Annotated in this window: 47 protein-coding genes (1 of these 47 running past the window's edge); 22 read left to right on the plus strand and 25 right to left on the minus strand. The window is 72.3% G+C overall.

Annotated elements, in window-relative coordinates; all coding sequences use genetic code 11:
- Window positions 1–199: 199 nt before the first annotated feature.
- The 3 genes from ABD268_RS21075 to ABD268_RS21085 all read left to right on the plus strand — a co-directional run bounded on the left by ABD268_RS21075 (window position 200) and on the right by ABD268_RS21085 (window position 5,363).
- Window positions 200–2,536, plus strand: coding sequence for an MMPL family transporter (locus tag ABD268_RS21075; protein WP_344157296.1), 2,337 nt, complete (start codon window positions 200–202; stop codon window positions 2,534–2,536).
- Window positions 2,537–2,620: 84 nt separating this feature from the next.
- On the plus strand, window positions 2,621–3,229 hold the full coding sequence (locus ABD268_RS21080) for a hypothetical protein (protein ID WP_344157298.1): 609 nt from the start codon (window positions 2,621–2,623) through the stop codon (window positions 3,227–3,229).
- A 37-nt stretch (window positions 3,230–3,266) separates the two neighbouring features.
- Window positions 3,267–5,363: a hypothetical protein gene (locus ABD268_RS21085; RefSeq protein ID WP_344157301.1), complete on the plus strand. Its 2,097-nt coding sequence runs from the start codon at window positions 3,267–3,269 to the stop codon at window positions 5,361–5,363.
- Window positions 5,364–5,401: 38 nt separating this feature from the next.
- On the opposite strand, the gene ABD268_RS21090 is transcribed toward ABD268_RS21085, so the two are convergent.
- Together ABD268_RS21090 and ABD268_RS21095 are read right to left on the minus strand one after the other, a co-directional pair.
- Entirely contained in the window at window positions 5,402–6,550 is a 1,149-nt protein-coding gene (locus ABD268_RS21090) for a DUF4185 domain-containing protein (RefSeq protein ID WP_344157304.1), read from the minus strand.
- Entirely contained in the window at window positions 6,547–8,766 is a 2,220-nt protein-coding gene (locus ABD268_RS21095; protein ID WP_344157307.1) for an MMPL family transporter, read from the minus strand. Before ABD268_RS21095 ends, ABD268_RS21090 begins: the two co-directional genes overlap by 4 nt.
- Window positions 8,767–8,911: 145 nt before the next feature.
- Here ABD268_RS21095 and ABD268_RS21100 point away from each other — a divergent pair, with 145 nt between their 5' ends.
- The 9 genes from ABD268_RS21100 (at window position 8,912) to ABD268_RS21140 (ending at window position 19,311) form a co-directional block, all read left to right on the plus strand.
- Entirely contained in the window at window positions 8,912–9,436 is a 525-nt protein-coding gene (locus ABD268_RS21100) for a 2'-5' RNA ligase family protein (RefSeq protein WP_344157310.1), read from the plus strand.
- Between the two features lie 85 nt (window positions 9,437–9,521).
- Window positions 9,522–10,577, plus strand: coding sequence for a LacI family DNA-binding transcriptional regulator (locus tag ABD268_RS21105; protein WP_344157313.1), 1,056 nt, complete (start codon window positions 9,522–9,524; stop codon window positions 10,575–10,577).
- Between the two features lie 55 nt (window positions 10,578–10,632).
- A complete protein-coding gene (locus tag ABD268_RS21110) occupies window positions 10,633–11,919 on the plus strand; it encodes an extracellular solute-binding protein (protein WP_344157316.1) in 1,287 nt (428 codons plus the stop codon).
- A gap of 16 nt (window positions 11,920–11,935) precedes the next feature.
- A complete protein-coding gene (locus ABD268_RS21115) occupies window positions 11,936–12,883 on the plus strand; it encodes a carbohydrate ABC transporter permease (RefSeq protein ID WP_344157319.1) in 948 nt (315 codons plus the stop codon).
- 1 nt (window position 12,884) lies between these two features.
- Window positions 12,885–13,709 (plus strand): carbohydrate ABC transporter permease, encoded by an 825-nt coding sequence (locus tag ABD268_RS21120; RefSeq protein ID WP_344157322.1) that lies wholly within the window; start codon window positions 12,885–12,887, stop codon window positions 13,707–13,709.
- A gap of 2 nt (window positions 13,710–13,711) precedes the next feature.
- Window positions 13,712–14,905 (plus strand): Gfo/Idh/MocA family protein, encoded by a 1,194-nt coding sequence (locus ABD268_RS21125; RefSeq protein WP_344157325.1) that lies wholly within the window; start codon window positions 13,712–13,714, stop codon window positions 14,903–14,905.
- 26 nt (window positions 14,906–14,931) lie between these two features.
- Entirely contained in the window at window positions 14,932–17,025 is a 2,094-nt protein-coding gene (locus tag ABD268_RS21130; RefSeq protein ID WP_344157328.1) for a hypothetical protein, read from the plus strand.
- 79 nt (window positions 17,026–17,104) lie between these two features.
- Window positions 17,105–18,076, plus strand: coding sequence for a glycoside hydrolase family 130 protein (locus ABD268_RS21135; protein ID WP_344157331.1), 972 nt, complete (start codon window positions 17,105–17,107; stop codon window positions 18,074–18,076).
- Entirely contained in the window at window positions 18,076–19,311 is a 1,236-nt protein-coding gene (locus tag ABD268_RS21140) for an AGE family epimerase/isomerase (RefSeq protein WP_344157334.1), read from the plus strand. The genes ABD268_RS21135 and ABD268_RS21140 overlap by 1 nt, the downstream gene beginning before the upstream one ends.
- 7 nt (window positions 19,312–19,318) lie before the next feature.
- On the opposite strand, the gene ABD268_RS21145 is transcribed toward ABD268_RS21140, so the two are convergent.
- Complete coding sequence (locus tag ABD268_RS21145) at window positions 19,319–20,116, minus strand: HAD-IIA family hydrolase (RefSeq protein WP_344157337.1); 798 nt, start codon at window positions 20,114–20,116, stop codon at window positions 19,319–19,321.
- A gap of 40 nt (window positions 20,117–20,156) precedes the next feature.
- A complete protein-coding gene (locus ABD268_RS21150) occupies window positions 20,157–20,870 on the minus strand; it encodes a helix-turn-helix transcriptional regulator (protein WP_344157340.1) in 714 nt (237 codons plus the stop codon).
- 658 nt (window positions 20,871–21,528) lie between these two features.
- Between ABD268_RS21150 and ABD268_RS21155 the strand changes: the two genes are divergently transcribed.
- The 3 genes from ABD268_RS21155 to ABD268_RS21165 all read left to right on the plus strand — a co-directional run bounded on the left by ABD268_RS21155 (window position 21,529) and on the right by ABD268_RS21165 (window position 25,221).
- The gene (locus tag ABD268_RS21155; protein ID WP_344157343.1) at window positions 21,529–22,908 is read left to right on the plus strand and encodes a sensor histidine kinase; all 1,380 of its coding nucleotides are present in this window, start codon (window positions 21,529–21,531) and stop codon (window positions 22,906–22,908) included.
- A 23-nt stretch (window positions 22,909–22,931) separates the two neighbouring features.
- Window positions 22,932–23,588 carry a response regulator transcription factor gene (locus tag ABD268_RS21160; RefSeq protein ID WP_344157346.1) on the plus strand — a complete coding sequence of 219 codons (657 nt, stop codon included), beginning with the start codon at window positions 22,932–22,934 and terminating at the stop codon, window positions 23,586–23,588.
- Window positions 23,589–23,745: 157 nt separating this feature from the next.
- Window positions 23,746–25,221, plus strand: coding sequence for a sugar transferase (locus ABD268_RS21165; RefSeq protein ID WP_344157349.1), 1,476 nt, complete (start codon window positions 23,746–23,748; stop codon window positions 25,219–25,221).
- Between the two features lie 12 nt (window positions 25,222–25,233).
- Here ABD268_RS21165 and ABD268_RS21170 read toward each other — a convergent pair whose 3' ends face one another.
- From ABD268_RS21170 to ligD (ABD268_RS21205), 8 genes are all read right to left on the minus strand, one after another.
- Window positions 25,234–26,445, minus strand: coding sequence for a histidine kinase dimerization/phospho-acceptor domain-containing protein (locus ABD268_RS21170; protein WP_344157352.1), 1,212 nt, complete (start codon window positions 26,443–26,445; stop codon window positions 25,234–25,236).
- Entirely contained in the window at window positions 26,438–27,133 is a 696-nt protein-coding gene (locus ABD268_RS21175) for a response regulator transcription factor (protein ID WP_344157355.1), read from the minus strand. Before ABD268_RS21175 ends, ABD268_RS21170 begins: the two co-directional genes overlap by 8 nt.
- A 57-nt stretch (window positions 27,134–27,190) precedes the next feature.
- Window positions 27,191–27,718 carry a S26 family signal peptidase gene (locus tag ABD268_RS21180; RefSeq protein ID WP_344157358.1) on the minus strand — a complete coding sequence of 176 codons (528 nt, stop codon included), beginning with the start codon at window positions 27,716–27,718 and terminating at the stop codon, window positions 27,191–27,193.
- A gap of 305 nt (window positions 27,719–28,023) precedes the next feature.
- A complete protein-coding gene (ligD, locus tag ABD268_RS21185) occupies window positions 28,024–28,944 on the minus strand; it encodes a non-homologous end-joining DNA ligase (RefSeq protein WP_344157361.1) in 921 nt (306 codons plus the stop codon).
- Window positions 28,941–29,666 (minus strand): L,D-transpeptidase family protein, encoded by a 726-nt coding sequence (locus ABD268_RS21190; protein WP_344157364.1) that lies wholly within the window; start codon window positions 29,664–29,666, stop codon window positions 28,941–28,943. The genes ligD (ABD268_RS21185) and ABD268_RS21190 overlap by 4 nt, the downstream gene beginning before the upstream one ends.
- Window positions 29,667–29,730: 64 nt before the next feature.
- Entirely contained in the window at window positions 29,731–30,303 is a 573-nt protein-coding gene (locus ABD268_RS21195; RefSeq protein ID WP_344157367.1) for an SH3 domain-containing protein, read from the minus strand.
- Window positions 30,300–32,036 carry a hypothetical protein gene (locus ABD268_RS21200; RefSeq protein ID WP_344157369.1) on the minus strand — a complete coding sequence of 579 codons (1,737 nt, stop codon included), beginning with the start codon at window positions 32,034–32,036 and terminating at the stop codon, window positions 30,300–30,302. Before ABD268_RS21200 ends, ABD268_RS21195 begins: the two co-directional genes overlap by 4 nt.
- A 103-nt stretch (window positions 32,037–32,139) precedes the next feature.
- A complete protein-coding gene (gene ligD, locus ABD268_RS21205) occupies window positions 32,140–33,066 on the minus strand; it encodes a non-homologous end-joining DNA ligase (protein ID WP_344157372.1) in 927 nt (308 codons plus the stop codon).
- 80 nt (window positions 33,067–33,146) lie between these two features.
- Here ligD (ABD268_RS21205) and ku point away from each other — a divergent pair, with 80 nt between their 5' ends.
- Together ku and ABD268_RS21215 are read left to right on the plus strand one after the other, a co-directional pair.
- A complete protein-coding gene (ku, locus tag ABD268_RS21210; RefSeq protein WP_344157375.1) occupies window positions 33,147–34,118 on the plus strand; it encodes a non-homologous end joining protein Ku in 972 nt (323 codons plus the stop codon).
- Between the two features lie 72 nt (window positions 34,119–34,190).
- On the plus strand, window positions 34,191–34,952 hold the full coding sequence (locus tag ABD268_RS21215; RefSeq protein ID WP_344157378.1) for a VOC family protein: 762 nt from the start codon (window positions 34,191–34,193) through the stop codon (window positions 34,950–34,952).
- Between the two features lie 29 nt (window positions 34,953–34,981).
- Here ABD268_RS21215 and ABD268_RS21220 read toward each other — a convergent pair whose 3' ends face one another.
- The 7 genes from ABD268_RS21220 to ABD268_RS21250 all read right to left on the minus strand — a co-directional run bounded on the left by ABD268_RS21220 (window position 34,982) and on the right by ABD268_RS21250 (window position 48,217).
- A complete protein-coding gene (locus ABD268_RS21220; protein WP_344157381.1) occupies window positions 34,982–36,343 on the minus strand; it encodes an MFS transporter in 1,362 nt (453 codons plus the stop codon).
- 62 nt (window positions 36,344–36,405) lie between these two features.
- The gene (locus ABD268_RS21225) at window positions 36,406–37,287 is read right to left on the minus strand and encodes an SDR family NAD(P)-dependent oxidoreductase (RefSeq protein WP_344157384.1); all 882 of its coding nucleotides are present in this window, start codon (window positions 37,285–37,287) and stop codon (window positions 36,406–36,408) included.
- A gap of 38 nt (window positions 37,288–37,325) precedes the next feature.
- Window positions 37,326–38,723 carry an amidase gene (locus ABD268_RS21230; protein WP_344157387.1) on the minus strand — a complete coding sequence of 466 codons (1,398 nt, stop codon included), beginning with the start codon at window positions 38,721–38,723 and terminating at the stop codon, window positions 37,326–37,328.
- A 30-nt stretch (window positions 38,724–38,753) separates the two neighbouring features.
- Window positions 38,754–40,601 carry an ABC transporter ATP-binding protein gene (locus tag ABD268_RS21235; protein WP_344157390.1) on the minus strand — a complete coding sequence of 616 codons (1,848 nt, stop codon included), beginning with the start codon at window positions 40,599–40,601 and terminating at the stop codon, window positions 38,754–38,756.
- Entirely contained in the window at window positions 40,598–42,367 is a 1,770-nt protein-coding gene (locus ABD268_RS21240; protein WP_344157393.1) for an ABC transporter ATP-binding protein, read from the minus strand. The genes ABD268_RS21235 and ABD268_RS21240 overlap by 4 nt, the downstream gene beginning before the upstream one ends.
- An 84-nt stretch (window positions 42,368–42,451) precedes the next feature.
- Window positions 42,452–47,338, minus strand: coding sequence for an NAD-glutamate dehydrogenase (locus tag ABD268_RS21245; protein WP_344157396.1), 4,887 nt, complete (start codon window positions 47,336–47,338; stop codon window positions 42,452–42,454).
- Window positions 47,339–47,413: 75 nt separating this feature from the next.
- Complete coding sequence (locus ABD268_RS21250; RefSeq protein ID WP_344157399.1) at window positions 47,414–48,217, minus strand: tryptophan 2,3-dioxygenase family protein; 804 nt, start codon at window positions 48,215–48,217, stop codon at window positions 47,414–47,416.
- Between the two features lie 43 nt (window positions 48,218–48,260).
- Between ABD268_RS21250 and ABD268_RS21255 the strand changes: the two genes are divergently transcribed.
- A complete protein-coding gene (locus ABD268_RS21255) occupies window positions 48,261–48,743 on the plus strand; it encodes a DUF2505 domain-containing protein (RefSeq protein ID WP_344157402.1) in 483 nt (160 codons plus the stop codon).
- 1 nt (window position 48,744) lies between these two features.
- Complete coding sequence (locus tag ABD268_RS21260; protein WP_344157405.1) at window positions 48,745–49,227, plus strand: DUF2505 domain-containing protein; 483 nt, start codon at window positions 48,745–48,747, stop codon at window positions 49,225–49,227.
- On the opposite strand, the gene ABD268_RS21265 is transcribed toward ABD268_RS21260, so the two are convergent.
- Entirely contained in the window at window positions 49,212–49,382 is a 171-nt protein-coding gene (locus ABD268_RS21265; protein ID WP_344157408.1) for a hypothetical protein, read from the minus strand. The genes ABD268_RS21260 and ABD268_RS21265 overlap by 16 nt on opposite strands.
- A gap of 151 nt (window positions 49,383–49,533) precedes the next feature.
- On the opposite strand from ABD268_RS21265, the gene ABD268_RS21270 reads away from it, so the two are divergent.
- The gene (locus tag ABD268_RS21270; protein ID WP_344157411.1) at window positions 49,534–50,607 is read left to right on the plus strand and encodes an alkene reductase; all 1,074 of its coding nucleotides are present in this window, start codon (window positions 49,534–49,536) and stop codon (window positions 50,605–50,607) included.
- A gap of 71 nt (window positions 50,608–50,678) precedes the next feature.
- On the opposite strand, the gene pruA is transcribed toward ABD268_RS21270, so the two are convergent.
- From pruA to ABD268_RS21285, 3 genes are read right to left on the minus strand one after another with little or no spacing between them, the layout of a single operon-like run.
- A complete protein-coding gene (gene pruA / locus ABD268_RS21275; RefSeq protein WP_344157414.1) occupies window positions 50,679–52,307 on the minus strand; it encodes an L-glutamate gamma-semialdehyde dehydrogenase in 1,629 nt (542 codons plus the stop codon).
- Between the two features lie 44 nt (window positions 52,308–52,351).
- A complete protein-coding gene (locus ABD268_RS21280; protein WP_344157417.1) occupies window positions 52,352–52,756 on the minus strand; it encodes a DUF6912 family protein in 405 nt (134 codons plus the stop codon).
- Complete coding sequence (locus tag ABD268_RS21285; RefSeq protein WP_344157420.1) at window positions 52,753–54,225, minus strand: WS/DGAT/MGAT family O-acyltransferase; 1,473 nt, start codon at window positions 54,223–54,225, stop codon at window positions 52,753–52,755. The genes ABD268_RS21280 and ABD268_RS21285 overlap by 4 nt, the downstream gene beginning before the upstream one ends.
- Before the next feature lie 134 nt (window positions 54,226–54,359).
- On the opposite strand from ABD268_RS21285, the gene ABD268_RS21290 reads away from it, so the two are divergent.
- Both ABD268_RS21290 and ABD268_RS21295 read left to right on the plus strand, forming a co-directional pair.
- Window positions 54,360–54,746, plus strand: a complete 387-nt coding sequence (locus ABD268_RS21290; RefSeq protein ID WP_344157422.1) for a cupredoxin domain-containing protein — start codon at window positions 54,360–54,362, stop codon at window positions 54,744–54,746.
- A gap of 1 nt (window position 54,747) precedes the next feature.
- Window positions 54,748–56,076 (plus strand): hypothetical protein, encoded by a 1,329-nt coding sequence (locus ABD268_RS21295; protein ID WP_344157425.1) that lies wholly within the window; start codon window positions 54,748–54,750, stop codon window positions 56,074–56,076.
- Here ABD268_RS21295 and ABD268_RS21300 read toward each other — a convergent pair.
- Together ABD268_RS21300 and ABD268_RS21305 are read right to left on the minus strand one after the other, a co-directional pair.
- Window positions 56,039–57,352: a CpaE/TadZ family protein gene (locus tag ABD268_RS21300; protein ID WP_344157428.1), complete on the minus strand. Its 1,314-nt coding sequence runs from the start codon at window positions 57,350–57,352 to the stop codon at window positions 56,039–56,041. The genes ABD268_RS21295 and ABD268_RS21300 overlap by 38 nt on opposite strands.
- 3 nt (window positions 57,353–57,355) lie before the next feature.
- Window positions 57,356–57,671 carry the 3' end of a CpaB family protein gene (locus ABD268_RS21305; protein ID WP_344157431.1) on the minus strand. 374 nt of this gene lie beyond the right edge of the window, so 316 of the gene's 690 nt are visible here — the last part of the coding sequence; its start codon lies off the right edge, out of view; it ends in the stop codon at window positions 57,356–57,358.

Raw genomic sequence — 57,671 nt, forward strand, 5'->3', positions numbered from 1 at the left:
GCGTGGGACACGAAGACCTCCGTGGTGATTCAGGTGTGGGTGCGTGGTTGCTCCACACCTCACCCGGAGGCCTTCGTCATCGTCCAGCAGGCACGCCGTACCTAACGTCCGTGGTCAGTACACCTAGGGCGCCCGTCCCGGCGGAGCCGACGGTGAAGAAGGGGTTCGACGGCAGCAGGACCGAACCCCGGGAGTGCCCATGAAGACGGACGCCGCCACCGAGACCTCGCTCGCGTCGCGATGGGGAGCCTGGGCGGCACGGCGGCACTGGTGGGTGCTGGGCGTGTGGGCCGTGCTGCTCGTCGGGTCGTCGGTCGTCTACCCCTACCTCGAGTCCCAGCTGGTGGCTCCGGACTACAGCGTCTCCGGCTCGGACTCCGACCGTGTGAACGAGCTGATCCAGGACAACTTCACGGCGGCCGGCTCCGAGCAGGACGTCATCGTCTTCAGCTCCGACTCGCTCGTCGTCACGGATCCGGCGTACCGCAAGGTCCTCGACGAGGTGCTGGCCGACGTACGGGACGAGCCGGGCGTCGCGTCCGTGCTCGGCCCCGACGACCCGGGCGCCGAGGGGCAGATCTCGGCGGACGGGCACGCGTCCCTGGCCGCCGTCGGCCTGTCCGGGGACGACAGCCAGCGGGGAGGCCACGCCGCGGACATCCAGGACACGATCGACGCGGCCGTCGGCGACGGCCCGGTCGAGGCCTACCTCGCCGGCATCTCCCCGAGCTCCAACGACGTGACGAAGGTCGAGACCGCCGACGTGGAGCGGGCGGAGTCCTTCGGCCTCCCGGTCGCCTTCCTCGTCCTCCTCTTCGCCCTGGCGGCCCTGGTCGCCGCCTTCATCCCGCTGGCGCTCGCGTTGTCGGGAGTCACCGTGACCTTCGGGGTGCTGACCGCGCTCACGGGAGTCATGGACTTCGACGCGTTCCTGCTCTCCATCATCACGATGATCGGCGTGGGCATCGGGATCGACTACTCGCTGTTCATCATCAGCCGGTTCCGGGAGGAGCTCGTCCGGCGCGAGGACGCCCCCGACGCCGTTCCCGCTGCTGTCGGGGCGGCGATGACCACGAGCGGTCGGACCGTCGCCTTCTCGGGCGCCATCGTCGCGATCTCGCTGTTCTCGCTCTTCGCGGTGAACTCCCCGCTCTTCCACGAGATGGCCATCGGCGCCGTGCTGGTCGTGGTCTGCACGCTCGCGGCGGCGTGGAGCCTGCTGCCGGCGCTGCTGGGGGCGCTGGGGCACCGCATCAACCGCGGGGCGCTGCCGCAGCGCTTCCAGCCGGCCGAGGACCGCCCCGGTTCCGTGGACCCCGCGCGACCGGAGGGCACCGGGTTCTGGGCGCGGTGGGCGCACACGGTGCTCGACCACCCCTGGCTGGCCATCCCCGCGGCCGCGGTGCTCATCGTGCTGACGCTGCCCGTCTTCGGGCTCAAGCTCGGCATCGACCTGGGCCTCGCCGCGCTGGCCGACGAGCCCTCCGGCAAGGCCGAGATCATCCTCGCGGACTCGTTCAGCGAGGGCGCCATGTCACCGGTGCAGGTCCTCGTGTCCAACCCGGACGGCGGCCCGCTCACCACGAACGACCTCGAGGCGGTGGACCGGCTCACGACCGAGGCCTCCCGGGACCCGCGGGTGGCGGACGCCTTCGCCGTCACGACCATGCTCCGGCAGGCAGGTCTCCCGTTGACCGCGGAGGGCCTGGCCACGCTGGAGCAGTCGAAGGACCCCGCCGCGGCCACGCAGCTCGCGCAGACGGTCAACCTCGAGGACGGGGCGGACCGCACCATCGTGACCCTCGTGCCCAGCGTCGCCATCGACTCCACCAAGGCGGGCGACCTCGTGAACGAGCTGCGCGACGAGACCATCCCCCCGCTGACCGGCGCGGACGGCCCCGAGATGCTCGTGGGCGGCGCGAGCGCCCAGTTCGTGGACCTGTCGGACGAGACGCTGGGCAAGCTGTGGGTCGTCATCGGGCTGGTGCTCACGCTGTCGTTCCTCTACCTGATGGTGGTCTTCCGCAGCCTGCTGATCCCACTCAAGGCCGTGGTGATGAACCTGATGGCCACGGGTGCGGCGTTCGGGCTGACGGCGTGGGTGTTCGAGGAGGGCCACCTCGAGGGCTTCTTCGACTTCACCAGCGTCGGGTTCGTCCAGGTCTACCTGCCGATCATGACCTTTGCGCTGCTGTTCGGGCTGTCGATGGACTACGAGGTGTTCCTGATCCGCCGGATGCAGGAGGAGTGGGTGGCCAGCGGCGACAACGAGCGCGCCGTCGCGACCGGGCTCGCCCACACGGCCCGCCCCATCGCCGCCGCGGCCGCGATCATGGCCGCGGTGTTCGGCTGCTTCCTGGTCGCCGACGTGCTGGAGCTCAAGGAGTTCGGCCTGGCGCTCGCCGCGGCGGTCGTCCTCGACGCCACCCTGGTCCGGCTGCTGATGGTCCCGGCCATCATGAAGATCGCCGGAACCGCCAACTGGTGGCTGCCGAGGTGGCTGCAGAAGATCCTCCCCGACCTCCGGCTGGACTGACCGGTCCCCGAGGGTCGTTCGCCTCTGGGCCGGCCCGCCAACGGCCCCGGACCATGACGTCCTCGACGTCGAAGGGGGACTCGGATGGCGGCGACGCGACGGTGGGTCGCGGGCGGGGTCACGGCGCTGCTGGTGCTGGCAGGACTGCTGGTCGCGACCCCCACCACGGGCCTGCCCGGTCCTCCGGCGCCCGGCGCCACGGCGGAGCCCCGCGAGCGGGCCCGCGTGCGCCAGGGCCCGTCCGGCCCGGAGCTGGTCTGGCGGTCGCCGGCCAGGCTGCCGGTCACCGACGGCCGCCCGGAGTTCCGCGTCGGCACGCGCCTCCTGGGCCATCCGCGACTCGGGCCCGACCGCCGGACGCTGACGCTCCCGGTCAGCGGTCTGGGCACGGTGCGGCCCGACCGGGTGCAGGTGTGGCTGGGTGCCCGCCGCCTCGACGCGGGGACCGGCACGCTCCCCGGCCGGTCGCCCGTCGCCCGGCCCGAGAGCGGCACCGCTCCGGCGGCCGACCCCGGACGGGCGGGTCCGTACGCCGTGCGGTCCTTCGACTACTCCGCCGCCGACCTGCCGTGGTGGCAGTTCCCGGAGCCCCTCGAGGTGCTCGGCCACGCCGTGCTGCCGGTCGGGGTACCGGACGCGCCGCTGGTGCTGTTCCTCCACGGCCGGCACAACTACCTGCTACGGCCCCGGTGACACCGGCCGATGGCCGTGCACCGGCCGGTCCAGGCCGGTGCCGAGCTACCTGGGCTACGAGTACCTCCAGCGGGTGCTGGCCAGCCAGGGCTACGCGACGGTCAGCATCTCCGCCAACGCCGTCAACGCCCAGGACGGCGACACCCCCGACGGCGGTGCCCGCGCCCGCAGCGTCCTCGTCCAGCACCATCTCGACCTGCTGGCGCGATGGTCGGCCGACGCCACGAACCAGCGCTGGGGCGGCCGTCTCGACCTGGGCAGCGTGGTCCTCGTCGGGCACAGCCGCGGCGGGGAGGGCGTCGACCAGGCCGCCATCGACGGCGCCGCCGGCGACCCGTCGTACCACCTGGCCGGGCAGGTGCTGCTCGCGCCGACGGACTTCGGCTGGCAGACGGCGCCCTACCTGCCGACCGAGGTGCTCCTGCCCTACTGCGACGGCGACGTCAGTGACCTGCAGGGGCAGCGCTACGTCGACGCTGCGCAGACCCAGACCGACGACGACCCGACGCTGCGCAGCAGCGTGCTGCTCCGCGGCGCCAACCACAACTTCTTCAACACCGAGTGGACCCCGGGCATCTCGGCGGCGCCCAGCTTCGACGACTGGTTCGACCGCACCGACCCGGTGTGCGGCAAGGCCTCCCCCACCAGGCTGACGGCGGCCGAGCAGCGCCGGGCCGCCCGCACCTTCGTCGCCGCCGGCGTCCACGCCTTCCTCGGCGACGGCACCTCCGCGGCGCTGCGGTGGCTGGACTCCGGGCACCCGGTCGCGGTCCGCGCCGCGGGTCCGGCGCTGGCGTGGACCCACGCGCTGGGCGGCCGACGCGAGACGCTGCGACTGGGTCACGGGGCCACCCCCGCGGGCGCCGGGGTGTCCTGCCGGGCCGGCCTGCCGCTCGGCGACGGCGGGACCGGCCGGCCGGTCCCGTTGTGCGGCACCCGGGAGTTCTACCGCCAGCCGCACTGGACGCCCAGCGCCCGCGCGTGGGCGTCCGTACACGCCGCGTACGCCGCGGGTGGCCTCCCCCGCGACCTGTCCTTCACGTGGACCCGCACGGGCGCCCGCGGTGGGTTCGCGCTGGACCGGCCGCTCGACCTGAGCGGCGCACAGACCCGGCTGGACCTGCGCACGGTGGTGCGACCGGGCACCGGCCCGGCGCGGCTCGAGGTGGTGCTGGGCTCCGGTGACCAGGAGTGGGCCGGTCCCGTCCGCACCCTGGCGCCGTTCCCCGGCCGAGCCTGGCTCGCCGCGCTCGTGGCGCGCACCCTGCGCGTCGACCCGGCCGACTACGCCGGTCACCTCGACCTCGCCCGGGTCGACCGCGTCGAGCTGCGGTCGGTGAGCGCCCGGGGACAGGTGTGGGTGCTCGACGCGTCCCGGCGGCAGCGCGGCCTCGACCCGGCGCCGGACCGCTCGTTGCCGGCCATCCGCCTGGGCCGGGTCACCCGGCCCGAGGGGGACGCCGCGACCGGCGGGGTCGCGCAGGTGCCGTTCCGGGTGCTCGGCGAGGTCACCACCCCGGCGAGGTTCGCGATCGCGGCCGACCAGTGGACCTTCGACTGGACCGCGCCCGCCCAGCTCGCCGTCGTCACCGTCCGTCCCGGACAGACGCAGGGCACGATCGGCGTCCGCTACGAGGCCGACGACCTGCAGGACCTCCCCCGCCAGCGGCAGCTCGTGTTCGCGGCCCCGGTGCACGGCACGGTGACCAGCGGCTTCGCCGGTGCCGCGACCATCCGGGACGACGACCCGGCACCGACGGTGACCTTCGAGCCGGTACGCCGGACCGTGTCGTACGGCGACCCGCTCGCCTACCGGCTGACCCTCTCCGCCCCCGTCGACTACTACCCGGTGAACCGGCTCCGTGCGGTGCGCGACGAGCGCTTCCGCGCGGTGCGCACCTCCGACGTGCCGCGCAGCTGGCTGCGTGCGCAGCTGGGTCGGGTGCCCCTCGACGTGCCGCTGTGGCGGGTCTGGCGCTTCGGCTTCGTGGACCTGCCGCCCGGGCGGACCCAGGCCCGGGTGGAGGTGCCGACCCTGGAGGACCCGTTGCACCCGGGACGCAAGGCCCTCACCCTGCGCCTCACCTCGCGCCACCTCACACCGCCGCGGCAGGCGACGGTCCGGGTGCGCTGAGCGGCGTGCCCCTCAGCCTCGAATCACCGATTCGAGGCTCAGCGCGGCAGCGCGACGAACTCGGGCCGACCGATCTCGGGGTCCTTGAGCAGCCGCTGGAGGTCGGTGGTGTTGCGCGAGATCGACACCAGCAGGTCCCCGGACTTCAGCGGGACCTCGGGGTGCGCCAGCGGGGCGTACTTCAGGTTGCCGGTGTCGAACCCGCCCGGGGCCTTGAGCTCCTTGACCGGGGTCCACGGCCCCCACGGGTTCGGCGCCGTCCACTTGTAGACGAAGTCGCTGATGTCGCCGTCCCGCTTCGAGACCGCCACCCACTGGCCACCGAGGCTGTCCACCGACAGCGTCTGCGAGACCCCGCCCTGGCTCGGCAGCACGGCAACCGCCTGCGGCGGCTTCGACGACCAGCCCGACCCGTCCCACACCTGCCACCGCTTCCGGTTGCCCGGGTCGGCGGCCGGGGTACGGGCGAGGTAGAGCTCGCGGCCGAAGTCGTACTGCTGTCCGGTCAGCCGGGTGCCGTACACGTAGAACCACCGGCCGTGGACGGTGGACGCGGCGCCCCAGTTGACCTGCTCCTGGTTCCGCGAGTCCGGCGTGATGTCGACGACCTTGTCCGGCTGGGGCGCCTGGCCGTCCTCGACGGTGAACACGGCGGCGGTGGTGCCGAGGAAGGTGAACCCGAAGGAGCCGCTGTGCCCCCGATCGATGCGGGAGCAGAGCACCAGGACCACGTCGTGCCCCTGGGAGCGCCCGACCGCCACCGACATCGGCCAGCGCACCACGTTCGGAGACACGTCGGGGATCACCGGGCCCTTCTCCTTGGTGACGAGCTGCGAGACGCAGCGACCCGACGAGACCAGCATCGAGTTGGCGACGATCGGCGGCTCCAGCTTCGTCCGGGTGGTGTCGCCGAACAGCCAGACCAGCCGCCCGTCGCTGAGCCGCCCGCTGGCCCCGATGTCACCGGCCTGCCACCCGGGCAGGTCGACCGAGGCACCCAGCTTGTTGAGCTCCGCGACCGTGGGCTTGGTCCGATGCGCGGGCGGCGGCGGGCACCGGGGGGCGAGGTGCGGCACCGCGTTCCCGGGCCGCGGCGACTTGTCGGTGCCGTCCGAGCCGGTGCAGCCACCGAGCAGCAGCGCGAGCCCGGCCGCCAGGACGACCGCGCCACGTGCCCTCGAGGTCACGGCCGTGGCGCCCCCGCCACCGGCTCGGACTCGGGCTCGGTCGCGGGGACGGGCTCGATCGGTCCCTCGAGCTGCAGGTCGGGGATGACCCGGTCCAGCCACCGCGGCAGCCACCACGCGTGCGCGCCCAGGATCGACATCAGCGCCGGCACCAGCACCATGCGCACGACGCTCGCGTCGATGAGCACCGCGACCGCCATGCCGACCGCGAGCATCTTGACCGCGGGGTTGGAGTTCAGGACGAAGCTCGAGAACACCACGACCATGATCGCCGCCGCGGACGTGATCACCCGGGCGGTGCTCCCGATGCCGATCGCGACCGCACGGTGGGCGTCCCCCGTCTGGTGCCAGGCCTCGCGGACCCGCGAGAGCAGGAACACCTCGTAGTCCATGGACAGCCCGAAGACGATGGCGAACATCAGCATCGGCACGTACGCCGGGATCGGCAGGTCCTGGTCGATGCCGAGCAGCTGCGAGCCCCAGCCCCACTGGAACACCGCCACCACGACGCCGTACGCCGCACCGACCGACAGCAGGTTGAGGATCGCCGCCTTGACCGAGATGACGATGGACCGGAACGCGATCGTGAGCAGCACGAAGGAGAGCAGCACCACGGCCAGGATCAGCCAGATCATCCGCTCGCCGATCCGCTGGGTGAAGTCCACGTTGCCCGCCGTGGTGCCCACGAGGTAGGTCGACGTGGCCCCGAGCGTCGGCAGCACCGAGTCGCGCAGGTGGTCGACGAGGTCGGTGGTCCGCTGGGCCTGGGGAGACGACTTCGGGATCACGTTGATCACGGCCACGGTGGCGGCCTTGTTGACCGACGGCGGCGCCACCGAGGCGACGTCGGAGGTCTTCGTCAGCGTGGAGGTGGCGTTGTCGAGGAGCTTCTGGGTCTTGTCCTGGGACTGCTTCGGCAGTTTGAGCACGACCGTGATCGGGCCGTTCTGGCCCTCGCCGAAGCCCTGGGAGATCAGGTCGTAGGCCCGCCGGTCGCTGTCCGACTTCGGGTCCGTGCCCGGGTCGAGCTGGCCGAGCCGGAGCGAGAGCAGCGGGATCGCCAGGACCAGGAGCAGCGCCGCGCTCCCGATCGCCCAGGGCCAGGGCTGCCGGCTGACGAGGCGGCCCCAGCGAGCGAAGGCGCTGGCCTCGTGCGCGGCGTGGGCCCGCTCGATGTCGTGCGCGTCGAGCACCTTCGACCGCTCCGAGCGCTTGCGCACGCGGTTCCGCGCGATGGCCAGGAACGCCGGCACGAGCGTCAGCGCGCTGAGCATGGTCACCGCGACGACGATCGCGGCGGCGGCACCCATCGCGCCGACGAACGGCACGCCGGAGACGTAGAGGCCCAGGATCGCGATCACGACCGTGCTGCCGGCGATCACGACCGCCGCGCCGGAGGTCGCCACCGTCCTGCCGATCGAGTCGCCGATGCCCATGCCGGCGTCGAGCTGCTCGCGGTGCCGGGCGACCAGGAACAGGCCGTAGTCCACGGCCACGCCGAGGCCGAGCAGGGTGGCCACCGTCGGCGCGGTGGTGGGCAGCTGCGGACCGGCCGCGAGCAGGCCGACGAGCGCCAGCCCGGTCCCGACGCTGAAGATCGCGCCGACCAGCGGGATCAGCGCGGCGACGATCGAGACGAACATGATCAGCAGGAGGATCAGCGCGCAGACCAGGCCGAGGGTCTCGGAGCGCCGGTCGCTGGGCTCCTGCCCGATCTGGCCGGCGTTCCCGCCGTAGTCCACGACCAGCCCGGCCGACTCGGCCGGCTGCACCGCCGAGTTCAGCGAGTCGAGGTAGGCCGTGTCCAGCGAGGCCGGTACGACGTCCCACGACACGGTGCCGTAGGCGATGGTGCCGTCCTTCGAGACCGCGGGGGTCCCGGGCACCGACAGCGGGTCGGTCGCCTTGATCACGTGGGGCAGCCCCCCGACGTTCTTCATCGTCTTCGCGACGGCGTTCGCCTGGTCCTTGACGGTGCCCTTCTCGGCGTGGAAGACGATCTGGCCGGAGTAGCCGCTGGCGGAGTTGAAGTCGCGCTGGAGCGCCTCCAGGCCGTTCGCCGACTGGCTGCCCGGCACCGTGTAGTTGTTGACGAAGTTGCCCCCGACGGCGCGGTTCGTCAGCGTCAGCCCGACCAGCACGACCAGCCACACGCCCACGACCCACCAGCGGTGCCGGCCGGCGAACCGGCCGAGCCGTTCCAGCAGCGCGTTCATGGGGTCTCCCGGCGCGGATCCGGCCCGGGGGGCGGCCAGGTCGCACCGCTCCTCACGTTAGGCGCGCAGGGATCCCCGACGCATGCCCAAAATGGGTCGGTGCGCCGCCCTCGACGCCCGCGCGGGTGTTCGCCACCCTGAGGGCATGGCCCTCGCCGTCTGCCTGCTCTTCGACCGACGCTCGGAGCGGCTGGTGCGCGAGCTCTGGGGCCGGCTCGAGAGCCAGGACGTCCGCACCCTGGCCTCCCACACGCACCGGCGCCACCACCCTCACCTGTCCTACGCCGTGCTGCGGTCGTGGGACGTCGACCGGGTGCTGGCGGCGATGCAGGCCCTGCCGGACGAGGGCCCCGACGTCCTGCACTGCCGCGGAACGCTCACCTTCCCGCGGGGCCGGGTCGCGCTCGCCCCGTCGATCTCCGCCGCGATGGCCGCCCGCCAGGAGCGTGTGGCCGGGGCCCTCACCGCGACCGGGGCCGACCTGCACCGCAACTACGTGCCCGGCTGCTGGATCCCCCACGTCTCGGTCGCCACCCGCGCGCACGGCGCGTCCATGGCGACGGTCGTCACGACCATCGCCGACGTGCTGCCGCTGCCCCTGCACGTCGACCGGGCCGCGCTGATCGACAGCTCCACCGGGCAGGTCTGGCCGCTCGACCGGGTCCCCTGAGCCCGCGAGGGCCGAGGGTCGCGACCGCGTGCCGGAGCGACCCGGACCCTTGACATCCCTCTACTAAACCGGTTTAGGTGGAGTCGTGACTCGGCACACCATCAACGACGTGGCCCGGGCCGCGGGAGTCTCCAAGGGGGCCGTCTCGCTGGCCTTCAACAACCGCCCCGGCCTCTCGCCCGACACTCGGGAACGCATCCTCGCCACCGCCCGCGAGCTGGGATGGACGCCCAGCCCACGCGCCCGCGCCCTCTCGGTCTCCCGGGCGCTCGCGGTCGGGCTCGTGGTGGCCAGGCCGCCCGAGACCCTGCGCTCGGACCCGTTCTTCCCCTCGTTCATCGCCGGCGTCGAGAGCGAGCTGTCCCAGCACGGGTACGCCCTGCTGCTCCAGGTGGTCCCCGAGCACGACGCCGAGCACCAGAGCTACCGCCGGCTGAGCCACGAGGGTCGTGTCGACGGCGTCTTCGTCACCGATCTGTACGTCGACGACGCGCGCCCGGCCCTGCTCGCCGAGCTCGGGCTGCCGGCCGTGATCGTCGGGCCGGCCCTGTCCGAGCCCTTCTGGCCCGCGGTCGGCGTCGACGACGCACCCGGGATCGCCGCCGCCGTCGAGCACCTCGTCGGACTCGGGCACAGCCGCATCGCGCACGTCGCCGGGCCACGCGAGATGGTGCACGGCCGGTCCCGCCGGGAGGCGTGGTCGACCGCGCTCCACCGAACCGGCCTCCCCGAAGGTCCCTGCATCGACAGCGACTTCTCCGCCGAGGCCGGCGCGGCCGCGACCCGCGAGCTGCTCGACCTCGCGGACCCGCCCACCGCGATCGTGTACGCCAACGACCTGATGGCCATCGCCGGACTCGCGGTCGCCACGTCGCGGGGCATCGACGTGCCCGGCCGGCTGTCGATCACCGGCTACGAGGACACCGAGCTGGGCGCCCACGTCCAGCCACCGCTGACCAGCGTCTGCAGCGACGTCATCGGCTGGGGCCGGGCCGCCGCCCGGCGGCTGCTCGAGCTGATCGACCAGCGTCCCGCCACCGACGTCAGCCTGCCGCCGCCGACCCTCGTCGTACGGGCCTCGTCGGGGCCCGCACCGGTGCACCGCGCCACCCACCCGACGACAGGCACACCCGACACCTGACAGTCCGACCGAGCAGAACACCAGACACGGGGCAGAACACGAAATGGAGAAGCAGATGAGAACGAAGGTCGTCACCGCGACACTGACCATGCTGGCGCTCGGGGTCACCGCCGGCTGCGGGGGTGGCTCCGGGGACTCCTCCGCGGCTGCCTCCTCCACCGGCCCGATCAAGGTCTGGCTGTCGAACAACCCCGAGGAGATCGCCTGGGGCAAGCAGATGGTCAAGGCCTGGAACGCGGACCACCCCGACGAGGAGGTCACCGCGCAGGAGATCCCCGCGGGCAAGACCTCCGAGGAGGTCATCGGCGCGGCCATCACCGCCGGCAACGCCCCGTGCCTGGTGTTCAACACCTCACCCGCAGCGGTCCCCCAGTTCCAGAAGCAGGGCGGCCTGGTGTCGCTCGACCAGTACGACGGCGGCACCGACTACATCGAGTCCCGCAGCGGCGACGTCGCGGACCAGTACAAGTCGCCCGACGGGCAGTACTACCAGATCCCGTGGAAGTCGAACCCCGTGATGATCTTCTACAACAAGGACATCATGAAGAAGGCCGGCATCGATCCGGAGAACCCGCCGCTGTCGACCTACGACGACTTCCTCGCCACCAGCCGCAAGGTCGTCGACAGCGGTGCCGCGGACGCGGCGATCTGGCCGGCCCCCACCAGCGAGTTCTTCCAGTCCTGGTTCGACTTCTACCCGATGTACGCCGCCGAGACCGGGGGCCAGCAGCTGGTCGAGGACGGCCAGGCGACGTTCGACTCCGACGCCGGGCAGGGCGTCGCCGACCTCTGGTCCACGATGTACTCCGAGGGCCTGTCGCCGAAGGAGGCCTACAACGGTGACTCCTTCGCCGACGGCAAGGCCGCCATGGCCACGGTCGGCCCGTGGGCGATCTCGGTGTACGGCGACTCCGTGAACTGGGGCGTGGCCCCCGTGCCCACCTCGCAGGGCACCGCCCCCGAGGACACCTACACGTTCTCCGACGCCAAGAACATCGGGCTCTACTCGGCCTGCGACCACCAGAAGACCGCCTTCGACCTGCTGAAGTTCGCCACCAGCGAGGAGGAGGACGGCAAGCTGCTCGAGATGACGGGCCAGATGCCGCTGCGCGAGGACCTGGCGGGCACCTACCCCGACTACTTCAAGGAGCACCCGGAGTACAAGCTCTTCGCCGATCAGGCCGGCCGCACCGTCGAGGTGCCGAACGTGCCCAACTCGATCGAGATCTGGCAGGGCTTCCGTGACGAGTGGTCCTCCGCGGTGATCTTCGGCAAGACCTCGACCGACGAGGCGCTGTCCACGGCGGCCGACAAGGCCACCGAGCTCGCCGGCCAGTCCTGAGGGTGGCGCACCGACGATGACGACCACCGCGCCACCCCGGAGCGACACCGCTGCTCCGAACCCGCCGACCAGCGGCTCGCGCAGCCGGTTGGCGGCCCTCCTGGGCCGCCAGCCGGTGGGCATCCTGTTCGCGGCGCCGTACGCCATGTTCCTCGCCGCGATCTTCGCCTACCCGTTGGGCCTGGCGGTCTGGATCAGCTTCCACGACTACTTCTTCGCGGCCCCCGGAGCCCAGGTGGACCGGCCCTTCGTCGGCTTCGAGAACTACCGCACCGTGCTGGAGGACCCGGACGTGCGCCGGTCGTTCCTCAACGTGGCGGAGTTCCTGGTCATCAACGTGCCGCTGACCGTGCTCCTGTCGCTGCTGCTGGCGACCGCGCTGAACAAGGCGATCCGGGGACGCACGTTCCTGCGCGTCGCCTACTACGTCCCCTACGTCACCGCCAGCGTGGCGCTGGTCTCGGTCTGGCTGTTCCTCTTCAGCCAGAACGGCATGGTCAACCAGGTGCTCGGCGACCTGGCTCCTGATCCCTCCTGGCTGGTCAACGAGACCCTGGCGATGCCGGTGATCGCGATCTTCGTGACCTGGAAGCAGATGGGCTTCTTCGTCCTGCTCTACCTGGCCGCCCTGCAGAACGTGCCGAAGGAGCTCTACGAGTCCTCGCAGGTGGACGGCGCCGGACGCTTCGCGTCGTTCCGGAACGTGACGATCCCGGGCGTCCGGCCGGCCACCACGCTCGTGGTCATCCTCGCCACCATCACCGGCGCGAACCTGTTCACCGAGCCCTACCTGCTGACCAGCGGCGGTGGACCCAACGGGGCGTCGGCCTCCCCGGTCCTCGTGATGTACCAGCGCGGGATCGAGCAGGGCAACCCCGACGTCGCCGCGGCGATCGGCGTCCTCCTCGTCATCGGCGTGCTGCTGATCTCGCTGGTCAACCGACGCCTCCTGGAGAGGGACTGACATGGCAACCACGTGGCTACGGCGCGGAGCGCTCTTCCTGGGCGCCCTGCTGTTCCTGTTCCCCTTCTACTACATGGTCATCGGCTCGCTGCAGAAGGATCCGGACACCTCCCTGGCCGGAGCATTCCCGACCGGCGGGTTCACGTTCGCGAACTACTCGGCCATCGACGCCCGGATCGACCTGCTGGGCTCGCTCGTGAACTCCGGCATCTTCACGGGTGGTGTGCTGCTCGGCACCGTGGTCTTCGGGGTCCTGGCCGGCTACGCCCTGGCCCGGCTGCACTTCCGGGGCCAGGGGACGCTCTTCGCGGTGATGCTGCTGGTCCAGATCGTGCCGTTCCAGCTGCTGATCATCCCCATCTACGTGATGATCGTCCGCTACTACGGGCTGGCCGACTCCTACCTCGGGATGATCGTCCCCTTCGCGATCAACTCGACCGCGGTGTTCATCTTCCGGCAGTTCTTCCTGCAGCTGCCCGAGGAGCTCTTCTCCGCGGCCCGGCTCGACGGCGCCAGCGAGCTCCGGATCCTGTGGTCGGTGGCGCTGCCCCTGGCCAAGCCCGCATTGCTGACCGCCGCACTGCTGACCTTCATCGGGCCGTGGAACGAGTTCCTCTGGCCGTTCCTCGTCACCAAGGACGCCGACATGCAGCCGCTGGCGGTGTCCCTGGCCAACTACATGAACACGATGGCCGCTCGGGCCGCGAACCCGTTCGGGGCCATCCTCGCCGGCGCCGTGGTGCTCGCCGCGCCGGCGGTGGCGCTGTTCGTGGCCTTCCAGAGGCACTTCACCGCCTCCGACCTCGGATCGGGCGTGAAGGGATGACGGTGGCTCCGGTAGGCCTGGGCCTGGTCGGTGCGGGTGGCTTCGCCACCTTCCTCGCCGAGGCCGCGGCCACCCTGCCCTCGGTGTCGCTGCGCGCGGTCGCGGACCCCCGCCCGGACGCCGCACGACGGCTGGCCGGGACCCACGCCGCGCGGGCGACGGGCTCCTGGCAGGACCTGCTCACCGACGGCACCGTCGACGCGGTGGTCGTGGCGACGCCACCGGCCGATCACGCGACCATCGCGACGGCGGCGCTCGAGGCGGGCAAGCACGTCTTCTGCGAGAAGCCGCTCGCCCTCGACGACGCCGCAGCGCGGGACCTGGTGGCCGTGGTCGAGCGCACCGAGCGGGTCCTGGTCGTCGACCACGTGCTCCGGTACAACCCGCTGCTGCGCGCGCTGGCCGGGCTGCGGGGCTCCCTGCTCGGCCCGGTGCAGCGCTTCTGCTTCGAGAACGACGCCAGCGACGAGGACCTGGGCCCCAACCACTGGTTCTGGGACGAGGCCCGCAGCGGGGGGATCTTCGTCGAGCACGGCGTGCACTTCTTCGACGCCGCGGCGATGCTGCTCGACCACGAGCCCACCTCGGTCGGTGCAGTCGAGGCGCGACGCCGGCACGGCGCGGTCGACCTGGTCTCGGCGACGGTCATGCACGGCGGTGACACCTTGGCCACGCACACCCACTCCTTCACCCACGCCCATCGCTGCGAGCGCCAGCTGATGCGCCTGGACTGCGGGCCGGCCGAGGTCCGGGTCGAGGGCTGGATCCCGGTGCACGCAGTCGTCGACGCCTGGACCGACGAGGCCGGGCTCGAGATCGCCGAGGGGCTCCCCGACCGGGTGCCCGAGCTCTTCGACGTCCCCGGCTTCCGCCTCGGTCCCGCGGCCGGCATCCGCGTGTCGGGCCGGAGGGACGCCGCCGCCCCCGGTGCGCGGGGGCGCGGGGTCGCGCTCGACGTGCCCCACCACGTCCGCGTCGAGCTCACGCTCGGCGGGCACGACGCCAAGCCGGCGGCGTACGCCGAGAGCGTGCGCGCCGCCCTGACCGACCTGGTCTCCTCGATCACCGATGGCGGCCGGCCACGGAGCGGCGTGCGCGAGGGCGCCGCGGCGGTCGCCGTCGCCACCGCCGCGACCCGCTCCGCCCGGAACGGCCGGGTCGAGCCCCTCGCCCCCACCCACGTCCCTGTCCACTGACCCTCCAGCTCGGAACGAGGAACTCCATGGACCACTCCCCCCAAGCGCTTCGGCGCGGCACCGTGCTCGTGGCGACCCTGCTGGCCGCCGTCGTCGCCACCACCTCGGCCCTGCCCTCGGTGGCGAGCAGCTCGGCCCGGCACGCACCGGCTGCACCCACCTCTCCGCCCGCCACCACCCGCGGCCTCACCAACCTCGACCACCTCGACTGGCTGTCGGTGCCGGTGACCCCGCCCGCCCAGGAGGGCCACACGACGTACCGGCTCGGCGAGGAGCCCTCGGTCGGCGTCCTGTGGACCTACGCCGAGCCGAGAGCCGACGGCGGCTGGCGGCACGTCGGCGGCGGCACCTACCACTCGGACACCGACACCTGGGGCCAGGGCGCCTACAACGCCGACGACATCAGCCGCGCCGCGGTCGTCTACCTGCGGCACTGGCAGGCCACGGGCTCGGACTCCAGCAGGCACGCGGCCTACGAGATGCTCCGCGGCCTCACCTACCTGCAGACCACCTCGGGCCCGAACGCCGGCAACGTCGTGCTGTGGATGCAGCCCGACGGCACGTTGAACCCCAGCGCAGAGCCGAAGGAGCAGCCCGACCCCTCCGACAGCGATGCGTCCTACTGGCTGGCACGGACGATCTGGGCGCTCGGCGAGGGTTACGCGGCCTTCGAGACGAGCGACCCCGCGTTCGCAGGGTTCCTGCGCGACCGGCTGGAGCTCGCGATCGCAGCGGTCGACCGGCAGGTCCTGGACCGGTACGGCGACCACCTCGACATCGACGGCCAGCCGGCCCCGGCCTGGCTGATCGCCGACGGCGCCGACGCCTCGGCCGAGGCCGTCCTCGGCCTGTCGGCCTACGTGTCCGCCGGGGGCTCGGCCACGGCCCGGTCGACGCTGGCGCGGCTCAGCGAGGGCATCGCGGAGCTCCAGGGCGGCGACGCCCGGAGCTGGCCGATGGGCGCAGTCCGGAACTGGGCCCTCTCCCGCTCGATGTGGCACGGCTGGGGAGGCCAGATGCCGGCCGCCCTGGCCCGCGCCTCCCAGGCTCTCGGCGACCGCGCACCCAGCGACCCCTCACTCATTGATGCAGCGGCGAGCGACTCGTTCACCTTCGACCCGTGGCTGCTGACGTCGGGCGGACCCGACAACGGCCGGATGCCCACGCGCGGTGACACCTCGCAGATCGCGTACGGCGCCGACTCGAGGCTCCAGTCGCTGGTCGCCACGGCCGACAGCACGGGGCAGGACGCCGCGCTCGGACTCGCCGGGATCGTCGGCGCCTGGTTCTTCGGCGCGAACCCCGCGGGCGAGGCGATGTACGACCCCGCCACGGGCGTCACCTACGACGGCATCTCCGGCTCGGGCCAGGTCAACCACAACTCGGGCGCCGAGTCGACCATCCACGGCCTGCTGTCGATGATCGCCCTCGACCAGCACCCCGCCGCCGAGGAGCTGGCGATGACCGCCGACGTGGTGGACCGTCAGGGCACGCTCACGCTCCAGGCGGAGGACGGCACGCTCGCCGGCAACGCCACGGCGACGAAGCCGGAGTCGCTGTGGACCGGCGAGTCGCTGTTCGGCGGCACCGGCTACGCCGCGCTCGGAGACGGCGGCTCCACCACCATGACCCTCCCGGAGCACCCGCGTTCGCTTGTCCTCCCGGTGGTCGACCTCCGGCCCGGCAGCGACGCCGTCACCACGTTCCGCGAGGACGAGCAGACCCTGGGCAGGGTCGCCTCCGGTGACATCGGTGAGCAGGGCGACTCCCCCGCGCCCGGTGCCCTGCTGCCGGTGACGGTGCCCGGCACCCTGCCCGCGGGGGCGACCGTGCTGTCCGCGACCACCGCGACCGGCGCCGGCGACCCGGCCGCCCTGGACGCTGTGATGCTGGAACCGCTGGTCTCCCGCCTCGTGCTGGGCGGGGAGGGCCACGGCACCGCGCTCCTGCGCAGCACCTCGACGACCTCCGAACGCGCCCGCGTGCAGGTCCCCGGCAGCGGCACTGCCCGCGTGGCGACGTACGACGGGGACGGGCAGCTCGTCGACGAGTCGGTCAGCACCGCCCGCACCGTGACCGTGTCCGTCCCCGCAGGAGGCTTCGCCCTGGTCCGTCGCTGAGCCGGCGCCCGCACGCGCCACGCTTCCGTCCCACCCCGCACACACACCGAACGTCCCCACCACCCACGAACGAGGAGCCATGTCCCACCACGCCAACGCCCACGCCGAGTTCCCCCTCGGCCCGTTCCGCCCCTACGAGCAGAACCCGATCCTGAGCCCGCGCGGCGACGGCTGGGAGTCCGGGAACGTCTACAACCCCGCCGCGGTGGTCAAGGACGGCAAGGTGGTGCTGCTCTACCGCGCCCACGCCGACGACATCGTCTCCCACGTCGGCCTCGCCACCAGCGAGGACGGCATCAACTTCGAGCGGCATCCGGACCCCGTGCTCTCCCCCACCCAGCCGTACGAGGAGTTCGGCGCGGAGGACCCCCGGGTCACCGAGATCGACGGGACCTACTACCTCACCTACACCGGGTGGGACCGCAAGTCCGCGCAGCTGTGCCTGGCCACCTCCACCGACCTGTACACGTGGACCAAGCACGGCCCGCTGTTCCCCGAGTTCAACACGTTCCTGCCGCAGGGCAACGGGCAGGACGCGCCCTGGAGCAAGGCCGGCGCGATCCTGCCGGTGCCGATCGACGGCCGCTACCTGATGTACTTCGGTGAGGGCTCGATCTACCACGCCTGGTCCGAGGACCTGATCCACTGGAAGCCCTGCTCCAACGACGAGCCGCTGATGGTCCCGACGGGGCCGGGCACGTTCGGGGAGTTCCTGGTCGAGGTCGGGCCGCCGCCGGTCATCACCAACAACGGGCTGATCCTGATGCTGCACAACGCCGCGGTGAAGAACCCGGACGGATCGGTGCGCTACAGCTGCGGCCAGCTGCTGTTCGACCCCGCCGACCCGGCCACGATCCTGGCGCAGATGAACCGCCCCTGGCTCGAGCCGTCGACCTACGAGGACACCCACGGGCTGGTGTCGAACGTGACGTTCGTCGAGGGCCTGGTGTTCTTCAAGGACACCTGGTTCGCCTACTACGGGCAGAGCGACTCGACGCTCGGCGTGGCGACGTACAAGGTCGGGGACCGCTACTCCAGCCTGGGGTCCTGATGTCGCGCCCGACCTCGTGGCTCTCGACCCCGGCGCACGCGCGCTGGCTGGAGGCGGAGGGGGACCGGCTGCTCGACTTCAGCCGGTCCTCCCGCCACCCCGCCGGCGGCTTCGCCTGGCTCGACACCACGGGACGCCCCGCCCTCGAGCGCCCCGTGGAGCTGTGGATCAGCTGCCGGATGACGCACGTGTTCTCGCTGGGGCACCTGATGGGGCGCCCGGGCTGCGGCCCGCTGGCGGACCACGGGGTCGCGGCGCTGACCGGCCGGTTCCGCGACGCCGCCCACGGCGGCTGGTACGCCGCGGTCGATGCCGACGGCCCGACCGGCCGGGAGAAGAGCGCCTACCCGCACGCGTTCGTCGTGCTCGCCGCCGCGAGCGCCACGTGCGCGGGCCGGCCGGGCGCCGCGGAGCTCCTCGACGAGGCCCTCGAGGTGCTGCTCACCCACTTCTGGGACGACGAGCACGGCATGGTCGTCGAGGAGTGGGACGAGACGTTCTCGACCCTCGACCCCTATCGGGGGGTGAACGCCAACATGCACACCGTGGAGGCGTTCCTCGCCGCCGCCGACGCCACCGGGGACCGCAGTCTGCTGGACCGCGCGCTGCGGGTCGTGACCCGGGTGGTGCACGACCTGGGGCCTGCCCACGACTGGCGGCTGCCGGAGCACTTCGACGAGCAGTGGACCCCGCTGCTGGACTACAACGTCGACACCCCCGCGCACCCGTTCCGGCCGTACGGCGCCACCATCGGGCACTGGCTGGAGTGGGCCCGGCTGGCCCTGCACCTGAGGGCCGCGCTCGGCTCCGACGCGCCGGACTGGATGCTGGACGACGCCGTCGCGCTCTTCGACGCCTCGGTGCGCGAGGGGTGGGCCGTCGACGGGGCGGACGGGTTCGTCTACACGGTGGACTGGCAGGGCGCTCCGGTCGTGCGGGAGCGGATGCACTGGGTCGCCGCGGAGGCCACGGCCACCGCGGCCGCGCTGCACGCGGCGACGGGTGACCCGTCGTACGCCGCCTGGTACGCCACCTGGTGGGACCACCTCGCGGACGTGTTCATCGACCACGAGCTCGGCTCCTGGCGTCACGAGCTCGACGCGCGGAACCGGCCCAGCGGCGTGGTCTGGAACGGCAAGCCGGACACCTACCACGCCTACCAGGCGACGCTGTTCCCCCGCCTGCCGCTGGCGCCGACCCTCCCGGCGGCCCTGCGCGACGGGCTGCTGGACTGAGAGCGGTTCAGTCCGAGGGGTCGGTGCCCACGAGCTCGACCAGGTCGGCGATCGACTCCACCACCCGGGTCGGGCGGTAGGGGAAGGTGTCCACCTGGTCGGGCCGCGTGGAGCCGGTGGTGACCAGCACCGTGCGCAGGCCCGCCTCCAGGCCGCTGATGATGTCGGTGTCCATCCGGTCCCCGACCATCACGGTCGTCTCGGAGTGGGCGTCGAGGCGGTTGAGGGCGCTGCGCATCATCAGCGAGTTGGGCTTGCCGATGAAGTAGGGCGTGCGCCCGGTGGCCGTGCTGATCAGGGCGGCCACCGAGCCGGTCGCCGGGACCGTGCCCTGCACGCTGGGCCCGCTCGGGTCGGGGTTGGTGGCGATGAACCGCGCGCCGCCCTCGATCAGCCGGATCGCGCGGGTGATCGCCTCGAAGGAGTAGGTCCGGGTCTCCCCCAGCACCACGTAGTCCGGCTCGCGGTCGGTCATCACGTAGCCGATGTCGTGCAGGGCGGTCGTCAGCCCCGCCTCGCCCACGACGTACGCCGTGCCGTGCGGACGCTGGTCGGCCAGGAACTGCGCGGTGGCCAGCGCCGAGGTCCAGATCGCCTCCTCGGGCACGTCGATCCCGCTGCCGAGCAGCCGGGCGCGCAGGTCGCGCGGGGTGAAGATCGAGTTGTTGGTCAGCACCATGAAGCGCAGGCCCGAGGCCTTGAGCGCCTCGATGAACTCCTGGGCCCCGGGGATCGGCACGTCCTCGTGGACGAGCACGCCGTCCATGTCGGTGAGCCAGGTGTGGACCTCGCGGGTCTGCGTCATGGCGCCCATTGTGGTGCAGTGCGCGTTCTGCGGGCAGCGCTCAGACCTCGCGTCTCGTCCGCGACACGTCCTTGGCGCGGCGGTAGGCCGCGACCGCCGCCAGCTGCGAGTTGACCTCGAGCTTGCGCAGCACCGCCTTGACCTGGCTGCGGACGGTCGCCTCGGAGACGCCCGCGAGCTCGGCGATGCCACGCACCGACTTCCCGTCGTAGAGCAGCGAGAGCACGTTCAGCTCCCGCGCCGTCAGCGACTCCATCCGGGCCACCAGCCGGCGCTCCTCGTCCTCGACCAGGCGCCACTCCCGGACCAGGCGGCGGCGGACGGTCTCGTCCATCACCGAGCCGCCCGCGGCCGCGGCCGACACCGCGACGACCAGGTCGTCCAGGCCGGTCGAGGTCGGCAGCACGGCCGTGATCCCGCGGACCAGGACGGCTCCCCAGCGCGGGCTCTCGGGGGCGTTCGTGAGCAGCAACCAGCGCACCGATCCCGCGGCGTTGACCAGCTCGGCCACCTCGGGCAGCCGCTCCGGCTTGTCGAGGTCGCAGAGCAGCACGCCGACGGCGGCCTCGATCTGGACCAGGTGGTGAGCGGCCTCGCGGACCTGCCGGGAGCCCGCCGGCCAGCGGTAGTTGGCCACCGGGAAGCCCCTCGTCGACAGTGCGGTGCGGACCGCCTGGCCCACGAGGTACTGGTCGGCGAACAGCCCTACCGGAGTCCGCCGCGGCTCAGGACCCGTGCCCGGACTGACCATCATCCCGAGCTCCGTGCTCCCGGGCGGGCGAGGCGACAGCACGCCGCTGCGTGCTGTCGCTTGGTGTGGTTGCTGGCACAAGCTGTCCCCTTGTCCGACGAATACCTCATGCTGGCGGGAGGCCCGGGCGGCGGATGAGCTCGCCGCGTGATGTGCCCCACTTTTGGGGATGCCTTGAAGGGGCCGGAAGCGGAGAGTTGAGCACGTCGAGTCCCCCCACTCGATTGAGGCGGCTCACCGGCCGTGTCTCTCGGATCGATCGTTTCGGCGGTCACGGAGCCGCTGCGACGATCACGGTGTCCCCCGCGGGCCCCCGCGGAGATGAGTCACCGGCGACACGGTGGGTGAGCCGTTGGGGACTTTCGGGACCTTGGTCCCATTTCTCAAGCGACACGCAAGCATTCCTCAAATTGCGGTATCCGTCGCCAAAACGAGGGACGGGCGCGGAAAGCGCAACGTAGCGTGCTGACGCATGGCGGGAATCACGTTGCAAACGCGACCGCCGGACGTTCAGCGCGTTGCTCGGGAGGCGGCAGGCGTACGGGCGGGGGGACCGAGGCCGGGTCACCGGGCACGCACCACTGCGCTGACCGCGCGCGCCCTCTGGGCGCTGCCCCTCGCAGGGGGATGGACCTGGCGCAGCTCGGCCCTGCTCGCCCTGGTGCTGCTGCACCCCTACGGGCTGATGCTGGCCGTGCAGGACCCGGCGGTGGACCGGGTGCACGTCGCCGGCGCCATGGGCCTGCTCCTGGTGCAGCTCGCCGTCCTCGCCAGCGCCGTCGTCGCCAAGTACGACTGGCGGATCAGCCGGCGCCCCGTGACCGGCTGGCTCGCGATGACCCTGTCGTTCCTGGCGGCCCAGCACGTGCCGTTCGCCCTGCTGGCCGTGCAGGGATCGGCCGAGGGTCGCTACGGCTACGTGCTCGGCGTGACCCAGCTGCCGTCCTCGATGGTGGTCCTGACCATGGTCGCCCTCGCCATGCGCAGCACCAGGCTTCCGGTCCGGAACCCGCTCGCCGCCGGCCTGCTGCTCGGCGGACTGGTGGCCGTCGCCAGGTTCGCACTCATCAACTCCGGCCTCGACCCCACCCTGCGACTCACGCACGTCGCCGGCCTCGCCGTCGTCAGCCTGGTCTCGGTCGCCCTGGCCGGGATCGTCGTGGTCCTGGTCCGGTCGTCGGCACTGCCGGCCTGGGCCCGGGCCCGACTCGTCGTCTTCACGGCCTGCGTGCTGGTCAGCCGCGCCCTCTCCACCGGTCACGACCACGGGGTGCCGTCCCCGCTGGCGGTGGCCGTGGCGGTGCTGGGCGCGATCGCCGTCGCCAGCGCCACCACGGCGCTGCTGCGGCAGACGATCAGCGAGAACTCGCGACGGCTGGTCAACCTGTCGCACCGGGCCGCCAGCGCGGAGATGAACGTCCGCCACGGCCAGGAGAAGATGCACGAGCTGCACGCCACGGTCGCCGGGGTCGCCCAGGCGTCCCGCCTGCTGATCCAGAACGGCGGACCGACCGGCCCGCAGCGCACCCGGCTCGAGTCGCTGCTCGACGCCGAGATGCGTCGCCTGGAGCGGATGCTGACGCGGCGCGGCGAGCAGTCGGTCGGGGACGTGTGCCTCGACGACGTGCTGCTACCGCTCGTGGAGACCCAGCGCACGCTCGGCAACGACGTGCGGTACCCGCTGTCCGGCCTGTACGCCGCCGGCCGGCCCGACGACATCGCCGAGGCCGTGCACATCCTGCTCAGCAACGCCGCGCGCCATGCTCCGGGCGCCCCGGTGACGATCACGACGACCCGGTGCTCCGACACCATCGAGATCCGGGTCTCCGACGACGGGCCCGGGATCCCGGCCGGGCTGCGCTCGATCCTGTTCGAGTGGGGCGCGCGCAGCGCGACCTCGCCCGGCCAGGGCATCGGGCTGCAGCTGGCCAAGCGCCTGATGACCGAGCAGTCCGGCAACCTGACTCTCGAGAGCGAGGGTCGCCCGGGGGGCGCGACCTTCGTCCTCTCCATTCCCGCCAGCCCTCCGGGACTGACATGAGAAATCCCCGCGGAACCACCCGAGTGGCCCTCGTCGAGGACCACCTGCTGTTCGCCGAGTCGCTCGAGATCGCGCTGGGCATGGAGGGTTACCAGGTACGCCGGGTGCCGCTGCCCGACCGGCCCAGCTCGCTGGGTGCGGTGCTCGCGGCCGTGCTGCGGGCCCAGCCCCGCATCGTGCTGCTCGACCTCGACCTCGGCCCGCACGGCAACGGCGTACGCCTCATCGAGCCGCTCACCAAGGCCGGCATCGCGGTGGTGGTGGTCACGGGATCGGTCGAGCGGACCCGCTGGGGCGAGTGCCTGCGGTACGGCGCCCGCACGGTGCTGACCAAGACCGCGCCGCTCAACGACATCCTCGCGACCGTGCGCCGGCTCAACGACGGGTTCCCGGTCATGGACCGGGCCGCGCGCGAGGAGCTCATCTCCGAGTGGCACCAGAACCGGGTCGAGAACCACGAGGCCCGGCGCCGGCTCGAAGACCTCACCCCCCGCGAGCGGGAGGTGCTGCGCCAGCTGATGCAGGGCCACCAGGTGCGCGAGATCGCCCGGCTCAACGTGGTCTCCGAGGCCACCGTGCGGACCCAGGTGAAGTCGATCCTGGCCAAGCTGGAGGTGTCCTCGCAGCTCGCCGCCGTGGGCCTGGCCCACGAGGCCGGATGGCGCCCGTCTGACGCCTGACTCCCCGATCCCACCGCCGGATGCCCAATATCCGGCATGACCCGTCCCCGCGCGCTCCTTACGTTGAAGGCACTGGCCCGGTGCCTCGGGGGGGCCGTCCACGGGAGGGGAGCCCCATGACCACGCCGGGCCGTACGAGGGACGCCGCGGGCCGTCCATGAGCATCACTGACAAGGGTGCGTCCGACCTCACGTCGGTCGCAGGGCTGGACCCACGCTGGACGACGCCCGACGTCGTACGAAGCCTGCCGCTGCCGCAGGCGCGACCCAGCTGGGTGCTGGTCGGCCTGCTGGTGCTCGGGGACGTCCTCGCCGTCTCGACAGCCCTGCTGGGCTGGCGGATGACCTCGTCGACGCCCTCCGACCTCGGCGTCCTCGCCACGCTGCCGGTGGTGTGGGTGGGCCTGATGGCGGCCACCGGCTGGTACGCCAGGGTCCCCCGGCTGCGCCCCGAGCCGCTGCTGCGCAACGCGGTGCTGCTCGGTGTCGGCGGCTGGGCGCTCAACGAGGCCGCCGGGCGGCCGCTGGGGCCCGACTCCGTGGCCGTCGTCGCCACCATCGCCGCGCTGGCGACCCGCCTGAACCGCCGCCTGCTGGACGCGTGGACCCGCTACCGCGGAATCCCCTTCCCGGGCCGGACCCGCCGCGCGGTGGTGGTCGGGCACGCCCACGGGGCGCACCAGCTGATGGACGACCTCCGTCGGAGTCCCGACGGCGACCTCACCGTCTGTGGCGTGTGCCTCCTCGACGACGAGGACGCCGACGACGCGGGTCTCCCGGCCGGCCTCCCCGTGGCGGCGGAGCTCGAGCACCTGCAGGCCCTCGTGGGGTTCACCGGCGCCGACACCGCCATCGTGCTGCCCTGCTCGCACCTCGACGCCCGGACCCTGCGCCGGATCGGCTGGGAGCTCGAGGCCGACGGCACCCACCTGCTCCTCGCCCCCGCGCTGACCCTGATCTCCGCCGGGCGCACCGGCATGACCGCGGCGGGAGGGATGCCGATGATCAGCGTGCACCACGCCCGGCTGCGCGGCCCGGGCCAGGTGGTGAAGGAGGTCTGGGAGCGGACGGCGGCCGCCCTCGCCCTGGTGGTGCTCGCCCCGACACTGGCGGCACTCATGCTCGCCGTCCGGCTCGACTCGCGCGGCCCGGCGATCTTCCGCCAGACCCGGGTGGGCAAGGCCGACCGGCTCTTCCCGATGTGGAAGCTGCGCACCATGACGGTCGACGCCGAGCAGCGCCGTGACGAGCTCCACCAGGACAACGAGGTCGACGGCAACCTGTTCAAGATCCGTCAGGACCCGCGGGTGACCCGGATGGGCCGGTTCCTGCGGCGCACCTCGCTCGACGAGCTGCCCCAGCTGGTCAACGTCGTGCGCGGCCACATGTCCCTGGTCGGGCCGCGACCCGCGCTGCCCGCCGAGGTCGCTGCCTACGAGAGCGAGGTCCGCCGGCGGCTCGTCGTGAAGCCGGGGATCACCGGCCTGTGGCAGGTGTCGGGGCGCTCCGACCTCTCCTGGGAGGACACGGTCCGTCTCGACCAGAGCTACGTCGACAACTGGTCGCTGCGGCTGGACCTGGCGATCCTGGTCCGGACCGTCCGCGCGGTCCTCGGGCAGACGGGCGCCTACTGACCCGTCGCCGGGTCAGCGCCGCGGCAGCAGCACCTCGAGGCCGCAGGCGGGGTCGTCACCGAGGACCCGGCCGCCCAGTGCCTCCACGACCGCGCGGGCCTGGTCCAGCCGGTTGTCGCTCTCCTCGCCCCGGACCCTGTCGGCGCTGCCCTCCGAGGAGACCTTCACCCGGAGGTGGCCACCCTCCTGGCCCTGGAACACGATGCGCACCGCGCCCGTGCCTCGGCGTACGACGTCGGCCAGCAGCAGGTCGAGCACGTACTCGATCGGGCCGGGGGTGTAGGTGAGGCCCAGGTCCCCCTCGGCCGACGCGGTCAGGGTCCGGTCCCGGACCGCCAGCCGGTCCGCCCAGCGCTGCGCCAGCTGCGTCGCGAGGTCCACCAGCGGCAGCTCGGCGCCCTCCACCAGGGTGCCGCTGCGGGAGAGCTCCACGAGCTCGCCGGCCACGGCGTTCATCTGGTCGACGCCGGCGAGGCCGCGCGCCGCTGTCCCGCGGACGTCCTCGGGCAGGTCGTCGCGCAGGCTCAGCTCCTCCAGCTCCAGGCGCAGCCCGGTGAGCGGGGTCCGCAGGACGTGCGAGGCGCGCTCGGCGAAGTCCCGCTCGCGGCGCAACCGGTCGCGCAGCTGGGCCGCGCTGGTGCCGAGGGCCTGGGCGATCGCGCGGGCCTCGGGGATCCGGGTCCGCGGCAGGTCGAGGTCGAAGCGACCGCGGCCCAGCGCGGCGGCGGCCACGGCGAGCTGCTGGAACGGTGCCGACAGGGCCCGGGAGACGACGAAGCCGATCGCCCCCGCGAGCACGCCGATCATCAGGAACAGGACCAGCACCGAGCCGACGTCGCGGCCCAGGATGTCCTGGACGACCTCCGGGGACTGGCTCACGGTCACCGCGCCGCGGTCGACCGTCGCGCTCGCGGCCAGGTCTCCCGGCGCCCCGTCGGAGCCGGCGTACGTCTCACCGTGCGCGACCACGGGCTCGCCGCGGTCCGGGGTGTACTCGACCCGGCCGTCCGGCGCGACGAGGCCCGACAGGAAGTCGCTGTCGATGCTGCCGCCGCCGGCCTGCCGGGTCGCGACGATCTCGGCGATGAGCACCGACTGCTGCTGCAGGTGGGTGCTCTCCTGCTCGCGGATCAGGTCGCGGAGCACGAAGGCCCGCACGACTCCCGCGCCGAGCAGCAGCAGGATGGAGAGGACGATGAACGCGGAGGTGAGCCGGTTACGCATGGGCGGGGCCGCCCTCGAGGCGGAACCCCACGCCCCGGACAGCCACGACCCGCTCGGTCACGCCCACGCCTTCGAGCTTCTGGCGCAGCCGACCGATGGTGACGTCGAGCGTCTTGGTCGAGCCGTACCAGTTCTCGTCCCACACGTCGGCCATCAACCGGCCGCGGGAGACGACCTTGTCCCGGTTCGCCGCCAGGATGTTGAGGACCTCGAACTCCTTGCCGGTCAGCGTGACCTCGTCCGCGCCGGCGTAGACGCGCCGGGCGTCCACGTCGATGCGCAGGCCGTGGCCGTTCGCGTCGCTGCCGGCGGCGGTGCTCCCGGAGGTACGCCGCAGCAGGGCGCGGACCCGCGCCTGCAGCTCGGCCAGGCCGAACGGCTTGGCCAGGTAGTCGTCGGCGCCGTAGTCCAGCCCGACGACCCGGTCCAGCTCCCCGGCCCGGGCGGTGACGATCATGATCGCGCCTTCGTAGCCGGCGTCGCGGGCCCGGCGGCAGACCTCGAGGCCGTCCATGTCAGGCAGCCCGAGGTCGAGGATGACGACCGCGGCGGGCTCCGAGGTCAGCGAGTCGAGGGCCGTCTGCCCACTGTCGACCCAGGAGACGTCGTACCCCTCCCGCTCCAGGGTGCGGACCAGCGGAAAGGCGATGTCCTCCTCGTCCTCCACGACCAGAACCCGTTGTGCCATGGGAGGGAGCATAGGGCCAGGCGCCCATCCCCCCGGGCTGAATCGCGCAGGCAGGCGTCAGGCCCGGGCGGGTGAGCGGCGTCGGCCGAGGGCCACCGCGACCAGCAGCCCGAGCATCCCGAGCCCGGCGGCGGCCAGCACCGCGACCTGTCCGGGAGCCACGAGCACGAGGTAGACGTAGCCGACGTAGGGCAGGGCGGCGACGACCCGCTTCTCGGTGGGGCTGTCCAGCCGCAGCGTCCACGGGTCCAGCGCCGAGTCGGAGTCGGCCCGAGTCTTCGCCCAGCCGTTGCTGATCGAGACGACCCGGCGGGTGACCTGGCCCTCGACCCCGCTGTCGGCCGGCGGCTCGAAGGTGATGACGTCACCGGCCCGGAGGTCGCTGACCGGCACCTCGCGCTCGAGCACGACCGACCCGCGGCCGATCTGCGGCGACATGGCGTCACCGGTCACGACGTACCGCTCGAGGCCGAAGCCGATGGGCAGCAGCGCGAGCAGCGTGACCGGCGCGAAGACGGCGAGCGCGACGACGAGCCGGGTCCACCCCGACGGTGCCGGCGGCCGAGGGGAGGTGACGATCTCCATCCGAGCCTCTTTCCCGAGAAGACGCGATCCGGGGCGGGTGCCGTCCGACGCTCCCCCCAGGACGCCGGACGATCACCACTCCCCATGGCGAACGGCTTCGGAGACACGCCCTCCCGACTGTCTCCGGAACCGTCCGACCTCGTGCAGTCCCCCCGTGGACCGACTGAAACGTACTGGAGGCACCTGCTGGGTGTCCCGGCTTCGACCAGAGGGCTGGCTACCCGTTCACGGTAGAGCGCGGCGGACCACGCCAGATCCACAGCCGGTCCACGGTTCGGTAACAGTCCCGCGCGTCGACGTGACGGTCAGCCGGCGAAGAGGTCGCCGAGGTCGGTGACCCGGTCGAGCACCTCGTCGTAGCGGTACTGCTCGAGGCCGAGCGGGTCCTCCGCGCCCGCCTCGACCTCCTGCCAGGTGATCGGGGTGGCGACGAACGGACGGTCGCGACCGCGCAGGGAGTACGGCGAGATGGTGGTCTTCGAGCCGGCGTTCTGGGACCAGTCGAGGAACACCTTCCCGGGACGCTTCGCCTTCGTCATGGTGGCGGTCACCAGCGTCGGCCGCTCACCCTGGAGCTCCTCGGCCACCTCCTTGGCCAGCGCGGTCGACTCGTCGGAGGGCAGCCGCTCGGGGAGGTCGGCGTACAGGTGCAGGCCCTTGCTGCCGCTGGTGACGGGCTTGGCGTGGAGTCCGCGCTCCGCGAGCTTGTCGCGGACCAGCAGCGCGACCGTGCAGCACTCGTGAAGCCCCGCCGGCTCCCCCGGGTCCAGGTCGACCACCAGCCGGTCGGCGTTGCGCGGCCGGCCGTTGCGGCCCACCGTCCACTGGTGGACGTGCAGCTCCAGGGCGGCGAGGTTGACCAGCCAGGTCAGGGTGGCCAGGTCGTCGATGATCGGGAAGACCAGCGTGTCCGCTCCCCCGTCCCGCGCCGACCGTGCGGCCCGGGAGCCCGTGGTCGGCACCCTGGCCGTGCGCACCCACGACGGGGTGCCGGCCGGGGCGTTCTTCTCGAAGAAGCTGGCCCCCTCCACGCCGTGCGGCCAGCGGATCCGGGTCACCGGCCGGTCCGCCAGGTGCGGCAGCAGCACCGGTGCGATCCGGGCGTAGTAGTTGAGGACCTCACCCTTGGTGGTGCCGGTGCGCGGGTAGAGGACCTTGTCGAGGTTGCTGATCCGCAGCGTGCGGCCCTCGACGTCGACATGGATCTCGGACTCGGACGGGCTCATCGGCCGATCGCGATCACCGGCACCCGGTCGGGGTCGAGCCGGGCCATCAGCCCGCGCAGGAACGGCCGGGGTGCGCTGACGCACCCGGCCGTCGCCCCGTCGCCGTTGACGTGCAGGAAGATCCCGGCGCCGCGGTGCCGGACCTGGTGGGAGTTGAACGAGGTGACGACGGAGTACTCGTACTGCACCGGGTAGTCGGTCAGCCGCTCCGAGCCGTTGGGGTCGCTGACCGGCAGCCGCCACCGGAACCCGCCCTGGCGCTTGTTCCGGTAGCGGTTGTAGTACTTCGACTTGTTGTCCTCGACCCAGAAGTCGCCGCGCCTGATCCTGCGGTAGCCCAGCGCCCAGCCGTCCCTGCGGGCGTGGGTGCCGAAGGCCGACGGCAGGCGGAAGGTGCCGAGCGGGGTCGTGCCGGTGCCCTGGCGTCGGTTCTCGGCGAGCACCAGGCCGCCGTACCCGATCCGGCCGTCGGCGGCCCGCATCCGGCGGATCCACTCCCCGTGCTTGCGGGCCCAGTAGGTGACCCGCGCGTGGTGGCCCGAGGTGTGGTTGACGGTGACGACCTGACGGGTGCCGGCCCGCAGGTCGACGGTCACGCCGTCGAGGCGCACCTGCCGGGCGGAGGTCCGTGGCGTCCCGGTCGCCGTGGCCGGCGGGGCGACCGCGGGCACGACGACGGCGAGCAGGGCGGTGGTCAACAGTCCGGCGACGACGGTTCGCACGGGGGTCCTTCCTCGAGACGTGGATGGGGCCGGGCATCAACGTACGACGCCCGGCCCCGCCACGTCAGTGCGCGTGCCGGTCCTCGGGCGGGATGTCGCCGCAGTGCTCGCCCTGCGGCGGCAGCTCCTGGACGTCCGCGCGGGGCGCCCACCCCTTCGTCACCGGCGGGGTGACGGTCTCGACCCAGACCTTGTCCTGGCGCAGCTCGCGGACGACGACGAGGGTGCCGCCCTGGCGGGGCCTGCCGGCGACCGTGGTCGCGCACCCCGGTGCCGCCCCGACGAGGCGGACCTCGCCGCGCAGGTGGAAGTCGTCGATCCATCCGATCTGCGACCCGCCCTCGACGGCGCGGACCTGCAGCCACTGGCCGTCGACGGCGAGCACCTCCGCGAGCGTCCCGTCGTGGACCGTCGCGACCCGGTGACCGCCCTCGGGCGCGTCGTACAACGGCACCTGGTCCAGGGCGACCATGCCGTGGTCGTCCCGGCCGGAGACCAGCACCAGCCGGGGGTCGTCGACCACGGGGGCGGTGCCCATCGTGGCCGGGGCCGCGGAGCTGCCGCCCAGCCCGTGCACGGCGAGGGCGACCAGGAGCGCTCCGGCCGCGGCGGCCGAGGCGACGCGGACCGGCGTCACGGGCACGACGTGGGGTTGGCGGTGCCCTTGCTCAGGTTGGTGGACACCGTGCCGCACCACGCTCCCCCGTCGCCCTGGCGGTGGAAGACCTTGTCGTACTGCGTGCTGCCCAGGCTGTAGCTGTACGAGTCGTAGGTGACCTCGGAGGCTCCGGTGCCGGACAGGAAGCGCACGGTCTCGGACCCGGTGTTGTTGAGGAAGCCCGACGCGATGTCCATGACGTAGCGGCCGCCCGCGGGGATCGTGGTCCCCGCCGGGATCTGCTTGGGGGCGCCACCGCCACCGGCGACGTCGTCGATGTAGAAGCCGCTGACGTCGACCGGCGCGCTGAGCGGGTTGTGGAGCTCGACCCACTCGGTGCCGCCCGTCGAGGGCGCCATCAGGAGCTCGTTCACCTTGACCTGCGTCGGGTCCCCGTTCGTGCCGGTGCCGGAGCCGGTGACGTAGCTCCGGGTGCCCGCGTCGTAGGTGACCGTGTAGCCGGAACCGTTGCTGCCGGTGGTGGCCAGGTGGATCGTCCCGGAGTGGTTGAACGTGCCCGAGTAGTCGATCGGCGCCCCCGTGGCGTCGGTGGTGTCGCACGGGTTGTTCATCATGTAGATGTCCGCCGCGATGGCCCGGTAGGTGTCCAGGGTCCGGTTGCCGGGGTGTCCGTAGGAGTTCACCCCGCACGAGATGACGGTCATCTGCGGGTCGAGCGCGTTGACGTACCCCGCCGATGACGAGTGCGCCGAGCCGTGGTGGTTGGCCCGCAGGGTCTCGACCTTGCCCATCCTCGTCCTCAGCAGCGACTCGACGTCGTTGTAGGTGTAGCCGTTGGCGGAGGTGTTGTACTCGCCGTCGCTGTCCCCGGCAGTGGCGTAGCTGTAGGCGCCGTAGGTGAACTTCACGCCGATCGAGTAGTCGTTCTCGCTCGGGGGGTTCGCGTCGAGGTGGTGGTCGCCGCTGACCGGGGTGGTGCCGTCTGCCTCCATGACGCCCTTGGCGTTGGCCTCCTCGATGGTCCCCGTCGCGCCGCCGCCCAGGTCGATGCTCGGCCAGGCGCCGCTGTTGGTCAGCGTGACCACCTTGCCCTCGATGTTGGCGCGGTCGGCCTGGCCGGTCGGGCCGTAGAGCCAGCAGATGAAGCGCTGCCCGGTCATGCTCGTGGTGCCGACGTTGTGCCAGGCCACCTCGGGCGCCGGTGCGGTGGAGGTGCCGGTGTCGCACTTCCCGTTGCCGTCGGCGTCGGTCCAGGTGCCACCGTCGTGGTCGATGAGCTGGCCGACGGTGAAGCCCAGCCCGCCGGTCGCGGTCGGGGTGAGCAGCTGGTAGAGCCCGTTGCCGTAGGCCTGGGTGTCGCCGGGGTTGCCGGAGTAGCCGATGTGGTCGAGGTGCTGGTGGGAGGCCATCACGTAGTCGAGGTGCACCGGGGTGGCGCCGGTCCCGCAGATGCTGCGGATCTGCGCGGCCACCGCGGTGGCGTTGGTGCTGGTGCCCTTCGAGTTGTAGGCATTCTCGCCGAGGTCGATCAGCATGGTCCTGCCGGTCGGGCCCACGAGCAGCTGGCTGTCGCCCTGGTCGACGTCGAACCAGTAGACGTTGAGCTGGCCCTGGACCCAGCTGCCGGACGTCGAGCAGGCCGCCGCGTCGGGGACGGCCGCGCCTGCGCTCGCCAGGGGCGCGAGCCAGGCGAGGACGCCGGCGACGAGGGTGAGGGCAAGCGCGAGGGACGCGCGTTGAGCACGATGCATGGGGACTCCCGAGAAAGTGAGGTGCCGTTGTCGGCGAGCCGCATCGTGGCGCAGGTCGGGGCCCTCGCGCCGCGACACGAGCGGCGTCCCGATGAATTTCGCGTTACGAGAGGTCGCCGGGCGCCAGGTCGGTGCGGACTCCCCGGTACGACGGTTGGCGCAGCCGCTGGCTCCGGGAGGTGTGGTGGGTGTCGACGTCGACCACCAGCACCGGCTCCACCCAGTGCGTGCCGAGGGCGTCGACGCGGGGCACCTCGTCGGCGAAGGGACTGTCCGCCCGACCCAGCGGCGCCAGCAGCTCGGCCAGCACGGTGCTCGCCCGTCCCGCGATCCCGCTGCCCACCCGGCCCCGGTAGAGCAGCCCGTCGGCGGTGGGCTCCCCCACGAGCAGGGCCCCGAGCCGGGTGGTGCTCCCCTCCTGCGGACGCCAGCCGCCGACCACGTAGGAGAGCCGGTGGCGGTGGGCGAGCTTCAGCCAGTGCGGGGTCCTCTGGCCGAAGGCGTAGCGCGAGGAGAGCCGCTTGCTGACGATGCCCTCGAGCCCCTGCTGCAGGGTCGCGTCGAACAGCATCGACCCGTCGTCGTACGCCGCCGGGACCTGCCACCCGGTGTCGATCCCCAACCCGGTGAGCAGCTCCCGCCGCTCGGCCAACGGTCGACCGGTCAGGTCGACGCCGTCGAGGCGCAGCAGGTCGAAGACCATGTACGTCGCGGGAACGGTCTCGGCCAGCCGCAGCGCCTGGACGTGCTTGCGGACGTGCATCCGCTCCTGGAGGACCCGGAAGTCCGGCAGCCCGTCCTCGTTGAGCGCGATGACCTCGCCGTCCACGAGCAGGTCCCGATCGCCGAGCGGCGAGGTGACGAGGTCGGGCCAGGCCGCCGAGACCACGTTGCCGTTGCGGCTGTAGAACCGTGCCTGCGCCCCGGACGTGACGTCAGCGAGGATGCGCACACCGTCCCACTTCACCTCGTGCGTCCACTCCCCACCAGTGGGTACGTGTCGACCGGGGGTGGCGAGCATGGGACGCATGGGGCCATCCTGACCGATACTGGAAGCCTGTTTTCGGTGGTCGAGCCTGTCGAGACCACGACTGGGGAAGGGAGCGTGCGATGCGTGCGATCTGGAAGGGCGCGGTGTCCTTCGGGCTGGTCAGCGTACCGGTGAAGCTGTACTCCGCGACCGAGTCGCACGACGTCTCGTTCCGGCAGGTGCACGCCAAGGACGGCGGCCGGATCAAGTACCAGCGGGTCTGCTCGATCGACGGCGAGGAGGTGGCCTACGCCGACATCGCCAAGGGATACGAGACCGAGGACGGCGAGATGGTCATCCTCAGCGACGACGACATGGCCGAGCTGCCGTCGACCTCGTCGCGCGAGATCGCCGTGGAGAAGTTCGTCCCGAGCAACCAGATCGACCCGATGCTGTTCGAGAAGTCCTACTACCTCGAGCCGGAGAAGTCTGGCGCCAAGCCGTACGCCCTGCTGCGGCAGGCTCTCCAGGACGCCGACCGGATGGCAGTGGTCACGGTCGCGCTGCGGCAGCGTACGTCGGTCGCGGTGCTGCGGGTCCGCGACGACGTGATCGTGCTCCAGACCATGATGTGGCCCGACGAGATCCGGAGGCCCGACTTCTCGATCGAGACCGGTGAGGTGAAGGACGCCGAGGTCAAGATGGCCAACATGCTGGTGGAGACCCTCGCCGGCGACTTCGACGCCGAGGAGTTCGAGGACGACTACGCCGGGGCCGTCGAGGCGCTGGTCAAGGCCAAGGTCGAGGGTGGCGAGGTCAAGCGGACACCGACCTCGACCAAGTCCTCCGGCGAGGTCGTCGACCTGCTCGCGGCGCTGCAGCGCTCGGTGGACGCGGCGAAGACCGCGCGCGGCGAGACCGGCGCGGAGGCCGGTGAGGAGGCCGGTGAGGAGGAGCCGGCGAAGAAGGCTCCCGCCAAGAAGACCGCCGCCAAGAAGTCGACGACGAAGAAGACCCCCGCCAAGAAGGCCCCGGCGAAGAAGGCTCCCGCCAAGAAGACCGCGGCCAAGAAGTCGACGACGAAGAAGGCCGCCGCCAAGAAGGCCAGCTGACCGCGCGAGCGATGAGTTCGGCCGTCCTGGGCAGTCCGTACCCGTAGCGACCCGACGAACCGAGGAGACCCCATGACGACGCGTCCCGGCGAGCCCTGCTGGATCGAGCTGTTCACGCCCGACACCGATGCCGCGGCCGCCTTCTACGGCGAGCTGTTCGGCTGGACGGCCGGCGAGGCCAGCGAGGAGTTCGGCGGCTACCGCATGTTCTTCCGTGGCGACCAGCCGATCGCGGGGCTGATGGTCAACGACGGGTCCATGGGCGGCCCGAACGCGTGGACCGTCTACCTCACCACCGACGACGTGGCCTCGACGGTCGAGCGGGCCCGGACCGCCGGCGCCGAGGTCGTCGCCGGGCCGATGGCGGTCGCGGACCTGGGCCAGATGGCGGTCCTGGTCGACCCGGCCGGTGCCGCGGTCGGCGCCTGGCAGCCGGGGACCTTCCCGGGCTTCCTCACCCGCGCGGAGGACGGCGCCCCGGCCTGGTTCGAGACCCTCAGCAAGGACTACGCCGCGTCGGTCGGCTTCTACACCGACGTCTTCGGGTGGGACGCCCACACGATGAGCGACACCCCCGAGTTCCGCTACACGACGCTCGGCAAGGACGAGGACGCCCGCGCCGGCATCATGGACGCCACCGGCTTCCTCGGCGACCAGGGCTCGCGGTGGCAGTTCTACCTGCAGGTGGCCGACACCGACGCGACCGTCGAGCAGGCGCTGGCGGCAGGGGCGTCGCTGGTGCAGCCGGCCGAGGACACGCCGTACGGCCGGGTCGCGCTCCTCCACGACCCGGCGGGCGTGCAGTTCAGCGTGATGGGCCCCGCCCGAGGCTGAGCCGGTGACCGCCCTCCCCGGCGGCCCGGTCAGTGGACGAGGCCGCCGGTGGCGTCCGGAAGCGGCTCCTCACCGTCGATCAGCGAGGGCGGCCCGACCGCGAGGCCCTCCTCGGCCGCGGGAGCCGACGCGCGGGCGTCGGCCAGCACGTCGGCGGGCACGTGCCGCTCGAGGAACCGCTGCGCCATCCTGGTCGAGGGGTGCACACCGATGGTGGCGACGACGATGATGCCGGCGATGACCAGCCAGCCGGTGGCACCCCAGTTCATCGCGAGGAAGGTGTAGAGCGCCGGTGCCCAGACCCGTCCCAGGGTGCCGCTCAGCTCCGAAGCACCCTGGTAGGCGCCGCGCTGGCGCGGGTCCATCAGCTCGGCCTCGAACGACCAGCTGGCGGCCGAGAGGTACAGCTCGGCGCCGGTCACGGTGACGTGGCCCAGCCACACCAGCGCGATCGTGGCCCAGCCGACGGTGTCGTGGGTGGCCAGCGTGATCAGGCAGGAGACGACGAAGAAGGTGGACGAGACACGGACCGCCTTGAGTGCGGTCCCCACGTCGTGGACCCCGCGGGCCGCCGCCATGGGCAGGAAGATGCACATCACCGTGTTGGTGCCGAAGAGGAAGGCCAGCAGCACCCGCGGGGCGTCGGTCTCCTCCACCAGCCACAGCGGGATCACGATGTTGAGCAGCACCTGGTTGGTCCAGAAGACGCCGCCGAAGAACTCCGTGAGGAGCCAGCCGGGGTTGCGCAGCGGTCCCGGCCCGGGGATCTTGACCTTGCGCTCCTCCGGGGTGCGGTCGTCGTGGGAGGCGCGAGGCAGCCGGCTGATCGCGACGGCGTTGACGAGGAAGACCACGGCGGTGAACCACGGCAGCGCGTGGAGCATGTCGTTGGAGTGGAACGCCAGCGCGATGCCGCCCATCAGCGAGCCGAGGGTGAAGCCCACGTTGAGCGCGGAGTACATGTACGCGCGCGACTTCACCCGCTCGTCAGGGGGCAGCGCGTCGATCGTGTAGGCGCCGTGCGCCGCGCCACCGAGCGCGCCGATGACCTCCATGCCGACCGCCATGGCGACGTAGCCCTTGAAGTCGGTGATGAAGGGCCAGAACGCGAACATCGCGGCTTGCCCGGTCGCGCTGACCGCCCACATCTTCTTCGGCCCGAACCGGTCGACCAGCTTGCCCATCGGCACCGCGGCGAGGAAGGCGGCGGCGCCGGCACACGTCAGGCCCAGGCCGACCTGAGCGGCGGTCAGCCCCACGATCTGGGTGAAGAACACCGCCGATCCGGTCATGAAGGTGCCCTCGCCGAGGGCGAAGAGCAGGGACTGCAGGGCGAGACGCCCGGCGAACGGCGACGGAGGCCGGGCGTGGCGAAGGAGGACGGTGAGCATCGCCCCGGATTCTCCTGTCCGCCGAGGCTCCGTGTCGTGCGATTTTTCGCTCTGCGGCGACCTCAGGGGGCGTCGCCGCGGGCCGCCTCCGAGTCCGGGTAGGCCCGGTCGAAGCGGCTGAACAGCGCGTCGCTGAGACGGGGCGCGGCGAGGTTGAGGATCTCACCGACCGTGCCGGCCGCCGTGTTCACCGTGACCGGGCGGTCCTCGAGGGCCCGCACGACCCGCACCGCGGCCTGCTCCGGCGTGAGGGCGCGACGTGCGGCGTACGCCTCGGTGGGCGCGACCATCGGCGTACGCACCAGCGCGAAGCGCATGTTGGTGAAGGTGATGTTGTCGCGGTAGGTCTCCCGCGACGCGACCCGGCTCCACGTGTCGAGCGCGGCCTTGGAGGCGATGTAGGCCGCGAACTTGGGCGCCTTCATCTGCACGCCCCACGTCACGATGTTGACGACGTGCCCGAACTGCTGGGCCCGCATCGCCGGCAGCAGCCCCATGGTCAGCCGCACCGGCGCGAAGTAGTTGACCGCCATGGTCCGCTCGAAGTCGTGGAAGCGGTCGTGGGTCAGGTGCAGCGAGCGCCGGATCGACCGGCCCGCGTTATTGACCACGTAGTCCACCGCACCGTGCTCGGCGAGCAGCCGCGCGACCAGGGTGTCGACGGCGTCGCCGTCGGTCAGGTCGCAGGGGTACGCCGCGGCGCGGCCGCCGTCGGCCCCGACGGCCTCGACCACCCGGGCCAGCTCGTCCGCGCGGCGTGCCACCAGCAGCACCGTCGCGCCCCTGCGGGCGACCGCCAGCGCGGTGGCCTCGCCGATCCCCGACGAGGCACCGGTGACGAGCACCGTGCGGCCCGTCAGCGGGCTGCGGGTGTCGCCGGTCAGCCTCCGCAGCACGCGGCGTACCCGGGCGCGCGGGGTCTGGAGGAGCAGGCTCGCGGGCATGCCCGGGACCCTACCGGCGGCTCCGCGGCGCGACCGGCCTACCGGTCCCCCACCCACGTCGGCCACGGTCGGGCCTGCTCGACCTGCGCCGACAGCGAGAACAGGGTCGCCTCGTCGTCGGTGCGCCCGACGAGCTGGATCGCGACGGGCAGCCCGTCGGGACCGGTGCCGCAGGGCACCGCCGCGGCCGGGTTGCCGGCGACGTTCCAGAGCGCGGCGTAGGCGATCGCGGGCATCGCGCGCAACGAGGCCCGCACCGTGCCGACGCCGTCGAGCCGACCCACCCGCGGCGGCCGGTGCGCGATCGCCGGCGTGAGCAGGACGTCCACCTCGCCGAAGACCCGGTTCGCCTTCGCCGAGACCTTCTCGGTCTCCCGGAGCGCCCAGTCCCGGACGCGGGGCGTCACCCACGACCCGAGCCGGTAGGTCTCGCGCGTGCGTCGCTCGAGGCGGTCGAAGTGCTCGACCTCGTCGGCCTCGGTGCGGATCCCGGCGAAGAACTGCGGGACGAACGCGGCGGTCGGGTCCGGGTAGTGCGGATCGACCTCACGGACCTCGTGCCCGAGGTCGCCGAGCAGCCGGGCGGTGTCCTCGACGGCCCGGACGTGGATCGGGTCGGGGCGCACGCCACGGGTGACCGGCTGGGTGGTCCAGCCGATCCGCAGTCGTCCGGGCTCCCGGGTGGCCGCCTCGACGAACGACTCGGTGCCACCGGCGTGGTACAGGTCGCCCTCGGTGTTGCCGCGGATCACGTCGTACACGAGCGCGCTGTCGCGGACCGTCCGCGTGAGCGGCCCGGCGGTGCCGAGCGCCCACCACAGGTGCGGGTGGGGCGCGGTCGTCACCCGGCCGCGCTGGGGCTTGAGGCCGAACAGGCCGCAGCAGGCGCTGGGGATCCGGATCGACCCGCCGCCGTCGCCGCCGATCGCCGCCGGCACCATCCCGGTGGCGACGGCGACCGCCGTGCCGCCGCTGGAGCCGCCGGGGGTCCGGCTGCGGTCCCACGGGTTGCGGGTGATCCCCCGGGAGGTCGACTCGGTGTAGGGGAACGCCCCGAACTCCGGCATCGTCGTCTTGCCGATGATCACCGCGCCGGCGTCGCGCAGCCGCCGCACGATCTCGGCGTCCGCGGCGGCCGGCGTCTCGTTGGCCTCGCCCCCGAAGGTGGTCACCGTCCCCGCGACGTCGACCTCCTCCTTGATCGCGATCGGTACGCCGTGCAGCGGGCCCGGCGCGCCACCGGCGGCGAGGTGCTCGTCACGGGCGGCGGCCTCGGCCCGGGCCTCGTCGGCCAGCACCCGGGAGAACGCGTTCAGGCCCGGGTCCAGCGCGGCGATCCGGGCGAGCGACTCCTCGACGGCGGTGACGGCGGTCAGCTCACCAGCGGTCGTGCGGCGGACGGTCTCGGCCGTGTCGGCCAGGCTCAGCTCGGTCACGATCGGAGCATAGGGCGTGTCTCCCAGCCCTCAGGCCAGCGAGTCGAGCCAGGCCTGGTGCAGGTCCGAGAAGCGACCCTCACCACCGGCGATCAGCTTGGCGGGCGTGCCGTCCTCGACGATCCGGCCGTGCTCCATCACCAGCACCCGGTCGGCGATCTCCACCGTCGAGAGCCGGTGGGCGATGATCACGGCGGTGCGACCGGCCAGGACCGTGCGCAGCGCGTGCTGGACCAGGCGCTCGGACGGCACGTCCAGCGAGGAGGTCGCCTCGTCGAGGATCAGCACCGCGGGGTCGGCCAGGAAGGCACGCGCGAACGCGACCAGCTGGCGCTGTCCCGCGCTGAGCCGGCCGCCCCGGTTGGCCACGTCGGTGTCGTAGCCCTGCGGCAGCGCACTGATGAAGTCGTGCGCGCCCAGCGCCCGTGCCGCCGCCTCGACCTCGGCCGTCGTGGCCTCGGGGCGCCCGAACCTGATGTTGTCGGCGACCGTGCCGGAGAACAGGTAGTTCTCCTGGGTCACCATCACCACCGCGTCGCGCAGCGTCGACGACGACAGGTCGCGGACGTCCACGCCGTCGAGCAGCACCCGGCCGGACACCGGGTCGTAGAACCGGGTGGCGAGCTTCGCGAGCGTGGTCTTGCCCGCGCCGGTCGTGCCGACCAGTGCCAGGGTCTGCCCGGCGGGCACGGTCAGGTCGAGGTCGGGCAGCACCGGAACGCCGTCGACGTAGGAGAACCGGACGTGCTCGAACCGGAGCTCGCCGTGCGGGTCCGGCAGCGGCACCGGGTCGCGCGGCTCGGGGACGGTCGGCTCCTCCTCCAGGACACCGGAGAGCTTCTCCAGCGCCGCCGAGGCCGACTGGAAGGTGTTGTAGAACTGCGAGATCTCCATCATCGGCTCGAAGAACTGGCGCAGGTAGAGCAGGAACGCCGCCAGCACGCCGACGGTGACGTCGCCGTTGTAGGCGCGGTAGCCGCCGTACAGCAGCACCACGGCGATGGTGACGTTGCCGATCAGCCGGATGCCGGGCATGAACCACGCGACCAGCCGGAACGCCGTCAGGTTCGCCGCGCGGTACTGGTCGTTGACGTCGTCGAAGATCTCCTGGTTGCGCGGCTCGCGGCGGAACGCCTGGACCGCGCGGATGCCGCCCATGGACTCCACGAAGTGCACGATCACCAGCGCGACCTTCTCGCGGGTGACCCGGTAGCTCTTCGCCGACTCCTTGCGGAACCAGTTGGTCAGCCACGCCAGGAACGGCCCGCAGAGCAGGGCCACCAGGCCCAGTCGCAGGTCGAGGAACAGCAGCAGCGCGGCCGTGCCGACCAGGGTCAGCGCCGCGGTGACCAGCCCGTCGAAGCCGGTCTCGAGCATCTCGTAGATCGCGTCGACGTCGGAGGTCTGCCTCGAGATCACCCGCCCGGACGTGTACCGGTCGTGGAAGGACGGGCTCAGGTCCTGGAAGTGCCGGAACACCCGGCGCCGGATCTCGAAGAGGATGTCCTGGCCGACGTGTCCCGAGCGCACCAGGAACAGGTTGCGGGCCACGGCCTGGGAGATGGTCGCGACGAGCACGAGCCCGACGACGAGGAAGAGCGGCCCGGTGTCGCCGCTCTCCTGGATCGGCGGGATGCCGCTGTCGATGCCCTCCTTGACCAGGTAGGGGATCGAGAGCCGGGCGACGTTCTCGACCAGCACGATCACCACGAGGAGCTGGATCGCACGGCGGTACGGCGCGAGCAGGTCCTTGAGCAGCCGGCGGGACCGGTCCGCCAGCCGGACCGAGGTCTCGTGGGTGAGCTCCTCGGTGATGTCGTCGGCGGCGACGCCGCGCCACTCCTGGGTCGCCGTCGTCGTGGGGGTCGGGGCGCTCACGCGACCACCTCGTCCTGGAAGGAGTCGGCGGAGAGCAGCTCGCGGTACTCCGGCACCGTCTCCAGCAGCTCCCGGTGATCACCCACGTGGGTGATCGTGCCGTCCTGGAGCAGCGCGACCCGGTCGGCGAGCAGCACGGTGGAGGCGCGGTGCGCCACCACCAGACCGGTGGTGTCGGACAGCACCCTCCGCAGCGCCTCCTCCACCAGCCGCTCGGTGTGGACGTCGAGCGCGGAGAGCGTGTCGTCGAGGACGAGGACCTTCGGCTGGGCGAGCACGGCGCGGGCCAGCGCGAGGCGCTGCCGCTGGCCGCCCGAGAGGGCCATCCCCTGCTCGCCGACCCGGGTGTCCAGGCCCCAGGGCAGGTCGTGGACGAAGCCGGCCTGGCTCACGTCCAGCGCGGACCTGATCTCCTGCTCGTGGGCGTCGGCGCGCCCGAGGGTGAGGTTCTCCCGGGCGCTCATGGAGAAGAGCGTCGGCTCCTCGAACGCCGTCGCGACCAGCGACCGCAGGTGCTCCAGGGGGAGGTCGCGCACGTCGACGCCGTCGATGGTGACGCGGCCGCCGGTCACGTCGTACAGACGTGGGACCAGGCCGGTGAGGATGGTCTTGCCGGAGCCGGTCGCGCCGACCAGCGCCACGGTCTCCCCCGGCGCCACGTCGAGATTGACGTCGCGCAGCACCGGCTCGTCGGGCGCGTCGGGGAAGGCGAAGTCCACGTGCTCGAGGACCAGGTGGCCACGCGGGCGGTCGATGCGGCTGGTGCCCGAGACGATGTCCGGCTCGGTGTCGAAGATCTCGAGGATCCGGGCGGCCGCCGTCATCGCCTCCTGGGCCATCGCCAGGATGACGCCGAGCGAGGACACCGGCCACACCAGGGACAGCATCAGCGTGATGAAGGCGACCAGCTCGCCGGGGGTGAGCCTGCCGTGGCCCACGCCGATCGCGCCCAGCAGCAGCACGACGGCGACCGCGAGGTTCGGGATCACCTCCAGGAAGGTCCAGAACTTCGCCGAGAGCCGCACCTTGTCCATGCTGGTGGCGTGCAGGGTCCGCGCGGCGGCGTCGTACTGCGCCGAGACGTGGTCGCTGCGCCCGAAGGACTTGATCACCCGGATGCCGACGGCACCCTCCTCGGCGCGGGTCGCGAGGTCGCCCTGCTCGTCCTGGACCCGGCGGGAGACCACGACGTAGGCCTTCTCGAACCGCATGGACAGCCACACGATCGGCGCGGCCGCGCCCGCGACGACCAGGCCCAGCGGCCAGTACATGTGCAGCAGCACGCCGGTCACCACGGTGACCTGCAGGATGTTGATGACCAGGAAGAGCAGCCCGAAGCCGCTGAACCGGCGGATCGCGGACAGGTCGGTGGTCGCGCGCGAGAGCAGCTGGCCGGACTGCCACTTGGTGTGGAAGCTCATCGGCAGCTGCTGGAGCCGCTCGTAGAGGTCGTGGCGCATCGCGGTCTCGAGCCCGAGCACGGCGTTGGACTGCACCCAGCGCCGGATCCAGATCAGCACCGCCTCGAGCACGCCGAGGCCGAGCGCCAGCAGGCCCAGCGGCAGCACCGGGCCCAGCTCCCGGTCGGTGATCGGCCCGTCGATCAGCGCCTTGGTGACCAGCGGGATCGCGATCGTCAGGCCCACGCCCGCGATCGAGGCGAGGGCCATGACGGTCAGGGCGAACGCGTGCGGACGCAGGTAGCCGCGCAGTCGCCACAGGGAGTGGACGCCTGCCGGCGGGTCCGAGAGAGGGATGGTTGACATCGTCATCAACCCTATGTGGGGTCACCGACACTCGCGACCGGTTATCGGCTTTCGGGTGCGCTGGTTGTTACATCCCCCGGGGCCTCAGCCCGTCGCCAGCAGCCCGCGCACGACCCGCAAGCCGACCGAGAGCCGGGCCAGGTCGGCCTGGTCGTCGGCGCAGATCTCCTCGAGCGTGGCGGCCGCGCGCGGCACGACCACGCTGTCCTGGTCCTCCCAGACCGCGATCCGGGCGGGCGCCGGGTCGTCGGCCGAGGTGACCGAGAGCACCTGGGCGGTGAGCTGGGCGTGCACCGCGTGCAGGTCGTCGCGCAGCGCCGCCCGGGCCATCGTCTGCCAGCGGTCCTCCCGGGGCAGCCCGAGGATCCGCTGCACCAGCGCCGGCAGCCCGAGCCGCTCGCCGAGGGCGAAGTGGATCCGGGCCACCTCGGCCGGGTCGAGGTCCTCGCGCGCGGCGATCTCCACGAGGCCGAGCAGCATGTACGCCGGGGGCAGGACCGCCACCCGCGTGGCGAGCTCCTCGGGCACTGCCCGGGCGACCAGCGTGTCCCGCCGGTTCTGGAACGCCGTCAGCTCGCGGCCGGTCATCAGGTCGGGCAGCTGGTCGATCACCTGCTGCACGGGTCCGGCGAAGAAGTCGACGGTGCCCTGGCTGTCCAGCGGGGGTCGCCGGTTGGAGACCAGCCAGCGCGAGGCCCGCTCGACCAGCGTGCGCATCTCGAGCCGCATCCGGGTCTGCACGCCGGCGTCCAGCACGTTGTCGTAGGTCTTGAGCTCGTCGCGCAGCGGCAGCGACGCGAAGATCTCGCGCGCCACGAAGTTGGCCCGGGTGAGCTCGGCGGGGGTCGCCCCGGTCTCGCCCTCCAGGCGCGGCCAGAAGGTCATGCCGGCGCCGTTGACGAGGTCGTTGACCACCTGGGTCACGATGATCTCCCGGCGCAGCGGGTGCGCCCCGATCTGCGACTCGAACCGCTCCCGCATCAGCGTCGGGAAGTAGGCCCGCAGGTCGATGTGGAGGTACGGGTCGTCGGGCAGGTCGGAGGCCAGCAGCTGCTCGGCCAGCACGATCTTGGTCCAGGCCAGGAGCACCGACAGCTCCGGCATGGTGAGGCCCTCGCCGCGCTCGAGGCGGCGGCGTACCTGGCGGGTGGTCGGCAGCCCCTCCAGCTCGCGGTTGAGCACGCCCTCCCGCTCCAGCCGGCGCATCCAGTCCTCGTGCACGTGCAGCAGGGAGGGTGAGTGGTCGGCCGCGTTCGCCAGCGCCAGGTTCTGCTCGTAGTTGTCCCGCAGCACCAGCTCGCCGACCTCGTCGGTCATGTCGGCCAGCAACCGGTTGCGCTGCTTCTCGGTGAGGTCGCCGTCCTTGACGACGCGGTCGAGCAGGATCTTGATGTTGACCTCGTGGTCGGAGGTGTCGACCCCGGCGGAGTTGTCGATGAAGTCGGTGTTCATCCGGCCGCCCCGACGCTCGGCCCCGAGCAGGGCGTACTCGATGCGGCCGAGCTGGGTGAACCCGAGGTTGCCGCCCTCGCCGACGCACTTGGCACGCAGCTCGCGCCCGTCGATCCGGATCGCGTCGTTGGCCTTGTCGCCGGCGTCGGCGTGGCTCTCCTCGACGGCCTTGACGTAGGTGCCGATGCCGCCGTTCCACAGCAGGTCCACCGGCGCCTTGAGGATCGCCTTCATCAGCTCCGCGGGCGTCATTGCGGTGACCTCGGGGTCGAGCCCGAGGGCCGCGCGCACCTCCTCGCCGATCGGGATCGACTTCAGCGCGCGCGAGAACACCCCGCCGCCCGCGGAGATCAGGGAGCGGTCGTAGTCCTGCCAGCTCGACCGGGGCAGGTCGAAGAGCCGGCGCCGCTCGGCGTACGACGTCGCCGCGTCCGGCGCCGGGTCCAGGAAGATGTCGCGGTGGTCGAACGCCGCGACCAGCCGGATGTGCTCGGAGCAGAGCATGCCGTTGCCGAACACGTCGCCGGACATGTCGCCGATCCCGACCGCGGTGAAGTCCTCGGCCTGGCAGTCGATGCTGCGCTCGCGGAAGTGCCGCTGCACCGACACCCACGCGCCGCGGGCGGTGATCCCCATCGCCTTGTGGTCGTAGCCCACCGAGCCACCGCTGGCGAACGCGTCGCCGAGCCAGAAGCCGTAGTCGTGCGCCACGCCGTTGGCGATGTCGGAGAACGTCGCGGTCCCCTTGTCGGCGGCCACCACCAGGTAGGCGTCGTCGCCGTCGTGGCGCACCACCGCGCGCGGCGGCACGGTCTCGCCGTCGACGAGGTTGTCGGTGATGTCGAGCAACCCGCTGATGAAGGTCTTGTAGCAGGCGATCCCCTCGGTCATCCACGCGTCGCGGTCGCTCGGGTCGGGCAGCTGCTTGCAGAAGAACCCGCCCTTGGCGCCCACCGGGACGATGACGGTGTTCTTGACCATCTGGGCCTTGACCAGGCCGAGCACCTCGGTCCGGAAGTCGTCGCGGCGGTCCGACCAGCGCAGGCCACCGCGCGCGACCGCGCCGAAGCGCAGGTGCACGCCTTCGACCCGCGGAGAGTAGACGAAGATCTCGAAGCGCGGCCGGGGCTCCGGCAGGTCCGGGATCGCCGACGGCTCGAGCTTGAACGAGATGTACGAGCGGACCCCGCCCCCGTCGTGCGCGTCGAGGGGCTGGAAGTAGTTGGTGCGCAGGGTGGCGCGGATGTGGGTCAGGTAGGAGCGCAGGATCCGGTCGTGGTCGAGGCTGGCCACGTCGTTGAGGGCGCGGGTGATCCGCTCCTCGATCGCCTCGATCCGCGCGGTGCGGGCCTCGGCGTCGGCGCCCAGGCCGTTGTGGCCGGGCTCGAACCTGGCCTCGAAGAGCTGGACCAGCATCCGGGTGAGGTCGACGTTGTTGCGCAGCGCGCCCTCGATGTAGTCGAGGGCGAACGGGGAGTTCCCCTGCCGCATGTACTTGGCGTAGGCGCGCAGCACGGTCGCCTGCCGCCAGGTGACCCCGGCACGGAGGACCAGCGCGTTGAAGCCGTCGATCTCGTTGAAGCCGTCCCACACCGCGCGCAGCGCGTCCTGGAACAGGTCGCGGGCGTGGGCCGGGAGCGAGCGCCCGTAGCGCAGCCCGAATTCGTAGATGTACGTCGGGCGTCCCAGCCCCTCGAGCTCGTAGGGACGCTCGTCGACGACCTCGACCCCCATCGAGCTGAGCATCGGCAGGATCTCCGAGAGCGACAGCGGCGGGCCCACCCGGAACACCTTGAGCCGGGCCTCGCCGCGTGCGGCGTCCATCTGCTCGTAGAGGGACAGGTCGAGCCCCTCCTCGCCCTCGAGCGCCTCGAGCCGGCCGAGGTCGACCGAGCCGGTGCGCGCCGCGAAGTCCTCCTTGTAGGCCTCCGGGAACGAGTCGACGTAGCGGCGGCCGAGCCGGGCGCCGACCTCCTCGCCGTACTCCGCGATCACCGCGGTCGTGAAGTCGTCGCGCCAGGAGCGCGAGGCGTCGGTGAGCCGGCGCTCGAGGTCGTCGGTGTCGACCTCCTCGATGGTGCCGCCCTTGGCCGGATGCACCACGAAGTGCACGCGCGCGGTCGTCGACTCGTTGACGCTGACGTTGAACTCGACCGAGTCGCCGCCGAGGTGGTCCTTGAGGATCTGCGAGAACTTCTCGCGGACGCTGGTGTTGTAGCGGTCGCGCGGCAGGTAGACGAGGACCGAGACGTAGCGGCCGTAGGTGTCCCGACGGATGAACATCCGCACCTGCCGGCGCTCGCGGGCGTGCATCGCGGCCTCGGCCATCGGCGCCAGCTCGTCGACCGTGGTGTGGAAGAGCTCGTCGCGCGGGTAGGTCTCCAGCGTGTCCATCAGCGCCTTGCCGGCGTGGCTGCGCTGGTCGAACCCGATCCGCTTCAGCACCGCGGCGGCCTTCTCGCGCAGCAGCGGGATGCGGGTGAGCGACTCGGTGTAGGCGGCGCTCGAGTAGAGCCCGAGGAACCGGCGCTCGCCGACGACGTCGCCGTTGGCGTCGAACTTCTTCACGCCGACGTAGTCGAGGTACGCCGGGCGGTGCACGGTGGCGCGGGAGTTCGCCTTGGCCAGCACCAGCAGGGTCTTCTCACGGGCCTTGGCCTTGACCATCGCCGGCAGCTTGCCGAAGGAGGCCGACATGTCCTGGTCGGCCCGCAGGATGCCGAACCCGGTGCCGGGGACCGCGCGCAGGAGCTCGTCCTCGCCGGCGCGCTCCAGCTTGTACTCGCGGTAGCCGAGGAAGGTGAAGTGGTCGGAGGCCAGCCACTGGAGCAGCTCACGACCCTGCCGGATCTCCTCGGCGTCCAGCGGCGGCGGGCTGGTGGCGAGCTCGTCGACGATCTCCAGCACCTGGGCGTGCATCTTGTCCCAGTCCTCGACGGACTCGCGGACGTCGCGCAGCACCCGCTGCAGGTTCTCCTCGATCTCGGCGGTGTCGTCGCCCTCGCGGATCCGGTCGATCTCGACGTGCATCCAGGACTCGCGGATGGCCTCACCGGGCGGCTCGAGCGACCCGTCCGCCACCGGCGCCACGCTCTGCAGCGCGCCGGTGATGTCGCGGACCACGTCGAAGTGGGGGTGGATGACCACGTGCACGTCGCGGAGCTGGCGCGAGAGCTCCATGGTCAGCGAGTCCACGAGGAACGGCATGTCGTCGATGACGACCTCGACGACCGAGTGGCCACCGGCGGACCAGCCGTGCTCGGCGAGGGTCGGCGTGAACACCCGCACCTGCGCCGTGCCCTGGGGCCGGTTCCCGGCGAGCTTCCAGTGCGAGGCCAGCGCGCCGTAGATGTCGACGTCGCCGCGCTCGCAGACGTCCTCGGGGGCCACGTGCCGGTAGTAGGCCTTCAGCAGGGCCCCGACCTCGTCGTGCGGCGGGCCGCCTGCACCCTTCCGGTGGATGGCCAGGTCGATGGCCTTCCCCAAGAGGGCGGACTTGTCCTGGTCCAGCGTCGTCATTGACACACTCCGACCCTAGGACTCCCGGTGTGACCTCGCCAACACGGGGGTGGAGCGTGTCGGCCAGTTCGCGCCCTACAGCTCCGAGCGCAGGTCCCACAGCAGCGGGTAGTAGCGCAGCGGGATGCGCGAGCGCAGGTAGCCGGCGCCGCTGGACCCGCCGGTCCCGGACTTGCTGCCGATCATCCGCTCGACCATCACGACGTGCCGCGCCCGCCAGCTCGCGGCCAGCTCGTCGTGCTGCAGCAACGCCTCCGCCAGCGCCCACACCACGGCGTACTGCGAGCGGTCGTGGGCGGCGGTGCGCAGCGAGGCCGAGATCTCCTCCTCGGTGCCGGCCGCGAGCCCGAAGGAGCGCAGCACGTCGAGGAAGGCGTCCCACAGCGAGGGCTCCGCCAGCCGCGCGGCGAGGCGCTCCTGCTCGGCCTCGGTCAGGCCGCGGAAGCGCTTGACGTACGACGGGTCCTTGGCGCCGGAGAGGAACTCCAGCTCGCGGAACTGCACCGACTGGAAGCCGCTCGCGGGCGCCAGCCGCTGCCGGAACTCCAGGAAGTCCTGCGGGGTCATCGTCTCCAGCACGTCCACCTGCTGGACCAGCACCCGCTCGATCACGTGGACCCGGGCGAGCAGGTGCTGCGCCCACCACAGCCGGCCGCCGTCGACGCCGCCGCTCATGGCGTCGCGGGCGGCCTCGACCTCGTGCAGCAGCTGCTTGAACCACAGCTCGTAGACCTGGTGGATGGTGATGAAGAGCAGCTCGTCGTGGGCGGGCGGGTCGGACTCGAGGTGCTGGGCGTCGAGGAGCTGGGGCAGTCGCAGGTAGCTGCCGTAGGTCAGCTGCGCACCCTGCTCGCCGAACGAGACGAACGATTCACTCATGGGCGTGCACGTTAGTCCCCCGGGGTGGGCCATGATGTGCGGCATGTTGTTCCGACACGAGCTGGCCTACGACGCCGCTCCCGACCAGGTCTTCGCGATGCTGGCGGACCCGAAGTTCCGGGAGGCGGCCTGCGCCGCCCAGGACGTGATCTCGGCCGAGGTCGAGCTCGAGCACCGTGGCAACGGCTTCTCGCTCGTCATCGACCAGATGCAGCGGACCGACGACCTCCCGTCGTTCGCCCGCACCTTCGCCGGTGACTCCACGCGCGCGGTCCAGCGCGAGGAGTGGGCGGACTCGACCGGCGGCACGCTGCGGATCGAGGCCCCCGGCAAGCCCTCCGAGGTGGCGGGCACCATCACCCTGCGTCCGGAGGGCTCGGGGACGGTTGAGATCGTGGAGCTGGAGCTGAAGGTCAAGGTGCCGCTGATCGGCGGCAGGCTGGAGAAGCTCCTCGCCGAGAAGATCCGGGCCGGCATGGACGCCGAGCACGGCGTCGGCGTGCCGTGGTTGAAGGGAGAGCACTGAGATGGCGAAGCGCCTGACGCACGACCTGGTGTACGACGCCCCGGCCGACGCGGTCGCGGCGATGCTGGCGGACCCGGCGTTCCGCGAGGAGGTGTGCGACTACCAGCGCGTGCTGCGGCGCACGGTCACCGTGGAGCGCAGCGGCGACGGCATGGAGGTCGTCATCGACCAGGTGCAGTCGGCCCAGGGCATCCCGTCGTTCGCGCAGAAGTTCGTGGGCGAGGAGATCAACATCGTCCAGCGCGAGACCTGGGCCTCGATGGACGCCAGCCGCATCCACGTCACCATCCCCGGCAAGCCCGGCGAGATGAGCGGCACCGGCCGCCTCGACGACTCCGGCGGTCCCACGATCCACGCGGTGAGCCTCGACATCAAGGTGGGCATCCCGCTGGTCGGCGGCAAGATCGAGGGCCTGATCTCCGACCTGCTGCTCAGGGCGCTCAAGGCCGAGAACAAGGTCGGGCGCGACTACCTGTCGCGCTGACCCTCGGCCGCCGCCTCCTCGCGGCGGTCCTGCCGGCGGCGTACGGCGATCACGAGGCCGAGGGCGACGAAGGGCCCGAAGGCCAGCAGGAGCACCAGCACCTGCTCGAACGGGTGCAGCGCGCCCATGTGCAGGGGCAGGACCGGAGGAGTCATCACCACGATTGTGCCGCGCCCGGGGTGACCGCTCCGGCCCGCCCCCGGGACGGGGTGAGACTCCTCACCGCTCGACCCGGAATCGGCGGCGGCCCGCTCCCTGTTGATCAAGTGTTCAACGAAACCTGACGACCGAGGAGCCTGCAGCCACATGCCTGACCTTTTCGACAGCCTGACCGTGAAGAGCTGGACCCTGCCGAACCGCCTCGTCATGGCGCCGCTGACCCGCAACCGCGCGGACGGCGACGGCGTGCCCGGCGACCTCGCCGTGGAGTACTACGCGCAGCGCGCCTCGGCCGGCCTGATCATCACCGAGGGCACCCAGCCCAGCGCCGTCGGGCAGGGGTACCTCAACACCCCGGGGCTGCACAGCGCTGAGCAGGTCGCGGGCTGGCGCCGCGTCGCCGACGCGGTCCACGAGCGCGGCGGCCGGATCGTCGCCCAGCTGATGCACGCCGGCCGGGTGTCGCACCCCGACAACAAGCACGGGCTCGAGACGGTCGCGCCCAGCGCGCTCGCTGCGCCCAACGAGATGTTCACCGCCGACGGCATGAAGCCGCACCCGGTCCCCCGGGCGCTGGAGCTCGACGAGATCCCCGGCGTCGTCGAGGAGTACGTGCAGGCCGCCCGCAACGCCGTCGAGGCCGGGCTGGACGGCGTCGAGGTGCACGCCGCGAACGGCTACCTGATCCACCAGTTCCTCGCGCCCGGCTCCAACGAGCGCGCCGACGGGTACGGCGGGTCCCCGGCGAACCGCGCCCGCCTCGCCATCGAGGTCACCCGCGCCGTCGCCGAGGCGATCGGCCCGGAGCGGGTCGGGATCCGGATCTCCCCGGCCCACAACATCCAGGGCGCGACCGAGACCGACCCGGCCGACGTCGAGGCGACGTACGGCACCCTGGTCGAGGCCATCGCCCCGCTCGGCCTGGCCTACCTCTCGGTCCTCGCCGACCCGCGCCAGGACCTCGTGCAGCGGCTGCGCAAGGACTTCGGTGGCGTCGTGATCGCCAACGATGGCTTCGGCGAGATCACCACCCGCGACAAGGCCCAGGCGGTCCTCGACGAGGACCTCGCCGACGCGGTGGCGGTCGGCCGGCTGTTCCTGGCCAACCCGGACCTCCCCCGCCGCTGGGAGACCGGTGCCGGGCTGAACGAGCCCGACGGCGCCACGTTCTACGGCGGCGGCGCGGCCGGGTACACCGACTACCCCTCGCTGGACGACTGAGCTCGGACGACTGACCGGTCGACGACGAAGGCCCCGCCGGAACGGCGGGGCCTTCGTCGTTGCGCGAGCGCTCAGCCCATGTAGGGGTAGCGGTAGTCCGTCGGCGGGACGAACGTCTCCTTGATCGAGCGCGGCGAGGTCCAGCGCAGCAGGTTGACCGCGGCGCCGGCCTTGTCGTTGGTGCCGCTGGCCCGGCCACCGCCGAAGGGCTGCTGCCCGACGACCGCGCCGGTCGGCTTGTCGTTGACGTAGAAGTTGCCGGCGGCGAAGCGCAGCGTCTTGCGCGCCCAGGCGATCGCGGACCGGTCCTGGGCGATGATCGCGCCGGTCAGGGCGTAGGGCGCGAAGGACTCCATCTGCGCGACGACCTTCTCGAAGTCGGCGTCGTCGTAGACGTGCACCGCGAGGATCGGGCCGAAGTACTCGGTCGCGAACATCTCGTCGGTCGGGTCGCCGGTCTCCACGACCGTGGGCCGCACGAAGTAGCCCTCGGAGTCGTCGAGCGTGCCACCGGCGATGACGTCGAGGCTCGAGGACTCGTGCGCCCGGGTGATCGCCGCCTTGTGCTTGGCGAAGGCGCGCTCGTCGATGACGGCACCCATGAAGTTCTTGAAGTCCCGCACGTCGCCCACCGCGATCGACTCGACCTCGGCGACCAGCCGGTCGCGGATCCTGTCCCACACCGAGCGGGCGACGTAGGCCCGCGACGCGGCGGAGCACTTCTGGCCCTGGAACTCGAAGGCGCCCCGGATCATCGCGGTGACCAGCACCTCGGGGTCGGCCGACGGGTGGGCGACGATGAAGTCCTTGCCGCCGGTCTCGCCGACGATGCGCGGGTAGGAGCGGTACGACGTGATGTTCTCGCCGACCGTGCGCCACAGGTGCTGGAACGTCGGGGTGGAGCCGGTGAAGTGGATGCCGGCCAGGTCCGGGTGCGCCAGCGCGACCTCGGAGACGTCGAGCCCGTCGCCGGGCAGCATGTTGATGACGCCGGGCGGCATGCCGGCCTCCTCGAGCAGCTGCATCGTCATTGACGCGGCCAGCTGCTGGGTGGGCGACGGCTTCCAGAGCACCGTGTTGCCCATCAGCGCGGGGGCGGTGGGGAGGTTGCCGGCGATGGCCGTGAAGTTGAACGGCGTGATCGCGTAGACGAAGCCCTCGAGCGGCCGGTGGTCGGTGCGGTTCCAGATGCCCGGGCTGTTCGCGATCGGTTGGTCGGTCAGGATCTGCTTGGCGTAGTGCACGTTGAAGCGCCAGAAGTCGATCAGCTCGCAGGCGCTGTCGATCTCGGCCTGGAAGGCCGTCTTCGACTGGCCGAGCATGGTCGCCGCGTTGATCCGCTGGCGCCACGGGCCGGCGAGCAGGTCGGCGGCCTTGAGGATGATCGCGCAGCGCTCGTCGAACGGCATCGCGCGCCACTCCGGCGCCGCGTCCGTCGCGGCCTGCACGGCGTCCTTGGCGTCGGTCGTCGTGGCGTTCTTCAGCACGCCCAGGACGTGCTGGTGGTCGTGCGGCTGCACGACCTTGGTCTCCGCGCCGCCGCCGGGCCGCCAGGACCCGCCGATGTAGGCCGGCAGGTCGTGCTCGGTGTGCCCGAGCTTCTCGATCTCCGCGACCAGGGCCTCCCGTTCGGGGCTGCCCGGCGCGTACGTCAGGTTCGGCTCGTTCGTGGGAGCCGGAGGAAAGGTGATGGCGTCCATAGGGCGAGCGTAGCGAGCGCCTCCGGGGGGCCGTCGACCCGTCGTCACACCAGGTGCTGGATCTCCTGCGTGGCGTACCAGGCCAGGTCGTCGTCCTCGTCGGCGTCGTCGCTGGTGTCGACGTGGGCGGCGGCGACGTTCTTCCAGACCACGTCCGCGGCGACGTCCACCAGGGTGGGGTCCTCCTCGCCCGCGACCGGCGCGACCGAGGGCACGTCCGCGGCGACGACGTACCGTCGCGGCAGGTCACCGCTCCCCCGCATCCCGGCCGAGTCGGCGGCGGCGGCCATCAGCGCGGCGTACTCCCAGGACTCCTCGTCGCCCTCCGGCCAGCCGGCCCGCAGCGCGTCGGTGACGGCGTGGGCCCGCAGCGGGCCGGACAGGCGCCCGTCGCCGAGCAGCGCGGCCAGCAGCGAGGAGGTGGCCGGGACGTAGACACGGACGCTCATGGCTCGGGGGCCACCTTCGGGGGCTTCTGGCCGTCGCGGGACCCTCGCTTGCGACCACGGGGTACCCGCGGCCGGACCCCGGTCGCGGTGTCGACGAGCTCGTCGAGCGCCTCGCGCAGGCAGTGCCCGAACAGGTCGGCGTCGGGCAGCAGGTCGCGGTCGGCGGTGACGCCGTAGTAGACGTGGCCGTCGTACGACGTGACGCCGATGGCGAGCGCGTGGCCCGGGAGCAGCGGGTGCACCGGGTAGGTCGCGACCATGCGGGCGCCGGCGGCGTAGAGCGGCGACTGCGGACCGGGCACGTTGGTGACACTGACCTGGAAGCCGCGGCGGGCCTCCGTGGCCGCCACCCGCGAGCCGATCGCGTGGAAGGTGGTGGGCGCGAAGCCGGCGATGCCGGCGAGGCGGTTCGCCGCGACCCCGCGGCCGGTCTCCTTGTGCGCCAGGAACGAGTAGGAGACCTGGTGCAGGCGCACGACCGGGCTGGGCTCGCCCACCGGCAGGTCGACGAAGTGGGCCGCGATCTGGCTGCCGAGCGAGGTCGCCTCGAGCTCCTCGTCGATGACCGAGATCGGCACCACGGCCCGGATCTGCCGCAGCCCGCGCAGGGACTCCGAGCGGGCCATGAGCCAGGCCCGCAGAGCGCCGGTGACCGTCGCCAGCACCACGTCGTTGACCGTGCCGCCGTGCACCTTGCGCACCGTGCGGTAGTCGGCGAGGTCGGTGCGCACCGTGACCACACGACGCTGCTGGGAGAGCGGGCCGTTGATCGGGGTCTCCCGCTCGGGGTCGCGGCCGGTGAGGCCGTTCACGACCCGGGAGGTACGCCGGGTGGCGCTGTCCGCGCAGCGCACCAGCGCGCCGGTCCGGCTCCGGACCGTGTCGACGACCGTGCCCGGCTCCCGGACGCTGTCGCGGACCGCGTCCACGAGCAGGCCGGCCGGGGAGACCCGGCGACCGGCCCGCCACTCGTCGCCGCCGAGCTCCTTGGGGCGCTCGCTGACGTCGAGCAGCACCTGGCCGAGGTCGACGGTGTCGACGCCGTCGACGAGCACCTGGTGGGACTTGGAGAGCAGCGCGACCTGGCCGTCGGCGAGCCCCTCGACGAAGTACATCTCCCACAGCGGCCGGCTGCGGTCCAGGGGCCGGGAGATGATGCGGGCCACCAGCTCGCGGAGCTGGTCGAGGCTGCCCGGGCGCGGCAGCGCGGAGCGGCGTACGTGGTAGGCGAGGTCGAAGTCCTCGTCGTCGACCCACACCGGGTTGGCCAGGCGCCCCGGCACGGTCTGGATCCGCTGCCGGTAGCGCGGCACGAACGAGATCCGGTCCTCGATCAGCTCGAGCAGGCGGTCGTAGTCGAAGCCGGAGTCGCCCGGGTCGAAGATCTCGACCGTGGCGTTGTGCATGGGCGTCGACGGGGACTCGGCGGCCAGGAAGGCCAGGTCCCGCGGCCGGAGCCGCTCGCTCATCTGGTGCCCTTTCGTCACAGCTGTCCCCCGGGGTCAAGGTTCGACCGGTTTCCTCAACGTGGGATTCTTCCAGAGGTGATGCCCGGTCCGGGCGTCCGTCCCACGACGGCTACCGACAAGTAAGGATCTCATTGATGCGCCGAGCCCTGGCGACACTCGCTGTCCTCACGCTCACCCTGGGCGCCACCGCGGCCTGCGGCGGCGACGACTCCTCGTCCCCCTCGGGCTCCGGGACCGCCGCCGGGTCGAGCGACGGGCCGCAGGTGATCGAGGTCACGTTCGACGGTGACTCCGTGACGCCGAACGGCGACCGGGTCGAGGTCCAGCACGGCCAGCCGGTCGAGCTGCGGGTCACCGCGGACGCGCCGGGCGAGATCCACGTGCACTCCGAGCCGGAGCAGGAGCTCGAGTACGACAAGGGCACCAGCACGGTCGAGATCGCGCCCATCGACGCCCCCGGCATCGTCGACGTCGAGTCCCACACGCTGGACAAGACGATCGTCCAGCTCGAAGTCCGCTGAGGTGTCCCCGGACGGGATCTCGCTCGCGCACGGCATCGGCGGGGCCAAGGACCTGCCGGTCTCGCCCGAGCTGGCCATCGCCGGCGCGGTGGCGGCGCTGACGGTCTCCTTCACCGTCCTCGCGGTCGCCTGGCGCCGGCCGCGGTACGACGAAGCCACCAGTGGCCGGCCGGCGCCGGCGTGGCTCGCGCGAATCGTCGACTCCACCGGCTTCCGGGTCGCCCTGCGCGTCGTCGGGGTGGTCGTCTTCGCCTACGCCGGTGTCGCCGCGGTCCTCGGCAAGGACCTGCTGACCAACCCGGTCTTCGGCATGTTCTACGTCTGGTGGTGGGTCGGCCTGGTGCCGCTCTCGCTGCTCCTCGGACCGGTCTGGAAGGCGATCAGCCCGGTCCGCACCATCAACCTCGCCTTCGCCAGGCTGTCCGGCAGCGACCCCGACCGCGGCCTCTACGACTACCCCGCACGGCTGGGCTACTGGCCGGCGGCGGTCGGGCTCTTCGCGTTCGTCTGGATGGAGCTGGTCTACCCCTACTCGACCCAGCTCGGCCCGGTGCGGCTGTGGGGCGCGGTCTACGTCGCGGTGATGCTCCTGGGCGGCGCGCTGTTCGGCAGCAGGTTCTACTCGCGGGCGGACCCGTTCGAGGTGTACTCCAGCCTGGTCGCCAAGCTCTCGGTGTGGGGCCGCCGCGGCGACCTGCTGGTGGTCCGCAGCCCGCTGGCCAACCTGGACACCGTGCCCGTGCGGCCGGGGCTGGTGGCCGTGGTGGCCGTGCTGTTCGGCAGCACGGCCTTCGACTCGTTCAAGGACTCCACGCCGTGGGTGAAGTTCGTGCAGGGCACCGACGTGTCGACCAACGTGCTGAACAACCTGGCCCTGCTGGCGTTCTGCGTGGCGGTCGGGCTGGTGTTCGCCGGCGGCTGCGTGCTGACCGGCGTCGTCGACGGCGTACGCCGCAGCGACCTGCCGAACCAGTTCGCCCACTCGGTGGTGCCGATCATCGTGGGCTACATCGTGGCCCACTACCTCACCTACCTCGTCGAGGTCGGCCAGCAGACCCTGATCCAGGCCAGCGACCCGCTGAGCAACGGCAGCAACCTGCTGGGGACCGCCGACTGGAGCGTCAACTACTGGCTGTCCTACCACCCCACGCTGCTGGCGACCACCAAGGTGGCGGCGGTCGTCCTCGGTCACGTGGTGGGCGTCGTCGCGGCCCACGACCGGGCGATGCGGATCCTGCCGAGGCGGCACCAGCTGACCGGCCAGCTGCCGCTGCTGTTCGCGATGATCGCCTTCACCGTGGGCGGGTTGTACCTGCTGTTCGCCGCCTGAACCGACCGCCGGGCCGGGCAGCGGCCCGTCCGCCGGCCCGTCCGTCGGCGGGAGCCGGCGGGGCGCCGGTGTCGGGTGCGAGGGCGTCGACCACCGCGGCCACCGCCCGGGCCAGCGGCGAGTCGCCCGTCTCGACGAGCGTGCGGCCGGCCACGAGGGCGCGGTCGACGGTGGCCCGGTCGTCGGGCAGGAAGTGCATCCCCGTCAGGTGGGCGAAGCCCTCGACCATGCCGGCGATGTCCTTGTCGGACCAGCCGAGGGTGGACCGCATCCGGTTCACGACGACCCGCACCGGCGCCCCGCCGGTGAGGTCGCGCAGCTCCACCAGCCCGCGCGCGAGCCGGGACAGGCCGACCGGGTCGGCGTTGCCGACCACGACGATCTCGTCGGCGACCTCGAGGGCCGCCAGGGTCATCTGGTTGCGTCCGGGCCGGGACCCGAAGTCCGAGCCCGGGTCGTCCTCGAGGCTGAAGCCGGTGTCGACCACGACGTGGCCCTGCTCGCGGGCGGTCTCCAGCGTGTGCTCGAGCACCCCCGCCCGGATCTCCGGCCACCGGTCCGGCCGCGGCAGGCCGGTGATCACCGAGAGGTGCTGGTCGATGCCGCGCTGCACCGACACGAACCGCTCCGCCAGCTGGCCCGAGGCCGCCAGCCTGGCCGCCGAGAGCAGGCCGGACACCTCGTCGAGCACGCCGAGCTGCTGGGCGACGGCGCCCCCGTAGGGATCCGCGTCGACCAGCAGCGTGCGCACCCGTCGCCGAGCCAGCTCGGCCGCGAGCCCGGCGGCCAGGGTGGTGCGACCCGGCGCCCCGCCCGGGCCCCAGACCGCGATCACCCGGCCGCCGGGCCCCACCGCGGGCGGCAGCCAGGGCTCCCCGTCCTGGACGCTCGCGACCTCCGCCGGGACGATCGCCGGCGGCTCCGCCTCGACCGAGGTCACGGCGGCCGGGAGCGAGTTGAGGTCGGTCTCGTCGACCAGCACCTGGATCCCGATCCGGGAGGCCCGCAGCCGCGCGGCCTCGGCGGGCGCGCCGCCCGGCACCACCGCGACCGGGCGCACGCCGTGCCGGCGCAGGTGGTCGGTGGCGGCGAGGTCCAGGCCGGGCGCGTCCAGCCCGAGCACCGCGACACCGGCCTGCCCGGCCGTGGCGGCGGCCAGCAGGTCGTCGACGTCGACGCAGCGCTTGAGCACGACGATCCCGGGGTGGGCTCCCAGCAGCTGGACCGCCCGCGACTCCCAGGCCGCTCCGGCCGCGACGATCAGGACGATGACCACGGCTCAGCCCCGGCGTACGACGGTGATGACGGGACTCTCCGAGGCGCCGAGCAACCGGAAGAACCGGGACGCGTCCGGCTCCGCCACGGCGAGCACCAGCTGGCGCTTGCCGGTGGCGCCGAAGCTCTCCTGGAGCGGCGGTGCGTCGACGACGGTCACCGCCGAGAGCGCGGGACCGCCCCGCAGCCGGGCGCCGGTCGGCCGGGGGTCGCCGGTCTGCGCGACCGTCGACGCCACCAGGTAGACGTCGACGACCGAGCCGGCCCGCACCGAGCCAGGGACCTGCTCGGTGTCGACGGCGAGGGGCACCTGCAGCGTG

This window comes from Nocardioides koreensis (assembly GCF_039531775.1).
GTDB lineage: Bacteria > Actinomycetota > Actinomycetes > Propionibacteriales > Nocardioidaceae > Nocardioides > Nocardioides koreensis.

Bases quoted from the DNA above. Each gene is read 5' to 3' on its own strand.
- ligD (WP_344157361.1), bottom strand. From the start codon at position 28,944: ATGAGCCCGTCCGAGTCCGAGATCCATGTCGACGTCGAGGGCCGCACG.
- ABD268_RS21250 (WP_344157399.1), bottom strand. From the start codon at position 48,217: ATGAGTGAATCGTTCGTCTCGTTCGGCGAGCAGGGTGCGCAGCTGACC.
- ABD268_RS21280 (WP_344157417.1), bottom strand. From the start codon at position 52,756: ATGAGCGTCCGTGTCTACGTCCCGGCCACCTCCTCGCTGCTGGCCGCG.
- ligD (WP_344157372.1), bottom strand. From the start codon at position 33,066: ATGCGTCCCATGCTCGCCACCCCCGGTCGACACGTACCCACTGGTGGG.
- ABD268_RS21080 (WP_344157298.1), top strand. From the start codon at position 2,621: ATGGCGGCGACGCGACGGTGGGTCGCGGGCGGGGTCACGGCGCTGCTG.
- ABD268_RS21220 (WP_344157381.1), bottom strand. From the start codon at position 36,343: ATGCTCACCGTCCTCCTTCGCCACGCCCGGCCTCCGTCGCCGTTCGCC.
- ABD268_RS21170 (WP_344157352.1), bottom strand. From the start codon at position 26,445: ATGCGTAACCGGCTCACCTCCGCGTTCATCGTCCTCTCCATCCTGCTG.
- ABD268_RS21175 (WP_344157355.1), bottom strand. From the start codon at position 27,133: ATGGCACAACGGGTTCTGGTCGTGGAGGACGAGGAGGACATCGCCTTT.
- ABD268_RS21140 (WP_344157334.1), top strand. From the start codon at position 18,076: ATGTCGCGCCCGACCTCGTGGCTCTCGACCCCGGCGCACGCGCGCTGG.
- ABD268_RS21145 (WP_344157337.1), bottom strand. From the start codon at position 20,116: ATGACGCAGACCCGCGAGGTCCACACCTGGCTCACCGACATGGACGGC.
- ku (WP_344157375.1), top strand. From the start codon at position 33,147: ATGCGTGCGATCTGGAAGGGCGCGGTGTCCTTCGGGCTGGTCAGCGTA.
- ABD268_RS21265 (WP_344157408.1), bottom strand. From the start codon at position 49,382: ATGACTCCTCCGGTCCTGCCCCTGCACATGGGCGCGCTGCACCCGTTC.
- ABD268_RS21240 (WP_344157393.1), bottom strand. From the start codon at position 42,367: ATGTCAACCATCCCTCTCTCGGACCCGCCGGCAGGCGTCCACTCCCTG.
- ABD268_RS21075 (WP_344157296.1), top strand. From the start codon at position 200: ATGAAGACGGACGCCGCCACCGAGACCTCGCTCGCGTCGCGATGGGGA.
- ABD268_RS21245 (WP_344157396.1), bottom strand. From the start codon at position 47,338: ATGACGACGCTGGACCAGGACAAGTCCGCCCTCTTGGGGAAGGCCATC.
- ABD268_RS21255 (WP_344157402.1), top strand. From the start codon at position 48,261: ATGTTGTTCCGACACGAGCTGGCCTACGACGCCGCTCCCGACCAGGTC.
- ABD268_RS21165 (WP_344157349.1), top strand. From the start codon at position 23,746: ATGAGCATCACTGACAAGGGTGCGTCCGACCTCACGTCGGTCGCAGGG.
- ABD268_RS21290 (WP_344157422.1), top strand. From the start codon at position 54,360: ATGCGCCGAGCCCTGGCGACACTCGCTGTCCTCACGCTCACCCTGGGC.
- ABD268_RS21130 (WP_344157328.1), top strand. From the start codon at position 14,932: ATGGACCACTCCCCCCAAGCGCTTCGGCGCGGCACCGTGCTCGTGGCG.
- ABD268_RS21115 (WP_344157319.1), top strand. From the start codon at position 11,936: ATGACGACCACCGCGCCACCCCGGAGCGACACCGCTGCTCCGAACCCG.
- ABD268_RS21200 (WP_344157369.1), bottom strand. From the start codon at position 32,036: ATGCATCGTGCTCAACGCGCGTCCCTCGCGCTTGCCCTCACCCTCGTC.
- ABD268_RS21150 (WP_344157340.1), bottom strand. From the start codon at position 20,870: ATGATGGTCAGTCCGGGCACGGGTCCTGAGCCGCGGCGGACTCCGGTA.
- ABD268_RS21225 (WP_344157384.1), bottom strand. From the start codon at position 37,287: ATGCCCGCGAGCCTGCTCCTCCAGACCCCGCGCGCCCGGGTACGCCGC.
- ABD268_RS21285 (WP_344157420.1), bottom strand. From the start codon at position 54,225: ATGAGCGAGCGGCTCCGGCCGCGGGACCTGGCCTTCCTGGCCGCCGAG.
- ABD268_RS21135 (WP_344157331.1), top strand. From the start codon at position 17,105: ATGTCCCACCACGCCAACGCCCACGCCGAGTTCCCCCTCGGCCCGTTC.
- ABD268_RS21110 (WP_344157316.1), top strand. From the start codon at position 10,633: ATGAGAACGAAGGTCGTCACCGCGACACTGACCATGCTGGCGCTCGGG.
- ABD268_RS21120 (WP_344157322.1), top strand. From the start codon at position 12,885: ATGGCAACCACGTGGCTACGGCGCGGAGCGCTCTTCCTGGGCGCCCTG.
- ABD268_RS21180 (WP_344157358.1), bottom strand. From the start codon at position 27,718: ATGGAGATCGTCACCTCCCCTCGGCCGCCGGCACCGTCGGGGTGGACC.
- ABD268_RS21215 (WP_344157378.1), top strand. From the start codon at position 34,191: ATGACGACGCGTCCCGGCGAGCCCTGCTGGATCGAGCTGTTCACGCCC.
- ABD268_RS21095 (WP_344157307.1), bottom strand. From the start codon at position 8,766: ATGAACGCGCTGCTGGAACGGCTCGGCCGGTTCGCCGGCCGGCACCGC.
- ABD268_RS21100 (WP_344157310.1), top strand. From the start codon at position 8,912: ATGGCCCTCGCCGTCTGCCTGCTCTTCGACCGACGCTCGGAGCGGCTG.
- ABD268_RS21270 (WP_344157411.1), top strand. From the start codon at position 49,534: ATGCCTGACCTTTTCGACAGCCTGACCGTGAAGAGCTGGACCCTGCCG.
- pruA (WP_344157414.1), bottom strand. From the start codon at position 52,307: ATGGACGCCATCACCTTTCCTCCGGCTCCCACGAACGAGCCGAACCTG.
- ABD268_RS21260 (WP_344157405.1), top strand. From the start codon at position 48,745: ATGGCGAAGCGCCTGACGCACGACCTGGTGTACGACGCCCCGGCCGAC.